The 57,252-nt window shown below is 67.8% G+C and carries 54 protein-coding genes (2 of these 54 running past the window's edge); 37 read left to right on the top strand and 17 right to left on the bottom strand.

Translation table 11 applies throughout. The annotated features are described in order from the left end of the window. Both ACIBI9_RS53940 and ACIBI9_RS53935 read right to left on the bottom strand, forming a co-directional pair. Positions 1-22: the start of a discoidin domain-containing protein gene (locus ACIBI9_RS53940; RefSeq protein ID WP_397235235.1), read on the bottom strand. It extends 4,826 nt beyond the left edge of the window; the window shows 22 of its 4,848 coding nt (coding positions 1-22); it begins with the start codon at positions 20-22; its stop codon lies beyond the left edge, outside the window. A 788-nt stretch (positions 23-810) separates the two neighbouring features. Beyond that, positions 811-1,095 (bottom strand): hypothetical protein, encoded by a 285-nt coding sequence (locus tag ACIBI9_RS53935; RefSeq protein ID WP_397235234.1) that lies wholly within the window; start codon positions 1,093-1,095, stop codon positions 811-813. A gap of 1,049 nt (positions 1,096-2,144) precedes the next feature. On the opposite strand from ACIBI9_RS53935, the gene ACIBI9_RS53930 reads away from it, so the two are divergent. The 3 genes from ACIBI9_RS53930 (at position 2,145) to ACIBI9_RS53920 (ending at position 5,394) form a co-directional block, all read left to right on the top strand. Beyond that, positions 2,145-3,458: an ABC transporter substrate-binding protein gene (locus ACIBI9_RS53930; RefSeq protein WP_397235233.1), complete on the top strand. Its 1,314-nt coding sequence runs from the start codon at positions 2,145-2,147 to the stop codon at positions 3,456-3,458. 98 nt (positions 3,459-3,556) lie between these two features. After that, positions 3,557-4,513: a carbohydrate ABC transporter permease gene (locus tag ACIBI9_RS53925; protein WP_397235232.1), complete on the top strand. Its 957-nt coding sequence runs from the start codon at positions 3,557-3,559 to the stop codon at positions 4,511-4,513. Next, the gene (locus ACIBI9_RS53920; protein ID WP_397235231.1) at positions 4,510-5,394 is read left to right on the top strand and encodes a carbohydrate ABC transporter permease; all 885 of its coding nucleotides are present in this window, start codon (positions 4,510-4,512) and stop codon (positions 5,392-5,394) included. Before ACIBI9_RS53925 ends, ACIBI9_RS53920 begins: the two co-directional genes overlap by 4 nt. Positions 5,395-5,519: 125 nt before the next feature. Here the strand turns inward: ACIBI9_RS53920 and ACIBI9_RS53915 are convergent, their stop codons facing one another. The 4 genes from ACIBI9_RS53915 to ACIBI9_RS53900 all read right to left on the bottom strand — a co-directional run bounded on the left by ACIBI9_RS53915 (position 5,520) and on the right by ACIBI9_RS53900 (position 8,118). After that, positions 5,520-5,717: a glycoside hydrolase domain-containing protein gene (locus ACIBI9_RS53915; protein WP_397235230.1), complete on the bottom strand. Its 198-nt coding sequence runs from the start codon at positions 5,715-5,717 to the stop codon at positions 5,520-5,522. Further along, complete coding sequence (locus ACIBI9_RS53910) at positions 5,689-6,159, bottom strand: hypothetical protein (protein ID WP_397235245.1); 471 nt, start codon at positions 6,157-6,159, stop codon at positions 5,689-5,691. The genes ACIBI9_RS53915 and ACIBI9_RS53910 overlap by 29 nt, the downstream gene beginning before the upstream one ends. Positions 6,160-6,316: 157 nt before the next feature. Beyond that, positions 6,317-7,372, bottom strand: coding sequence for an enolase C-terminal domain-like protein (locus tag ACIBI9_RS53905; RefSeq protein WP_397235229.1), 1,056 nt, complete (start codon positions 7,370-7,372; stop codon positions 6,317-6,319). A gap of 17 nt (positions 7,373-7,389) precedes the next feature. Continuing rightward, positions 7,390-8,118 carry a FadR/GntR family transcriptional regulator gene (locus ACIBI9_RS53900; protein WP_397235228.1) on the bottom strand — a complete coding sequence of 243 codons (729 nt, stop codon included), beginning with the start codon at positions 8,116-8,118 and terminating at the stop codon, positions 7,390-7,392. Positions 8,119-8,497: 379 nt separating this feature from the next. Here ACIBI9_RS53900 and ACIBI9_RS53895 point away from each other — a divergent pair, with 379 nt between their 5' ends. The 5 genes from ACIBI9_RS53895 to ACIBI9_RS53875 all read left to right on the top strand — a co-directional run bounded on the left by ACIBI9_RS53895 (position 8,498) and on the right by ACIBI9_RS53875 (position 14,227). Then, entirely contained in the window at positions 8,498-9,793 is a 1,296-nt protein-coding gene (locus ACIBI9_RS53895; protein WP_397235227.1) for an ABC transporter substrate-binding protein, read from the top strand. Further along, positions 9,793-10,752 (top strand): carbohydrate ABC transporter permease, encoded by a 960-nt coding sequence (locus tag ACIBI9_RS53890; protein ID WP_397235226.1) that lies wholly within the window; start codon positions 9,793-9,795, stop codon positions 10,750-10,752. The genes ACIBI9_RS53895 and ACIBI9_RS53890 overlap by 1 nt, the downstream gene beginning before the upstream one ends. After that, entirely contained in the window at positions 10,745-11,596 is an 852-nt protein-coding gene (locus tag ACIBI9_RS53885) for a carbohydrate ABC transporter permease (RefSeq protein WP_397235225.1), read from the top strand. Before ACIBI9_RS53890 ends, ACIBI9_RS53885 begins: the two co-directional genes overlap by 8 nt. 69 nt (positions 11,597-11,665) lie before the next feature. Continuing rightward, the gene (locus ACIBI9_RS53880) at positions 11,666-12,862 is read left to right on the top strand and encodes a Gfo/Idh/MocA family protein (protein WP_397235224.1); all 1,197 of its coding nucleotides are present in this window, start codon (positions 11,666-11,668) and stop codon (positions 12,860-12,862) included. Positions 12,863-13,357: 495 nt separating this feature from the next. After that, positions 13,358-14,227, top strand: coding sequence for an aldo/keto reductase (locus ACIBI9_RS53875; protein WP_397235223.1), 870 nt, complete (start codon positions 13,358-13,360; stop codon positions 14,225-14,227). Positions 14,228-14,688: 461 nt separating this feature from the next. Here ACIBI9_RS53875 and ACIBI9_RS53870 read toward each other — a convergent pair whose 3' ends face one another. Then, entirely contained in the window at positions 14,689-15,783 is a 1,095-nt protein-coding gene (locus ACIBI9_RS53870) for an ROK family transcriptional regulator (RefSeq protein WP_397235222.1), read from the bottom strand. A gap of 93 nt (positions 15,784-15,876) precedes the next feature. Here ACIBI9_RS53870 and ACIBI9_RS53865 point away from each other — a divergent pair, with 93 nt between their 5' ends. The 5 genes from ACIBI9_RS53865 to ACIBI9_RS53845 are packed head-to-tail and all read left to right on the top strand — an operon-like array spanning position 15,877 to position 21,897. Further along, positions 15,877-17,160: an ABC transporter substrate-binding protein gene (locus tag ACIBI9_RS53865; protein ID WP_397235221.1), complete on the top strand. Its 1,284-nt coding sequence runs from the start codon at positions 15,877-15,879 to the stop codon at positions 17,158-17,160. Continuing rightward, a complete protein-coding gene (locus ACIBI9_RS53860; protein WP_397235220.1) occupies positions 17,157-18,011 on the top strand; it encodes a carbohydrate ABC transporter permease in 855 nt (284 codons plus the stop codon). Before ACIBI9_RS53865 ends, ACIBI9_RS53860 begins: the two co-directional genes overlap by 4 nt. Beyond that, entirely contained in the window at positions 18,008-18,814 is an 807-nt protein-coding gene (locus tag ACIBI9_RS53855) for a carbohydrate ABC transporter permease (protein WP_397235219.1), read from the top strand. Before ACIBI9_RS53860 ends, ACIBI9_RS53855 begins: the two co-directional genes overlap by 4 nt. Continuing rightward, entirely contained in the window at positions 18,811-20,112 is a 1,302-nt protein-coding gene (locus ACIBI9_RS53850; protein ID WP_397235218.1) for a Gfo/Idh/MocA family protein, read from the top strand. Before ACIBI9_RS53855 ends, ACIBI9_RS53850 begins: the two co-directional genes overlap by 4 nt. Positions 20,113-20,136: 24 nt before the next feature. Continuing rightward, positions 20,137-21,897: an alpha-L-fucosidase gene (locus tag ACIBI9_RS53845; RefSeq protein WP_397235217.1), complete on the top strand. Its 1,761-nt coding sequence runs from the start codon at positions 20,137-20,139 to the stop codon at positions 21,895-21,897. A 665-nt stretch (positions 21,898-22,562) separates the two neighbouring features. On the opposite strand, the gene ACIBI9_RS53840 is transcribed toward ACIBI9_RS53845, so the two are convergent. From ACIBI9_RS53840 to ACIBI9_RS53830, 3 genes are all read right to left on the bottom strand, one after another. Further along, positions 22,563-22,946, bottom strand: a complete 384-nt coding sequence (locus tag ACIBI9_RS53840; RefSeq protein ID WP_397235216.1) for a carbohydrate ABC transporter permease — start codon at positions 22,944-22,946, stop codon at positions 22,563-22,565. A gap of 250 nt (positions 22,947-23,196) precedes the next feature. Further along, positions 23,197-23,574: a carbohydrate ABC transporter permease gene (locus tag ACIBI9_RS53835; RefSeq protein WP_397235243.1), complete on the bottom strand. Its 378-nt coding sequence runs from the start codon at positions 23,572-23,574 to the stop codon at positions 23,197-23,199. Positions 23,575-23,670: 96 nt separating this feature from the next. Next, on the bottom strand, positions 23,671-24,051 hold the full coding sequence (locus ACIBI9_RS53830; RefSeq protein WP_397235215.1) for a hypothetical protein: 381 nt from the start codon (positions 24,049-24,051) through the stop codon (positions 23,671-23,673). A 265-nt stretch (positions 24,052-24,316) separates the two neighbouring features. Here ACIBI9_RS53830 and ACIBI9_RS53825 point away from each other — a divergent pair, with 265 nt between their 5' ends. The 9 genes from ACIBI9_RS53825 to ACIBI9_RS53785 all read left to right on the top strand — a co-directional run bounded on the left by ACIBI9_RS53825 (position 24,317) and on the right by ACIBI9_RS53785 (position 35,585). After that, the gene (locus ACIBI9_RS53825) at positions 24,317-25,084 is read left to right on the top strand and encodes a FadR/GntR family transcriptional regulator (protein WP_397235214.1); all 768 of its coding nucleotides are present in this window, start codon (positions 24,317-24,319) and stop codon (positions 25,082-25,084) included. A gap of 81 nt (positions 25,085-25,165) precedes the next feature. After that, on the top strand, positions 25,166-25,423 hold the full coding sequence (locus ACIBI9_RS53820; RefSeq protein ID WP_397235213.1) for a hypothetical protein: 258 nt from the start codon (positions 25,166-25,168) through the stop codon (positions 25,421-25,423). A gap of 726 nt (positions 25,424-26,149) precedes the next feature. Beyond that, positions 26,150-26,734, top strand: coding sequence for a hypothetical protein (locus ACIBI9_RS53815; RefSeq protein WP_397235244.1), 585 nt, complete (start codon positions 26,150-26,152; stop codon positions 26,732-26,734). Next, a complete protein-coding gene (locus ACIBI9_RS53810; RefSeq protein WP_397235212.1) occupies positions 26,638-27,021 on the top strand; it encodes a hypothetical protein in 384 nt (127 codons plus the stop codon). Before ACIBI9_RS53815 ends, ACIBI9_RS53810 begins: the two co-directional genes overlap by 97 nt. Before the next feature lie 243 nt (positions 27,022-27,264). Continuing rightward, positions 27,265-30,993, top strand: coding sequence for a discoidin domain-containing protein (locus ACIBI9_RS53805; protein WP_397235211.1), 3,729 nt, complete (start codon positions 27,265-27,267; stop codon positions 30,991-30,993). A gap of 428 nt (positions 30,994-31,421) precedes the next feature. After that, on the top strand, positions 31,422-32,603 hold the full coding sequence (locus tag ACIBI9_RS53800) for a Gfo/Idh/MocA family protein (protein ID WP_397235210.1): 1,182 nt from the start codon (positions 31,422-31,424) through the stop codon (positions 32,601-32,603). Continuing rightward, complete coding sequence (locus ACIBI9_RS53795) at positions 32,600-33,448, top strand: SDR family NAD(P)-dependent oxidoreductase (protein WP_397235209.1); 849 nt, start codon at positions 32,600-32,602, stop codon at positions 33,446-33,448. Before ACIBI9_RS53800 ends, ACIBI9_RS53795 begins: the two co-directional genes overlap by 4 nt. 98 nt (positions 33,449-33,546) lie before the next feature. Then, positions 33,547-34,617, top strand: coding sequence for a glycosyltransferase family 4 protein (locus tag ACIBI9_RS53790; protein WP_397235208.1), 1,071 nt, complete (start codon positions 33,547-33,549; stop codon positions 34,615-34,617). Between the two features lie 26 nt (positions 34,618-34,643). Continuing rightward, positions 34,644-35,585: a DMT family transporter gene (locus tag ACIBI9_RS53785; protein WP_397235207.1), complete on the top strand. Its 942-nt coding sequence runs from the start codon at positions 34,644-34,646 to the stop codon at positions 35,583-35,585. A 365-nt stretch (positions 35,586-35,950) separates the two neighbouring features. Here the strand turns inward: ACIBI9_RS53785 and ACIBI9_RS53780 are convergent, their stop codons facing one another. Next, on the bottom strand, positions 35,951-36,493 hold the full coding sequence (locus tag ACIBI9_RS53780) for an enolase C-terminal domain-like protein (protein ID WP_397235242.1): 543 nt from the start codon (positions 36,491-36,493) through the stop codon (positions 35,951-35,953). Positions 36,494-36,885: 392 nt separating this feature from the next. Further along, positions 36,886-38,064 carry a hypothetical protein gene (locus tag ACIBI9_RS53775; protein ID WP_397235206.1) on the bottom strand — a complete coding sequence of 393 codons (1,179 nt, stop codon included), beginning with the start codon at positions 38,062-38,064 and terminating at the stop codon, positions 36,886-36,888. Positions 38,065-38,303: 239 nt separating this feature from the next. Here ACIBI9_RS53775 and ACIBI9_RS53770 point away from each other — a divergent pair, with 239 nt between their 5' ends. The 3 genes from ACIBI9_RS53770 to ACIBI9_RS53760 all read left to right on the top strand — a co-directional run bounded on the left by ACIBI9_RS53770 (position 38,304) and on the right by ACIBI9_RS53760 (position 41,375). Beyond that, a complete protein-coding gene (locus tag ACIBI9_RS53770) occupies positions 38,304-39,440 on the top strand; it encodes an aldehyde dehydrogenase family protein (RefSeq protein ID WP_397235205.1) in 1,137 nt (378 codons plus the stop codon). Between the two features lie 11 nt (positions 39,441-39,451). Then, on the top strand, positions 39,452-41,086 hold the full coding sequence (locus ACIBI9_RS53765) for a thiamine pyrophosphate-binding protein (RefSeq protein WP_397235204.1): 1,635 nt from the start codon (positions 39,452-39,454) through the stop codon (positions 41,084-41,086). Between the two features lie 115 nt (positions 41,087-41,201). Next, positions 41,202-41,375: a hypothetical protein gene (locus tag ACIBI9_RS53760; protein WP_397235203.1), complete on the top strand. Its 174-nt coding sequence runs from the start codon at positions 41,202-41,204 to the stop codon at positions 41,373-41,375. A gap of 104 nt (positions 41,376-41,479) precedes the next feature. Here the strand turns inward: ACIBI9_RS53760 and ACIBI9_RS53755 are convergent, their stop codons facing one another. After that, positions 41,480-42,073, bottom strand: a complete 594-nt coding sequence (locus tag ACIBI9_RS53755; RefSeq protein WP_397235202.1) for an SRPBCC family protein — start codon at positions 42,071-42,073, stop codon at positions 41,480-41,482. A gap of 121 nt (positions 42,074-42,194) precedes the next feature. Between ACIBI9_RS53755 and ACIBI9_RS53750 the strand changes: the two genes are divergently transcribed. From ACIBI9_RS53750 to ACIBI9_RS53715, 8 genes are all read left to right on the top strand, one after another. Then, entirely contained in the window at positions 42,195-43,193 is a 999-nt protein-coding gene (locus ACIBI9_RS53750; RefSeq protein ID WP_397235201.1) for an LLM class flavin-dependent oxidoreductase, read from the top strand. 287 nt (positions 43,194-43,480) lie between these two features. Further along, positions 43,481-44,488, top strand: a complete 1,008-nt coding sequence (locus ACIBI9_RS53745) for an ABC transporter substrate-binding protein (RefSeq protein ID WP_397235200.1) — start codon at positions 43,481-43,483, stop codon at positions 44,486-44,488. A gap of 18 nt (positions 44,489-44,506) precedes the next feature. After that, complete coding sequence (locus ACIBI9_RS53740; protein WP_397235199.1) at positions 44,507-45,313, top strand: ABC transporter ATP-binding protein; 807 nt, start codon at positions 44,507-44,509, stop codon at positions 45,311-45,313. After that, positions 45,310-46,143 carry an ABC transporter permease gene (locus ACIBI9_RS53735; RefSeq protein ID WP_397235198.1) on the top strand — a complete coding sequence of 278 codons (834 nt, stop codon included), beginning with the start codon at positions 45,310-45,312 and terminating at the stop codon, positions 46,141-46,143. The genes ACIBI9_RS53740 and ACIBI9_RS53735 overlap by 4 nt, the downstream gene beginning before the upstream one ends. After that, entirely contained in the window at positions 46,140-46,901 is a 762-nt protein-coding gene (locus tag ACIBI9_RS53730) for an ABC transporter permease (protein WP_397235197.1), read from the top strand. Before ACIBI9_RS53735 ends, ACIBI9_RS53730 begins: the two co-directional genes overlap by 4 nt. Then, positions 46,898-49,225, top strand: coding sequence for a xanthine dehydrogenase family protein molybdopterin-binding subunit (locus ACIBI9_RS53725; protein ID WP_397235196.1), 2,328 nt, complete (start codon positions 46,898-46,900; stop codon positions 49,223-49,225). The genes ACIBI9_RS53730 and ACIBI9_RS53725 overlap by 4 nt, the downstream gene beginning before the upstream one ends. After that, entirely contained in the window at positions 49,222-50,085 is an 864-nt protein-coding gene (locus ACIBI9_RS53720; RefSeq protein ID WP_397235195.1) for an FAD binding domain-containing protein, read from the top strand. Before ACIBI9_RS53725 ends, ACIBI9_RS53720 begins: the two co-directional genes overlap by 4 nt. Beyond that, positions 50,082-50,558, top strand: coding sequence for a (2Fe-2S)-binding protein (locus ACIBI9_RS53715; RefSeq protein ID WP_397235194.1), 477 nt, complete (start codon positions 50,082-50,084; stop codon positions 50,556-50,558). The genes ACIBI9_RS53720 and ACIBI9_RS53715 overlap by 4 nt, the downstream gene beginning before the upstream one ends. A 14-nt stretch (positions 50,559-50,572) precedes the next feature. On the opposite strand, the gene ACIBI9_RS53710 is transcribed toward ACIBI9_RS53715, so the two are convergent. Continuing rightward, positions 50,573-51,184, bottom strand: coding sequence for a GntR family transcriptional regulator (locus ACIBI9_RS53710; RefSeq protein ID WP_397235193.1), 612 nt, complete (start codon positions 51,182-51,184; stop codon positions 50,573-50,575). A 362-nt stretch (positions 51,185-51,546) separates the two neighbouring features. Between ACIBI9_RS53710 and ACIBI9_RS53705 the strand changes: the two genes are divergently transcribed. Beyond that, entirely contained in the window at positions 51,547-51,885 is a 339-nt protein-coding gene (locus ACIBI9_RS53705; protein WP_397235192.1) for a hypothetical protein, read from the top strand. Between the two features lie 226 nt (positions 51,886-52,111). Here ACIBI9_RS53705 and ACIBI9_RS53700 read toward each other — a convergent pair whose 3' ends face one another. From ACIBI9_RS53700 to ACIBI9_RS53690, 3 genes are all read right to left on the bottom strand, one after another. Next, positions 52,112-52,585: a DUF1348 family protein gene (locus tag ACIBI9_RS53700; protein ID WP_397235191.1), complete on the bottom strand. Its 474-nt coding sequence runs from the start codon at positions 52,583-52,585 to the stop codon at positions 52,112-52,114. A gap of 192 nt (positions 52,586-52,777) precedes the next feature. Next, on the bottom strand, positions 52,778-53,614 hold the full coding sequence (locus ACIBI9_RS53695; protein WP_397235190.1) for a sensor histidine kinase: 837 nt from the start codon (positions 53,612-53,614) through the stop codon (positions 52,778-52,780). A gap of 197 nt (positions 53,615-53,811) precedes the next feature. Continuing rightward, positions 53,812-55,017: an MFS transporter gene (locus tag ACIBI9_RS53690; protein ID WP_397235189.1), complete on the bottom strand. Its 1,206-nt coding sequence runs from the start codon at positions 55,015-55,017 to the stop codon at positions 53,812-53,814. A gap of 194 nt (positions 55,018-55,211) precedes the next feature. Here ACIBI9_RS53690 and ACIBI9_RS53685 point away from each other — a divergent pair, with 194 nt between their 5' ends. From ACIBI9_RS53685 to ACIBI9_RS53675, 3 genes are all read left to right on the top strand, one after another. Further along, a complete protein-coding gene (locus ACIBI9_RS53685) occupies positions 55,212-55,982 on the top strand; it encodes an IclR family transcriptional regulator (protein ID WP_397235188.1) in 771 nt (256 codons plus the stop codon). A 62-nt stretch (positions 55,983-56,044) separates the two neighbouring features. Next, positions 56,045-56,692 carry a nuclear transport factor 2 family protein gene (locus ACIBI9_RS53680; protein WP_397235187.1) on the top strand — a complete coding sequence of 216 codons (648 nt, stop codon included), beginning with the start codon at positions 56,045-56,047 and terminating at the stop codon, positions 56,690-56,692. Next, on the top strand, positions 56,692-57,252 hold the 5' end (the start) of the coding sequence (locus ACIBI9_RS53675) for a maleylacetate reductase and hydroxyquinol 1,2-dioxygenase domain-containing protein (RefSeq protein ID WP_397235186.1). Its footprint extends 1,407 nt past the window's final position; 561 of the gene's 1,968 nt are visible here — the first part of the coding sequence; its start codon is at positions 56,692-56,694; its stop codon lies off the right edge, out of view. The genes ACIBI9_RS53680 and ACIBI9_RS53675 overlap by 1 nt, the downstream gene beginning before the upstream one ends.

Below are 57,252 nucleotides of genomic sequence, written 5' to 3'. Positions count from 1 at the left end.
GGAACTTTCGTAATCTCTTCACGCTACCTCCTTGCATTTGTCGAGATAACTGATGCCCGACCGCTGGGCACCGGCGAAGACGGCGAGCCCGATGACTTGCCATGACATCGACGCCGACACCGCGCGGTCGTCCTGTCCGAAACGAGGTTGCCGGACGAAATCGCCGAGGAAGCATGCCGCCAGTTGTCGGACCCGGCAGCGATCGAAGCCGCGTGGACGAGGAGGTCATCACGGTCAGATGTCATGACCGCGATGACCTCCCGTCCCGCTACCTACCGTTGACAGCTACCTCGAGCAGGTCGATCGTCGAGCGGTTCGCGTCGCCGTTGAACGGCGACCTGACGTACCGGGTCTTGGCGTTCAGTAGGCACTGGCTGGGGAACCCGGTGGGCGGTCCCCGTGGGACCGTTGATCGAGCTGGCGTCGTGCTCGCTGGTCTGGATCTCGATCGTCTGGGCCGTGTTGACTGATCGAGGGAGTTGGCGCGTAGGGCAGCCCGTCGTTCAGGGAAAACGTGCCGTACGCCTCCTTCCCAGCAGCGACTCTCACCTTCAAGGTGCCCCGCTCATTGACGCGCTGGGCTGGGATCGTTGTCGCTCATCCACCGCTTCCGGTAGACCGGACTCACCGCCGGCCGTTGTCTCCGATGCCTGGGGAGCGCAATTGCCCAGTTCTCCCGCCTCGCGTCCCCGGCCACCTTGCTGCGTATGCGCCTTCGCGCTGAAGACGCCAAGAAGCAGCGACGCGACGCCGCCACAACACCTAAGATCCTTCCCATTTGTTCTAGAATCTCTCTGCCTCGGGGGGTTGTCAGGCTTTGAGGCTTCCTGCCGCCAGTCCCGAACGCCAGTACCGTTGGAGGACGACGAAGGCGATGACGAGGGGAAGAACCGAGATCGGCGAACCGGTGACCACGATGTCGTACCAGGGTTGATCCCGGAGCTGGCTGTTCCAGAAGTGGAGTCCGAGCGTCAGCGGCCAGAGCTGGTCATCGGCAAGCAACATCAGCGCCAAGAAGTTGTTCCAGATGTTGACGAACTGGATGACCGGAGCAGGCGACATCGACCGCAGCGCGACGGTGAAGAAGATGCGCACGTCGCCCGCGCAGTCTCTCCGTACGGCGTCGCTCAGCTCCCCGGGTACGGAGGACGTCGCGTACACCCGGGTGAGATAGGCCCCGAACGGGGTTACGACGCTCGAGGATCAGCACCGACCCGTACGTGTTGACGACACCCGTGGACGAAGCCAGCAGATACAGGACCGCCGCCAGGGCCGCCGTCACACCTCATGATCTGATCATCTGCACTCCTGATGTTGGCCTGCGGGGGAGACAGGGCAACTTGGATCAGCTTCATTTCTGATCTCACCCAGCGGGAGCCTGCGCCCAAGGAGGACCACGTTCACGCAGACGGCCGTGCTCGATCTCGCTCAGCCCTGAGTATGTCTCGCCACCAGGATGGAGTCAATAGATCTGTACTATTAACACCATGTCTCGCAATAAAGCTGAAACATTCGGAGCCGATGTCGAGGTGATGGGGGCATGATGGTCGACCTCCGGGCGCAAGGCGGCCTCCGATCTGACCTCGGGTAGAGGTGGGTGGGATGCCACGCGAGCGGATCGGTGTGCCCGTGGAACGGGGCGCGCAGCGGATACTGCTGGCTGGTGGGCAAGCCGCTGAGCCGCGGCCGAGGCTGTAACGGGACGGGATGAATCACTCGATCGGGCCCAGCAACCCCAAGCAGGTACGTCCGAAGCTGCCTGCGCGGCTCCACCTGCCTCAACTGGCCCGCCACCGCTCGAACAGCGAATCCAACCCGGACAGCCACTTCTGGAGATCGCCAGCAAGTGTCGGATTATTAGTCCAAGGAAATCTCCCATAAGTCCAATTCATAAGGTTGACCATGTTCGCCGCCCACTCCACACTGAGCACACCGCGCCGAAGTGCCCCATCTGCCGCATACACGGGTGTAAGCATCAGGCTGCGCGGGGAGGCGCGAGCTCGTCGCCCGTGGCGGACGGCATCGTGTCGGTCAGCGGCCCGCGTGCAACCCACCGTCGGTCCGCGCATGCGGGTGGACGACGGTGACACCCCAGGCGAAGCACTCAGGCGGGTGCTCCCTTCATAGAACGCAGGAGGAATCCGATGACTCCACGATGGCCGGCGCGGGTCGGCATGACGCTGCTCGCGGTCGCGTCCCTGGCGGCGGCGAGCGCTTGTGGATCCGGCGGGCCGAGCTCGCGCCCCGACGGCGCCTCGAGCTCGGCGAGCCTGGACTTCTGGGGCTGGGCGCCCGGCTATGACCAGTCTGTCGCGCTCTGGAATCAGAGTCACCCCAACGTCAAGGTCAATTACAGCAAGGTGCCGTCGGGTGGCGGCGGCGGCTACGCCAAGATGCAGAACGCCGTGAAGGCAGGCAACGCACCGTGCCTCGCACAGGTGGGGAACGAGTCCTTGCCGACCTTCGTGGTGACAGATGCGCTTGAGGACATCTCCACCTACGCGAACGCCAGTAAGGATCAGTTCGTCGACTGGGCGTGGACACAGGCAGGCTTCGGGAACCGAGTCTTCGGGATCCCTGTCGACACCGGGCCGACGGCCTTGTTCTACCGCAAGGACCTTTTCACCAAGTACGGGCTGACCGTGCCGAAGACATGGGACGAGTTCGCGGCCACCGCGAAGAAGTTCCATGCCGCCGCCCCGGCCAACTTTCTGATCAACGCACCGGTGGACTCCTACGACCTGGCCGGCTACACCTGGCAGGCGGGCGGTCACTGGTTCGGCACCGCGAACGATCAGTGGCAGGTCACGATCGACAGTCCGGAGACGCACAAGGTCGGCCAGTACTGGCAGGGCCTGCTGGACGGCAAGCTGGTCAAGGCCGGCGTGACGCCGCTGGACACCGCATGGTTCAAGGAAGTCAAGGACGGACACATCGCGACAGTGATCACCGCGGTGTGGGCGGCACCGCTCATCGAGACAAACCTGCCGAGCCTGTCCGGAAAGTGGGCGGTCGCTCCGATGCCGCAGTGGACGGACGGGGAGCAGACTGCGGGCAACAACGGGGGATCCGTCACGGCCGTGCTCAAGGGTTGTAAGCACCCAAAGGAGGCGGCCGAGTTCGCGACCTGGTTCAGCACGAACGCCGGCAGCCTCAACAACCTGATCAAGAACACCGGGATCTACCCCGCTGCCAAAAGCGGGCTGGAGCTGCCGGGTGTCAACCAGCCATCGGCGTACTTCGGCGGCCAGAACATCTACGAGGTGTTCAGGACCGCGGCGCAGAACACCCCCACGAGCTGGACATGGGGGCCGACGATGACCCAAGTCGAGTCCGACTTCGTCGACGGGATGAAGCGCGCCGCGAACGGTGAGGGCACGATCTCCGACGCGGTCAAGACTGTCCAGGCCAAGACTCTGGCGGCACTGAGGAATCAGGGCTTGGCCGTGGCCGGCTGAGGCCGCATGTATGACAACGGCGCTGCTTCCCCACCGCCGTACCGGCGGGGTGGGGAGCAGCGCCGCCCGGTGGCTTCGACACTGACAAAGGACGATCTATGGCGATCACTTATCCCGATCATGATGTGACAAGCCCAGCAGAACGCGCGCCTCTCCTCCCGCGAAGACCCGCTGGAGGCCGGGCGCCGCGATCGGCGATGCTGTTCCTGCTGCCGTTCGGGGCGCTGTTCACATTGATGGTGCTCGCGCCGATCGGCTACGCCGTCTACGAAAGCTTCTTCGAGGTGCACCGCAGTGGATTGGGGTTGTCGCCGACGGTCGCCGAGTTCACCGGTGTGTCGAATTACGTGAAGGCGTTGCAGGACAGGGACTTCATGACCTCGATCCTGCGGGTGCTTCTCCTTGGTGTGGTACAGGTGCCGGTGATGCTGGGGCTTTCGCTGCTGCTCGCGTTGCTGCTCGACTCCCGATCTGCCCGGTTCAGGCGCACCTTCCGGATGATCTTTTTCCTGCCTTTCGCGATGCCGGGAGCGATCGCGGCGATCATGTGGTCATTTCTCTACATTCCGAGCGTCAGCCCATTTACGGCGGCTCTCAGAACCATCGGTCTCAACGTGGACTTCCTGTCCGGCGGGCTGGCACTGGTCTCGATCGGCAACATGATGACGTGGGGCTGGACCGGCTACAACATGCTCATCATCCACTCCGCGCTGCAGGCGATTCCGCGCGAGCTCTTCGAGGCGGCGGTCCTGGACGGGTGTTCCGGGTGGCGGCTGGCCTGGCATGTGAAGATCCCGCTCGTGCGGCCGGCTCTGATCCTGACCATGGTCTTCTCGATCATCGGCACCGCACAGCTCTACACCGAACCAGACATCCTCCGGCGAGTGGCGTCCACTGTCACCGCGACCTACACGCCCATCATGGCGAGCCAGTATTCGGCGAACATCAACAACTACAACTTCGCGGCGGCCCAAGCAGTGATCCTTGCGGTGCTCACCTTTGTGCTCTCGTTCGGTTTCCTGAAGTTCGTCCAGCGCAAGGGATTCGGCGCATGACCACCGCCGCGCACGCCACCGGCGCTCGCCCAGCGCACAAGCACACGGTAGGGGCACTGACGAGCCGTGCCGCGGTCCTCCTCGTGCTGACCCTTTTCGCGATCTACACCCTGGTCCCGCCATGGTGGCTGCTTGTGACCGCCACCAAGAACAAGGGTTACCTGTTCACCACCAATGGCCTGTGGTTCTCGCACTTCGACCTCTGGACGAACATCCACGAGGTCTTCCAGGAGCAGGACGGTGTCTTCCTCCGATGGATCCTCAACAGCGTCCTGTACAGCATCGGAGGTGCCGCCGTCGGCACCCTCGTGTCGGCGATGGCCGGCTACGCGCTGGCGAAGTACTCCTTTCGTGGCCGCGGTCTCGTCTTCAACATCGTGCTGGGCGCGGTGCTCGTGCCTGCGTCGATGTTCGCGCTTCCGCTGTATCTCATGTTCAGCGCGACCCACCTGGTCAACACCTACTGGGCCGTCTTCCTACCCAGTATCGTCAGCCCCTTCGGTGTCTACTTGTCCCGGGTCTACGCCGGGGCGGCTGTGCCTGACGAACTACTCGAAGCCGGACGAATCGACGGCGCAAGAGAAGCCGGTATTTTCTGGCGGATCTCGATGCCGATCATGTCGCCCGCGCTGGTGACCATCTTCCTGTTCCAGTTCGTCGGCATCTGGAACAACTACCTGCTCCCGGTGCTGATGCTCAGTGACGACCGGCTGCAGCCGATCACTGTCGGGCTGGCGAACTGGCGCGCGGAATTGAACAACGGCGTGCCCTACAGCCTCACGATCACCGGCTCACTCCTGTCGGTGATCCCTCTGCTGATCGCCTTCTTTGTGCTGCAACGGTACTGGCGTTCCGGTCTGACCGCCGGAAGCGTCAAGTGACACCATCGTTCGGTATGGCCCTGTCAGCGCACGTTCCGTGTGCTGACAGGGCCGTCACCTTCTGGCCGTCGTCCGGCTCGCCGTGGTCGACGGGCTGTGATGGCGATGAGGTGCCCCACCGCTCCTCAGGAGAGGCGGCCCCGGCGGTGATGAGGAGCGGCCGGCGGCCGTTTCCGTGGACCAGCGCGTGCGGGGAGACGGCGCCGACAGGAGCATCTCGGCCCGGCCGAGGGTCTGCGGGAACAGCCGGGGACGCCCAAGACGTACCAGGCTGACATCGTGCCGAGGTCGTCGTTACCAGGCAGCCCGCTCGGCCCGGTCATGTAGACCGTTCGCTCCCGCCATGGATGCGTCGAGGTTGGCCTGGGTGCCGGTGGCGCTGACGTAGGAGATGCCAACGCGTATCCGGACGGTGGGGTCGGCGGAGGTGTCGAAACCGATCCCACCGCCCGAGCCCCGGCCCGCCCGGTCGGCGCGGTGGCGTACCCCTCCCCCACCGGTCGCGTCCGTGCCGCCCGGAGTGCCGCCGCGTCCTCGCTTCCGTCGAGAGAATTGGACGTGCGGAACAGCAACTTGGCCAGCTTGTCCGAGGGGAAGGTGAACACGCTGATCCCCGCCCTCCGGGTAACCGCCGGCAGCTCCAGTGTTGCTTTGATCGCCGTTGGTGCTGGTAAGACTCCAGGCGATCATGCCGAACGGCAGGGCGGCTCCCGGCGGCGGTGTGGCGGCGAACATCAGCATGGTGGTGCCGAGCAGCGCCACCAAGCACCGGAACGATGGGTGCAAGACACGATGCACGCGCCCACATCCGCTCGCTCAGCGTCATGAACTCGCCTGTGGCCTCCGTCTCCACCGAGCGGATGCCAGGCAGTGGCCATCGCGCGGCCATGGCGGCTGATCCCGGGTGCCGTGGCGCCCATGGTCAGTACTGAACCGTGTCGTATCCGATACCGGGCGCGCTCGGGGCTCGCACCATCCCGTCGGGATCCACCGCCGCCTCGCGGACTACGGGATTGGTGAAGACGAGCGACTCGTAGTACGAGGTGTTGGGGATGGCCATGCACAGGTGCGCGTTGACGATGCCGGTCCCATGGACCTCCGCTCGAAGCTGGAAGCTCTCGGCCAGGTGGGCGATGCGCATGGCTCCGGTGATGCCGCCCTTGTACTGTGCGCTGGTTCGTACGCGGCTCGCCGCTCCAGCGTGGATGAAATCCGCGACGTTCATGTGCGCGCCGTCGGAGGTCTCGGCGACAAGGAGGGGGATGGCGACGCGTTCGGCGAGCCAGCGGTAGGCGGTCACGCTGAACTCCCGCATCGGTTCCTCGTACCAGACGTAGCCGGCCTCCGCCAGAGCATGCCCGACGTAGACGGCGTCAGCGAGGTCGAAGCCCGCCGAGCCGTCGTACATGAGGGGAACACCGTCGCCCACGTGCGCGCGGAGCTTCTGGCAAAGGTCCGCGTCCGCGCGGGCATCGCCCCAGGCGTGCAGCTTGATCGCGGTGTAGCCGGCCGCGAGGCACTGGTCGGCGACGTCGAGGTACTCCTCCACGCAGGAGAACGTCACGGTGCTGGCGTAGGCGGGGATGGCGTCGCGGTAGGTGCCGAGCAACTGGTGAACGGGCAGGTTCGCGGCCTTGCCCGCCAGATCCCACAGCGCGACGTCGACCAGCCCGAGGGCGTAAATCGGAAGTTCTTCGATCCGGTCAAGCTCCCACAGACGCTGCCACAACAGCTCGCGCCACAGCGGGTCGCGGCCGATCAGGTCGTCGCGGATGCGACGCCGCACCAGATCGGCCACGATGACTCCGCGCCGCGTGTGCGCCTCTCCGATCAGGCCGGCGTCGGTGTGGACCCGCAGGATGCCGCCAGTCACCGGCCCTTCCGACCCGGGGAGCCCGGCACGCCAGCGGAAGGGCGGCTGGGCGGGCAGCTCGACCAGATCCACGGTCACGTCAGTAATGCGCATGTCGTCCTTCATGTCGGGGCTGGTGCCGGTCAGGAGGAGGAGCCGTCGGAGGAGAACAGACGGTGGCGGATTTCGCGCTGGAACTGCTGCAGGGTGGTGTCGATGTGCTCGCAAATGCACTCCACGGCTCGCGACTCATCGCCTGCCGCGATGGCGGCGCTGATCGCCAGGTGCTGTTCCGCGGCCACTCTGAGGGATCCGCCGGCGACTCCAGCCAGCCCGATGACGCTGACCTGCCGTTGGAGCCGCTGCACCGACACGACGGTCTCGGAGAGGAAGATGTTGCCCGCCGCCGCGGCGATCGCCTTGTGAAACGTCTCGTCCGCGTGGACGAAGGCGTCCAGGTCATCGCTTTCCGCGGCGTCCGCCGACTGTTGTGCGGCATCGCGCAGAGCTTTCACCTGAGCGGGATTGGCTCGTTGTGAAGCCAGGCGCACCGTGGCCGTCTCGATGGTGCGGCGGAACTCGAACATCTCGTCGACCTGCTTAAGGTCGGCCGGCAGGAATTTCGAGAAGGACTTCTCCCACAGGGCGCCCTCCGGCTCGGAGATGTAGATGCCCCGGCCCTTCTGCACCGATACTCGCCCCAGCGCCGAAAGGATCTTCACGGCTTCCCTGACGATGGTCCGGCTCATCTGCACGGCTTCGGCCAGGTCTTTCTCCGTCGGCAGGCGGTCCCCCGGCTCGAGGCGTTCTCGTACGATGTATTCGAGGATGCGCTCCGCGGCGATCTCGTAACCGGGGCGATACCCTCCCATGTCCCCCTGCTCTCGTGGGACACGCGACCCCCGCTCGGGCTGGCTCAAATCTTCCTCCGGTGTGCTGTGCTGGCCGGCTCATGGTGTCACAGACGATTCTCGGCAGCCACACTCTCATCCTCAGATGCTTCCTATCTATCCCTTAGTGCCATGATCCTCAAATCAGATTTAGGGTCTTGACGCGACGAGCGTTCCCCTCCACACTCGTCACACCCGACATGACCTGCCGGGAGTGCCAACCCTGATCAGTAGAGCGTCTCATCGAGGCCGGTCCCGGGCCCGGCCCTCGGCCCCCGATCTCCAAGGCCTGAGGGTCGCACGTCCCAGCCAAGCCCTACAGAATCTGATCTATTTCGGACCATCGAACGGTAGAAGAGGCATGATGTGTTTTAAGTCGGGAACGCCTTCCGGGTGGAGGCGACACGGGACTCGTCTGGGGTCCTGGGTCGCGATCTCGGGTCTCCTGCTCGGTGTCGCGGCCTGCGGCACGGATGATCCGAGCGGCGGGAAGATAGAGCTCACCTACCGCATCTGGGACAAGAACCAGCAGCCGGCCATGCAGCAGATCGTCGACCGGTTCCAGGCGGCACACCCGAACATTCACGTCACCATCCAGCTCACCGCCAACCAGGAGTACTGGACGAAGCTCCAAGGTGACGCGACCGGCGGCAGTGCCCCGGATGTCTTCTGGATGAACGGCCCGCACGCCCAGCTCTACGCCTCCAACGGCATGCTGCTGCCGCTGTCGGACCAGCTCAAGGCCGACGGGGTGGACCTCGGCAACTACCCGTCTGCGCTGACCGCCATCTACAGCTACCAGGGTGAGCAGTACGGCATCCCCAAGGACTTCGACACCGTCGGCCTCTGGTACAACAAGAAGCTGTTCGACGCCGCCAAGCTCAAGTATCCGGACGACACCTGGACGTGGGAGACCGTCGCGGAGGCCGCGCGCAAGCTCACCGACGCGTCGAAGGGCGTCTACGGAATCCTGGCTCCGCCCTTCAACCAGGAGAACTTCTACAACACCGTCTTCCAGGCGGGCGGGTACGTCATCTCACCCGATGGGAGGTCCTCGGGCTACGACCAGCCGGCCACCATCTCGGGGCTGAAGTTCTGGACCGACCTGATGAAGGCGGGAGTGTCACCATCCGTGAAGTCGATGACCGACACCTACCCGGCCCAGCTGTTCGAGTCGGGCAAGTTCGGCATGTACTACGCCGGGTCGTGGAACGCGATCGAATTCGCGAAGAACGACAACATCAAGAACGACGTGGACGTGGCCGTCCTGCCACAGGGGGCCAGGCGGGCCGTGGTCATCCACGGTCTGGCCAACGTGGTGTACGGGAAGACGAAGCATCCCAAGGAGGCGACGCAGTTCGCCGAGTTCCTGGGGTCGAAGGAGGCGGCCGAGATCCAGGCGAAGACCGGTGCCGTGATTCCCGCCTTCAAGGGCACCCAGGAGGCCTGGGTCTCCTCGATGCACCAGTTCCACCTGCGCTCGTTCCTGGACGAACTCCCCTACGCGGTGCCGTTCCCGGCCTCGAAGAACACCGACGCCTGGATGACCAAGGAAGCCACGATCCTGGGGCCCGCCTGGTCGGGTGACAAGGACGTCGCGGCCGCTGCGAAAGAACTGGCGACGGTGATGAACACGGCGCTGCGCGAGGAACAGTGATGTCGGCTGCGAACAGCCTGGCCAGGCCGCGCCGGGTGTGGCGCTCCCCGAACCGCCGGCCTGGCCGCCGACCCGAGCAGATGTGGGCGTACCTCATGGTCGCTCCCATGACCATCGGCCTGTCGGTCTTCTACCTGTGGCCCATCGCTCAGACCTTCTACTACAGCTTCACCAAGTCCGGTCCGTTCGGTGGGCACGCCTGGATCGGCATGGCAAACTACCGCGCCCTGGTGGATGAGCCGTCGGTCTTCCAGTCCGTGGCCAACACCCTGTTCTACGCCGTCGTCCAGCTGGCGGGCATCCCGCTCGCGGTCCTGCTCGCCACCCTGCTGAACCAGCGCGGGCTACGGGGCCGCTCGATCTACCGGTTGGTGTACTTCCTCCCGGTCGTGACCATGCCCGTCGCCGTCGCGATGCTGTGGCGGTGGATGTACAACGGGGACTACGGCCTGATCAACCAGATGCTCTCCGTCCTGGGCGTACAAGGGCCCCACTGGGCCTCCGACCCGTCCGTGGCGCTGTACGCGATCGCCGCGATCGGCATCTGGATGGCCCTCGGCTACAACATGGTCATCTTCCTCGCCGGCCTCCAGGGCATCCCCACCATGTACTACGAGGCCGCCGCGATCGACGGCGCCGGCCCGGCCAGGATGTTCTTCCGCATCACCGTGCCGCTGCTCAGCCCGAGCATCTTCTTCGCGACGGTGCTCACAGTGATCAACTCGCTGCAGATGTTCGACCTCGCCTACATGATGATGAGCACGCCGGGCGCCGCAGCCGGAACCGCGAACCCGGCACTGCCCCAGGTCCGCACGGTCTCCTACCTCTTCTACCAGAAGGCCTTCGTCGAGCATGATCTCGGTTTCGGCGCCGCGGTCGCCTTCGTCCTCCTCGGGTTCATCCTCGCGATGACACTCATCCAGTTCCGGCTTCAGAAAAGGTGGGTGCACTATGCGTGACGGCGCGATGGCCGGCAGCCGTTCGACGCGCCGCAGGGGGACGGCCGCGACCCACCTCGTGCTCATCGCCGGCGCGGTCGTGATGGTCGGGCCTTTCATCTGGGAACTGCTCACGTCGCTGAAGACGTTCAGCGAGACCACGCACCTGCCGCTGACGTTCCTGCCGCACCGGTGGCAGTGGTCGAACTACGTCCGTGTGTTCGAGCAGCTGCCCTTCCGGCAGATGTTCCTCAACACGGTACTCATGGCCGCAGGCCGGACCTTTGCTCAGCTCGTGTTCTGTTCCCTGGCGGCCTACGCGTTCGCCCGGATGCGGTTCCGCGGCAACAACCTGCTGTTCGGCCTTTTCCTGTCAGTGCTGATGGTGCCGAGCCAGCTTTTCCTCATTCCGCAGTACGTCATCATCCAGGACCTCGGCTGGGTGAACACCCTGCAGGGCCTGATTGTGCCTGGGATGTTCAGTGCGTTCGGCACCTTCCTGCTCCGGCAGTTCTTCCTCGCGTTGCCGCACGACATCGAGGAGGCGGCCCGCCTCGACGGAGCCAACGCGTTCCAGATCTTCCTGCGTATCGCGCTCCCTCTGGCCAAACCGGGTCTGCTGGCTCTGACGATTCTCACGGTGCTGTGGTCGTGGAACGATCTGATGTATCCGCTCGTCGTCACCACCGACCCGAGCGCGATGCCGCTGTCGGCCGGCCTGGCGACTCTGCAAGGTGAGCACTTCACCGACTACTCGCTGCTGATGGCGGGCTCGATCATGGCGACCGCACCGATGATCGTCGCCTTCATCATCCTGCAGCGGCACTTCATCCAGGGCATCGCGTTCACCGGTGCCAAGGGCTAGACGTCCAAGCGTCGATCGACCTCGAACACTCACACGACCACTCCTGATCGATGATCGGAAGGACCTGGCATGGATGACCTCAGGCTTGGTGTGATCGGCCTTGGCGTGCGCAGCAGCCTCGCCGAGCTCGCCCACCGGCCCGGGAAGGGATCGCGGCTGGTCGCCTGCTGCGACCGTGATCCCCGGATGCTGTCCGGGGTCCGGGAACGCTTCGGACCTGACCTGATCACGGTGACCGACCATCGTGAGCTTCTCGATGCCGACCTCGACGGGGTGTTCGTGCTGACGCCCGACCACACCCACGAGCCCATCGGCTTGGACTTCCTCCAGGCGGGGATCCCGGTGTTCCTGGAGAAACCGCTTGCGATCACCACGGAGGGCTGTGACCGTCTCCTGGCCGCGGCGCGGGCGTACTCCACGCGGCTCTACGTCGGGCACAACATGCGGCACATGCCCGTCGTCATGGCTATGCGCAAGCTGATCGACGATGGGGTCATCGGGCAGGTCAAGGCCATCTGGTGCCGACACTTCGTCGGACACGGCGGCGACTTCTACTTCAAGGACTGGCATGCCGACCGACGCAACACCACCGGCCTGCTGCTTCAGAAGGGCGCACACGACATCGACGTCATCCACTGGCTCGGTGGGGGGTACACCAGACGGGTGAACGCCTTGGGAGGTCTGCTCCTCTACGGCGACATCGCCTCACGCCGGGACCGGGCCGGTGAGCGTATGACGGACTGGCTGTCTTCCGAGGACAACTGGCCACCCCTCAGCCAGCGCGACCTGAACCCGGTCGTCGATGTCGAGGATCTCAGCATGGTGAACATGCGCTTGGACAACGGGGTGTACGCCAGTTACGAGCAGTGCCACTTCACGCCCGACTACTGGCGTAACTACACGGTCATCGGGACCGAGGGGCGGCTGGAGAACTTCGGGGACGCCGAAGGCGCGGTCGTCAAGGTCTGGAACCGCCGCTCGGACTATCGTGCGGACGCCGACCTCACCGTATCCATCGAGACACCAGAAGGCACCCACGGGGGTGCTGACCCCCACCTGGTGGCGGAGTTCCTGCGATTTATCAGTGAAGGCACCTCCACCGTCACTTCCCCGGTCGCGGCCCGTGAGGCGGTGGCGGCGGGATACGCCGCCACCGCCTCCCTGCGGGAGGACGGCCAGGCGCTCGACGTCCCGCCAACCGATCCCCAGATCGCCGCCTACTTCGCAAACGGCCAACGCGAAATCCATCCGCCGGGGCGCGCCTGACGACAAGGACGGTAGGGCCGCCTGAGCTCGGCCGGCCCTCTTCCCGCGCGTCCGCAAGCGCCTTTCCCGAATCAATGCTTCGCGCCGGAAACCGAACACTTGACAGCGCTCTTTCACGTCAGCCTCATCGTCATCATCGCCAGCCGGCCACCAGAATGGTCCGGACAGGATGCTGCAACCCCCAACGCCCCCGGCATCGGATACGAGACGGCCCGAGGCTGAGATTCACCTAGAGTCATGCCTCGTCTCCCGGACTGCTCGGGCAAGCTGTTCGCGATCACCAGGGCGGCGTCGGACTCCACCTCCCACCACCGCCGAGGCCCCGGCGGCTGAGCGCGCCCTACTCGACGCCCGCTGGCCTCACGGCTGCCTGATCGCCGCGCAGGAGGTGACCGCCGCCATCGCCCATCTCGCCTCACTGGCCTCGGGCTCGGTCACCAGTACTGCGGCACGACCAGCCTCCGACTCCCCCGCCATGCAATAAGGACCACGGCCATGCGACACACTCCCCTGGGCCGCAGCACCGCCACCGTCACCCCGCTTTCCTTCGGCGCCGCCGCCCTCGGCAATCTCTTCACACCGGTGACCGACGAGGCCGCCGACCAAGCCATCCAGGCGGCCTGGGCGGCCGGCATCCGCTCATTCGACACCGCACCCCACTACGGGCTCGGCCTGTCCGAACGCCGCCTGGGCGCCGCCCTGCGGGACCGCCCGCGAGACGAGTACACCGTCGCCACCAAAGTCGGCAGACTGCTCGTCCCCGCCCCTTTCATGGGCGCGGACGACCTCGCCAACGGCTTCGCCGTACCGGCCACCCACCGCCGGGTACGAGACTTCAGCGCCGACGGTGTCCGGCGCAGCCTGGAGGCCAGCCTGGAACGGCTCGGCCTGGACCGCGTCGACATCGTCCATCTGCACGACCCCGACGAGCACTTCGCCGAGGCCATCGGCCACGCCTACCCGGCCCTGGAACAGCTGCGAGCAGAGGGCGTCGTGCGGGCGATCGGGGTGGGCATGAACCAGTCCGAGCTGCTCACGCGGTTCGTCTGTGACACCGACGGGGCTACCTTCGACTACGCCACCGCCGCACCGGAGCTGGTGGACCGCGCCCTCCGGATGCAGACCGTCTGCGAACGGCACGGCATCCCGCTGCGCGCGGTGGCCGTCCGTTTTGTCCTCGCCCCGACGGCCGTGGCGAGCGTGCTGATCGGAGCGCGCTCCGCCAAGGAGATCACCGACGCCGCCAACCTGCTGCACCAGGCCATTCCGGCCGCACTCTGGCAGGAGCTGCGCAGTGCCGGACTGCTGCCAAGCAACCTGCCCCTCCCGTCGCAGATCATCACCTGCTCACGGAAGGCGCCGTAACGTCCCGCTGAGCTGTGCTTCGTGTGGATGAACTCATGCGTACGGTGTTTCGGGGTCATCACCGCTGGTCGTAGAAACCGCTGGTCGTAGAAGAGGTGGCGGACGAAGGCGCCTGTTTCGGTGCGGTGGTCCGTGAGCTGGCCGGACGCGCCAGCATGAGCGTGATATCCGCGCTGGCCCTTCGTGCTTGGGGGACTCCTTCGCGCTGCGCCGGCGGCACTGTAACGCCACCGTGCTCATCGACGTGGAGACCCGCGAGCGCATCGACGTCGCAGGGGCGCGCCGGTCGATGAGGAACATCGGGCCTGGCGAGCTGCTCCGCGGCGTTCGCGCCCAGCCCACGGGGAGCGGGCGCACGAGCGCGCACAGTACACGTGGAACAGATGGCCGCCGTGGCGAACCGCTCCTGGGAGCAAGGGACGTGGACAGAGCGTAGGACGGCGGGTACCGGAAGTGCCGCTTCAGCTCTCTGCCACGCTGAACAGCTCCTCCTCGACCCGGTCCAGCGCCAGCCGTACCGCGCCGAGGGCCACCGACTCGTCGCCCAGGATCGAGGCCTCGACCTGCACCGGGAAGAGGCACAGCCGGGACAGTTCGGCGCGCAGGGGCCCGGCGAGCAGGTCGCCGGCCTGGGACAGGCCGCCGCCGATGACCACGAGCTGGGGATCGACGGTCAGCACGGTGGCCGCCACGCCGATGGCCAGGTCGGCGACGAAGGCGGCCACGATCGAGGCAGCCTCCGGGTCGCCCTGCCGCACCGCGGCGAACAGCGGCTCCGGGCCGTAGGACCGCACTTGGTCAAGCGCGGTGTACCAGCCCACCTCGCGCAGCACGCCGATCTCACCGGCGCCGCCGTTGTAGCCGACGTGCAGCTTCCCGCCGACCAGCAGGCCGACGGATATGCTCCGGCCGACCAGTAAGTAGATCACGTCGCCGGCGGACCGGGCCGCGCCGCGCCAGTGCTCGGCGAGGGTGGCCAGCTTGGTGTCGTTGCCGACGAGCACGGGGTAAGGCCGGCCGGATCCGAGCTCGCCCGCCAGGTCGAGGCCCTGCCAGTCGGGGAGGCGGCCGCTGGCCACGACCTTGCCCCTGGCGATGACCCCGGTGGTGCCGACGCCCAGGGCCCGCAGTTCACGGCCTTGGGTGGCCTGCTCGATCACGTCGCGGGCGGCGGACAGGCGTTCGGCCGCGCTCATCTCAGGGTGCACGTCGGCCCTGGCGCTGGCCACGATGTCGCCGCGCAGGTCGGCGATGAGGCAGAGCACCTTGTGCGGGCCGATGTCGACCCCGGCCAGGTGCCCCGCCTCCGGCCGGAAGCGGTAGTGCTTGGCCGGCCGGCCGACGGGGCGAGGGCCGTCGGGCGCAGGCCGTACCTCCTCGGCCAGGCCTTGCTGCGCGAGGTCGGAGATGATCTCTTCGACGGTGGGCCGGGAGATTTGGCTGGCTTTGACCAGCTCAGTGAGGGTTAGCTCCTCGGCGCCGTGCAGCGCATGCAGCACCGCCGCGGCGTTGAGGCGGCGCAGCAATGCCGGGTCTCCGCCCGACAACTTGACCATGTGTTTCCCCCTTGCCAACCGTGTGATCGCAATGCTAAACCGGTAGGCAATTATTAAACAACCTTGGGTTTAATAACTCTCAAGGAGCCCCCCATGAAGAAGGCACTCGGCGCTCTCGCGATCAGCGTGCTCGCCGCCTGTGCGCCCGCGGGCACGAGCGGGACCGTCACGCAGACGTCAGCGAGCGATGACGGGAAGAAGGAGATCTCCTTCCTGGTCTTCGAGACGCCCAACCTCACCCCGCAGTACTGGGACGAGGCGATCAAGCGCGTCACCGACAAGCATCCCGACATCGTGGTGAAGAAGATCGTCGCGCCGAGCGCCGGTGAGCGGAACGCCTACGCCAAGCAACTGCTGGCCTCAGGCCAGCTCCCGGACGTGATGCAGGCCGTCGCCCCGGCCGGCTTCGCCGAGAGCGGCAACCTCTACGCCTGGACGCCCGAGGAGCTCCAGGCCTACCAGTACCCGCAGTCCAACCCGCTGGGCGGCAAGATCTACCAGCTGCCCTACAACTCCCAGCCGACCCCGCTGGTCTACTACAACAAGAAGCTCTTCGCCGACGCCGGCGTCACCGCGCCGCCCAAGACCTACGCGGAACTGCTCGACGTGAGCGCGAAGCTCAAGGCCAAGGGCATCAATCCGTTCGTGGTCGGCGGCGGCGGCAAGGACGCCTTCGCCGCCGGCTACGTGTGGATCGCGCTGGTGGGCGCCGACGTCTACAGCCGGCAGCCCGACTTCCTGGTCAAGCGCCGGGCGGGCCAGACCAAGTTCAGCGACCCGATCTTCGTCAAGGCCACCCAGAAGTTCGCCGACCTCGTGGCCAAGGGCTACGTGGACAAGGCCGGCCTCTCGCGCGACTACCCCTCCACCGAGAAGGCCTTCCTGGAGGGCAAGGGCGCGATGTACCCGATGGGCTCGTGGTTCGCCGCCTCGGCCGACGCCAACAAGCCGCCCTTCGAGGTCGGCGTCTTCGCGTGGCCCACCGACGGCGGCGAGGTCGTCGTGCCCTCCTACACCGGCGGCGGTCCGATCGTGAACGCCAAGTCCAAGAATCTGCAGGCGGCACGCACTTTCGCGCTGGAGTTCAACCAGAACGCCGCCAACAATGACGTGCTGGTCAAGTCCGACGCGGCCATCATCGCGATCAAGGGCTACTCGCCGCCGCAGTTGGGTCCGGTCTACAACGCCACGCTGCAGGTCTTCACCTCGGCCAAGGTCGTCAACGCCTTCACCGTGGAAACCGGTGATGACGCGCTGCTGCCCGGCATCGGCGACAAGGTCTTCGCCATCGCGCAGCAGATCATCGCGGGCAAGACCGACGGCGCTCAAGCCGCCAAGCTCCTGGACGAGGAGTGGACCAAGGCCGGCGGTCAGTGAAGCGCCTGAGCTACCCCCTGGTCTTCGCCGCACCGGGGCTGGTCGTCTACGCGTGCTTCGTGCTCGCGCCGATCCTGATCAGCTTCAGCTACAGCCTGACCAACGCCGACCTGTTCCACACCGACGCCGGCTTCGTCGGCATCGGTAACTACCTCACCCTGCTGGGCGACAGCGGATTCCTGCGTTCGCTCAGGGTCACCACGATCCTCACGTTGATCATTGTCATCCTGCCCAACGTGGGCGGGGTGGCGGTGGCGATGCTCCTGGACCGCAGCGGCTGGCTCTACAACGCCCTGCGCAGCGTTTTCTTCGTCCCGGTCGTGCTCAGTTCGGTCGTGGTCAGCGTGGTCTGGATGGCCATGTTGCAGGACGAGGGACTGATCAACCAGTTGTTCGGCACCCACATCGGGTGGCTGTCCGACCCCGGCCTGGCGCTCTACTCGATCGGCTTCGTGATCTCCTGGCAGATGCTCGGCTTCTGCTCGGTGGTCTACCTGGCCGGGCTGCAGGGCGTGCCGGCGTCGTTGCTGGAGGCGGCGCAGATCGACGGAGCCGGGCCGTGGCGGCGCTTCCGCCAGGTCATCTGGCCGATGCTGGCCCCGGCGATGACGCTCAACACCGTCATGTTGCTGATCACCGGCTTCAAGGCCTACGACCACGTGCAGGTGCTCACGGCCGGTGGCCCCGGCCTCGGCACCACCTCCACGCTGGCCTTGAACGTGATCCAGGTCGGCTTCAACGAGAACCGCACCGGCCTGTCGTCGGCACTGGCGATCATCATGCTCGTCATCATCGCCGTCGTCTCCAGCCTGGTACTTCGCGTGCTCAAGCGCAGAGAGGTGGACCTGTGAGGAAACTTCTCGCGATCGCCGTCACCAGTGCCTTCTTCCTGCCGCTCTACCTGGTGGTGACCAACGTCTTCAAGCACGGCCCGGACATCACCGCCTCGCCCGCGGCGCTGCCGATCCCGCCGACGCTGGACAACCTCACCCAGGCCCTCACCCGACCGGACCGGCTCTTCTGGAACGGCCTGGTCAACAGCGTCACCGTCACGCTGCTGTCGATCGTGGTGCTGACCGTCGTCTCGGCGATGCTCGGCCACTACGTCGCCCGCACCCGCGGTCGCTTCGGCCGTGTCGCCCTGCTCGTCCTGCTCGTTGGGCTGATGATCCCGCCGCAGGTCATCCTTGTCCCCGTCACCCAGGTGCTCAACGCCACGCACCTGATGGGCACAATCACCGGCCTTGTGCTCTTCAACGTCGGCTACTACGTGCCCTTCGGGGTCTTCGTCTTCTCCGGATTCGTCCGCTCGATCCCCATCGAGCTGGAGGAGGCGGCGGCCATGGACGGCTCGGGCCGCTTCGGTACCTTCTGGCGGGTCGTCTTCCCGCTGCTGCGCCCGGCGACCGCCAGCGTGCTGATCTTCCTGGGCGTCTGGATCTGGAACGACTTCCTCAATCCGCTCATCATTCTGGGTCCGCAGGGCGGCACCACCATCACGGTCGGCGTCTATCGCTCGCTCGGCCAGTTCCAGCGGGATTACGGCGGGATGTTCGGCCTGATGTTCATGGCCACGCTTCCGATCCTCGTCTTCTACCTCGCGCTGCAGAAGCACTTCGTCAAGGGTCTCACCGGGGGAGCCGTCAAGGGATGACCACCGCAACCACCCCCCACGCCAACCTGCGTGGGCGTCTCGGCGTGCCACTGAACCGGCCGCTCACCCTCGCTGTCGTCGGCGCGGGCGCCCGCGGCGCCGCCTACGCCGAGCTGGCCGTCCAGCAGCCGAACCGGGTGGAGATCGTCGCCGTTGCGGAGCCGCGCGAGGCCGTCAGGACCCGCTTCGCCGTACGGCACGGCCTCGCGTCGGAGAACGTCTTCGCCGACTGGCGCGAGTTGGCGGCATGCGGGCGCGTGGCCGACGCGGTGATCGTCGCCACGCTGGACGCCGACCACCTGGGACCCGCGGAGACCTTCGCCGAGCAGGGCTACGACATCCTGCTGGAAAAGCCCATCGCGCCGACCGAGGCCGAGTCGGTCGCGATCGGCGAGGCGGCCGAGCGGACGGGGGCCACGGTGGCCGTCTGCCACGTCATGCGCTACACCGACTACACCCGCAAGCTGCGCGAGCTCCTCCCCCAGATCGGCGAGATCGTCAGCGTCGAGCACTTGGAACCCATCGGCTGGTACCACTTCGCCCACTCCTTCGTGCGCGGCAACTGGCGGCGCGAGGACGAGACCACCTTCGCCCTGCTCGCCAAGTCCTGCCACGATCTCGACTGGCTCGGCTTCGTCCTCGGCCGCAGGGCCCAGCGGGTCTCCTCCTTCGGCGGGCTGCGTCACTTCCGTCCAGAGAACCGTCCTCCGGAGGCCGCCGACCGCTGCGTCGACTGCCACGTCGAGCGCCACTGCCCCTACTCCGCCGCCCGGATGTACCGCGAAGGCCTGCGCGACGGCGGCACCAAGCAGTACTTCACCCGGGTGATGACCTCCGGGGTGCTCACCGAGGAGGCCGTGACCCGGGCGCTGGCCGAAGGCCCGTACGGCAGGTGCGTCTACGCCTGCGACAACGACGTGGTCGACCACCAGGTGGTCAACATCGAGTACGAGGGCGGCACCACCGCGTCGTTCACGATGACCGCGTTCACCCCGCTGGCGAACCGGCACACCAAGTTCTTCGGCACCCACGGCCAGCTCACCGGCGACGGCCGGTTCATCCACGTCTACGACTTCGTCACCGAACGCACGACCACGATCGACACCTCAAAGGACGGATCCTCCGCGGCCGAGGGCCACGGGGGAGGCGACGCGGCGCTGGTCCGCTCGTTCGTCGACGCCCTCCATCAGGGCCGCCCCGAACTCATCCTGTCCGGCATCGCCGAGAGCGTCGACAGCCACCTCGTGGTCTTCGGTGCCGAGCGCGCCCGCCGCACCGGCACTGTCGTCGAACTGTAGTCACCCCCCACATGAAGGAGAGCCATGCGTTCCGCGCTCGTTCTGGGCATCACGGTCACCGCCGTCCTCATCACCCCACCCGCGCTGGCCACGACCCGGCACTCGCCCCACGCGCAGAAAGTGAAGATCACTGGCGAGGCCCGGACCAAGGGCGGCCTTGAGATCCGCTACCGCTTCCAGGACCCCGACGGCGACGCCGAGGGCACCACCCGCTTCCGCTGGCTCGCCGGGCCCACCAGGTTCGGCCCGTGGAGGCCGCTCACGGGCGTGCTGACCCGCAACATCGGCATCCCGCTGAGCTATGGCGGCAAGTATCTCCGCGCCGAGGTCACTCCGGTGGACGCGACCGGCGCGACGGGCAGGCCCCGCCTGTCCGCACCCGTCCTGATCAGGACCGTCGACGGAAACCCCGGCACGGACTGGCTGCACGACGCCAGGTACGGCGTCTCCCATCACTTCCTGTCCAACTACATCAACCGGGTGGCCGCCTCCCCTGAGGAGATGTGGAAGGACGGCGAGTCGTGGGACGACTTCATCAAGACCTTCGACGTCGAGGCCTATGCCGAGGACCTGGTGAAGGCGGGAGCCGGGTTCGCCATGATCACCCTCGGCCAGAACAGCGGCTACATGATCGCGCCCAACCGGGCCTACGAGCGCATCGCCGGGCTGCAGCCAGGCGAGCGCACCCCTGCTGGGCGCGACCTGCCCATGGAGATCGCCGACGCGCTGGCGAAGCGCGGCATCAAATTGATCTTCTACATTCCGGGCAACCCGCCGCACTCGGCGCACAAGCAGCCTGGCGACTACGCGATCACCAAAGCGTTCGGTTACACGCCCGGAACGGACGGCGTGCCCTCGCAGGACACGATGGCGAAGTGGCAGTCGGTCATCAGGGAGTACTCCGAGCGCTACGGCACCAAGCTGGCCGGCTGGTGGATCGACGGGGTCTACCCCCAGCTGCACCCCGCCTACCAGGACATGACCAAGCCCTACAACTGGTCCAGTCTCGCCGCCGCGCTCAAGGCAGGCAACCCCAGCCGGATCATCGCGCTGAACTCGGGTCTGGGCGCCCGCAACCACCAGCCCACGTCCGTCTACGACGACTACACCCCAGGCGAGTCCAGGGGACTCGGCGCCATCCCCTCAGCCGGGCGATGGGCCGACGCCGAGCAGAGCACCCAGTGGTTTGACTTCACCTATCTGGGAGCGAACGACCCCTACTGGGCGGGTTGGGGAAACAAGGGCACCTCCAAGGACACCACCTCGCTGGTGCGCTGGGTGAAGGCGGCCACCGATCGAGGCGGCGCCATCGGCCTGGACACCAAGGTCAACAGGTACGGCAGGCTCGATCCCGACCAGCTCGCCCAGCTCGAGCAGGTCCGCAAGGTCGTGCGCGAAGGCGCCCCCACTCCCGAGCCCGTGGGAGGGGCCTACAACGACGACGACTTCCTGATCAAGTACACCGGCTCGTGGAGCGCCGGCGTCGGCCGCCCCGGCGACCTGGGAGGTGACGTGCACTACACCTCCGCCGACGGCGACTCGGCCGAGTTCACCTTCTCCGGCACCGGCATCGAGTACGTCACCGAACGCTTCCGCGACATGGGCAGGGTCGACGTCTACCTGGACGGCGTCCTGACGGAGACCGTCGACTGCTTCTCCGACACCAAGCACACCCAGCAGGTGCTGTTCAAGGCCGACGGCCTCAGCGCGGGGACGCACACCATCAAGATCGTCAAGAAGTCCGGCACCTACATGCTCCTCGACGCCTTCCGAGTGGCCCGGTAAGGGGACACTGTCACGGGGCGGGCGTCCGCACGCTCCGTGACAGTGGTCGGCACAAGCCTCCGGCTGATCAAGGGCGGGTACGCAGCGTGGTGGCGGGTGAGAGGAGGCTCCCGACAAGAGCTGCAAACGCAATGAGGTGAGGCGTCGCCAGCAGATAAGGGCGCAGGCGAGCTTGAGGAAAGGCCTCGTGGATGTCGGCGCGACCGTCCGCGGCACGATCCTCATCGCGGTGACCAGCCAGGCGGTCATGCTGGGCTACGAGGATGGCGAGTCGGCCGGCGAGGAGAGCGTCCCGGGGATGCGCCGGCATCGTACCGGGGATCTCGGCTGGATGGACGAGACGGGCCGTCTCCACCTGTTGGGCCGCGAGCGATCCATGATCGACACTGCTGGGCGCAAGGTGAACCCGGTCGAGGCGGAGAACGCCCTCAAACAACACGCGGACGTCACAGACGCCGTGTCAGCACCAGGACCCCGTCGCGTTCGGCCTTCACGAGCTCGCGAGGGTCGGACGTGGTCATCACGCCCAGACCCGAAACGGTCCTGGGCGTCCGACAACGCCTTCGGGTCCAGATCGCAGCAGGCCACGATCCGGGAACCCGCGGCGGGGCGATGGGCCAGGTCCGCGAGTTCGCCGCGGACGATCACGCCGAATCTCAGGTCATTCATGCGGTCATCCCTTGCCGGTGAAGGCGATGCCCTGGACGAAGTGGCGCTGCAGCAGGACGAAGGCGACGACCGTGGGCGCGGCCGCCATGATCGATCCCGCCATCAGCATCGGTGGTGACGACGAGGGGATACATGAGGTCGTTCCACGACCAGAGCGCTGTCAGGATCGTCAGGGCGATCAGCCCGGGTTTGGCCAGGGTGCGCGCGATGTGCCAGTACGCCCGCAGCAGGTTGGCACCGTCGAGGCGGGCCGCGTCCTCGATGTCTCGCGGCAGCGCGAGGAAGAACTGCCTGAGCAGGAACGTGCCGAACGCGCTGAACATCCGGGGCACGATGAGCCCCTGCAGCGTTTTCACCCAGCCCAGTTCCTGGATGATCACATACTGGGGGGATCAGGAAGCGCCGGCTGGGCACCATGAGCACCAACAGGAACAACCCGAAGAGCAGGTTGTCGCCTTTGAAGGGCAGCACGTCGAAGAACAGCGTTGGAGGGACCCGCGTGGTCTCGCTCAACGTCTTACCGGACGTGAGAAGTTGCCAGACGAACGGGCCGACCATCGCCAAAGCACCGGTCATGAGGACGAAGGGGTGGCGGTCGTAGCCACGTGGTGTCCGGCGCCGGCCGTACGGTCACGCATAGTGCACCCACCTGCGCTGGAGGCGGAACTGGACGGCGGTCATGACCAGGATGAACGCAAGCAGGACGAAGGCGACCGCGACCCCGAAACCGAGATCATGCTCCACGAAGGCCTTCTGATAGAAGAGGTAGGCGATGGTGCGGACCCGGGGGCGCGGAGTTGGCGGTGCCTGCCTCGCTGCCGGGGTGCTCATCATCATGTAGGTGAGGTCGAACATCTGCAGTGAGTTGATCATCGTGAGGACGGCGGCGGAGAAGTTGCCCGGGCTCAGCAACGGCACCGTGATGCGGAGGAAGCTCCGGGCCGGGCTCAGCCCGTCGATCGCGGCGGCCTCGTAGAACTCGGTGGGAATGCCCTGGAGCCCGGCCAGGAAGGTAGACCATGTCGTAGCCGAGGGCCATCCAGATGTCGATCGCGGCCAGGGCGTACAGGGCGACCGACGGATCGGCCGCCCAGCGCGGTCCCGCTATCCCGACCAGGAGAGCAGGTAGTTGGCCAGGCCGTGGTCGCCGTTGTACATCCAGCGCCAGAGCATGGCCACGGCCACCGGCATCGTGACCACTGGCAGGAAGTGCGGCGCCCGGTAGATCGACCGCCCGCGAAACCCGGGCCTGTTCAACAGGGCGGCCACCAGGATCGCGAGCAGGATCCCGGCGAGCTGGACGGCGGTGTAGATCAGGGTGCTGGCCACGGACTGCGCCACGGCCGGCTCGTCGACGAGGGCGCGGTAGGTCGCGCCTCCGATCCAGGTGTGCCCGCCGAAGGGGCCTGGCTCGGTGAAGCTGCAGTAAAGCGCCTCGGGATAGTCGGAGAGATTCACCAATCCGGTCTTGAGCGGGAGCAGCATGCTGTTGGAGGGAGTTCCACCACCGCGACTTTGAACGCATACAAGGCTCCCACCCAGGATTGATCCGATGCATCGAGCATGTGCGATGCGTGACGAGAGAGAGGCGGGCTTCAGGCTGCGCCTGCATGACCTGCAAGTTGACCGTAGTCTGGGACGGCAGATCCAGCCACGTCGACGGTTCCATTACCACATGAGCCTTATAGATACGAAACATTCTAGGCTAGGGTGGGTCCACAAGTGGACCCCATGAGAGACGGGGAAGGGATTGAGTCATCCATCTGCGTGGCCGCAACAGTCGAGCTCGGAGGCCGCCTACCGGCCTGGCTACGAGATCGCTGCGGAGCGGATTCTCGAGTACATCATCCGTGAGGGGCTCAGGCCGGGGGATCGCCTGCCGACGGAGAAGGAGCTGGCAGATGCCGTACAGATGAGCAAAACGGTTGTGAGAGAGGCGGTGAAGATCCTTTCGGCGCTGAAGCGGCTGAGTGTGCAGAAGGGGCGGGGTATCTACGTCGCCGAGCCGGAGGACGCTCCCTGGCGGGAGTCGTTCTCCCGATTCCTGCCCGCTGATCTCGGGCAGGTCGACCAGATGTTTGAGTTCCGCCGGCACATCGAGTCCGCCACGGCCGGCCTGGCCGCGCAACGGGCCGTACCCGCACAGGTGAAGGCGTTGCGCGAAGCGGCGCAGCTCTCGGCGGAAGCCGCAGCTCGCAATGACATCGAGGCCTTCACACGGTTCGATGAGCAGTTCCACCAGGCGGTCGCGGCCGCCGCAGCCAACATGTTGCTGTTGGCGACCATCGAATCGGTGCAACGTCTCCAGCGGCAGGTCAGCATCATCGGGTTGGCTGGAGTCGCGGGTGGATCGCTCGTGGTGGCCGCGGACCAGCATGTGGCGATCGCCCACGCCGTCGCCTCCGGCGAGGAGGAGCAGGCCGTCACGCTCATGACACAGCACATCGACATGACGAGGCTGCAGTTCCAGGAGGAAATCCGTCACCGGCTCCTGCCCCGCGACGACGCCTCGTTGTGACCACCTCCACCTGAAGGAACTCATGCGAATCACTGATGTCACGGTCGAACTCGTCGATCTGCCCGGTCAGCCGCCCTTCCGATGGCGAGTGGGGCTTCCGGCTCGGCGGGTCCGGTCGGCGGCGGCATCCTGCGCATCCACACCGACGGGGGCCTGATCGGCGAGGCGCACACGCGGCGCGGACTGATCGTGGCCGACCTGGTCAAGCGCAGGATCCGCGAGGATCTGCCGGGGCTCGATCCGCTCTGGCGCGAGCTCCCCTGGCACCACCTGTGGGAGATCGACCGCATCGAGCAATTCCCTATCTACGCCCTCGGCCTGATGGACACCGCGCTGTAGGACCTGGCGGGCAAGGCAGCGAGCATGCCCGCGCACCAGCTGCTCGACACCCGGGACGCCATCCCCGCCTACGCCGGCACGGTGACGTTCTCCACCGCGGAGGAGTACTCGAAGTAGTCGACCCTGAGACCGATATTTATGATTCATAACGAAGAGATGGGTGAATAGTAGAGATCTATTGACGCCGCGAGGATGACGCAACACACTGAGAGTCAAACGAGATCAAGCCACTGGCCTGAACAAACACCAGGGGTCAGTGCATAGCGCCTGTCGATGGCGACAGGTGATCAGATATAGATCTGGTCTATGTAATCCTCTTCCCTTAAAGATCACATTTCAAGTCGTATGCAGGTACGGCGGCTCTGGGCCTCCAGTCATGCACTGATCCGCCACAACCACCATGCGATTCGAAGCCCAGGAGCGCAGATGATCAGATCCCGAGGCGGGACGGCGGTCTTGGCTGCCGCCCTTGTCACCATCGGCAGCGTTGCCTTACCTCTAGCTGCGGCTCAGGCGGCTGGCGACGCAGGAGTCAGCGCGGGTTACCTGGGCTCAGGGTTGAGCGGCACCGGGCGTGTGACCAGCCTGGTGGACACGCGAACCGGCGCCGACTACCTTGCTCGCGGTAAATCCGTCCCCGTGGGTGAGCATCGTCGTACTCACCGCCGTGGACTACCCGCCCCGGGGCAGGGCGCCACATTCCGCACCAGCAAGGCGACCATCGAGGTGAAGGTCGTCACCTTCCCGACCTGCTTGGCCCTGGAGGTCGTCGGCCCGACACCCGCGCCGGGGGCGGATGTCCAGACGGTCCTGCGGGCTCCACTCTCGACGAAGGTCCGCCAGGCCATCGGCGAGAACGACAAAACCGTCGGCTCTCGGCCGCTGGAGTATTACCCCTACGGATTCGGCGCGGACCTCACCTCGAGCGAGTTCGGCTCGCTGGCCACGCAGACGGAGTGGAACGCGGCCGCAAAGACCACCTGGGGCAGCATCGTCTGTGCCTACAGCAGGATCAGCGCCAGCTGCGGCCAGACCCCGGTCGGGCCGCTGCCCGGGGCCGCCGGGCAGATCGTGGGAGCGAAGCTGGCCTTGTTCGGCAGCGCGCCGCATTGGTCATTGCAACAGGTGAACCTGGCTGGCCCGCCCGTCGGTGAGCCGCAGGCGGTCAAGGCTCCCGCACCCGGCTTCACCCCACCGCAGCCCTCAATGCCGCGGTGGGGAGGCTGTACGAGGCCAAGGTCACCTCCAGCACACCCCAGACCGTCCGCTATGGCATCACTTCCGGTCAACTGCCTGATGGCCTGGTCCTGAACAAGGACGCCGGCGCCATCACCGGCATCCCGCCCGGCCCCGAGCCGGTAAGTTCACCCTCACCGCCCGCCACGGCGACGTGGTCGCCGACGCGTCCGTCACTTGCACGATGCAAGGTCACCCCGATCCCGGCATCACCGCAAATCGTCCTTACCGCCAAGGCCGGGCGCGACACGCTTGCCCGCGGGAAGTCGGCCGAGATCACGGTTTCTGCGCGCAACGACAGCTCGAACTCCGTTTCCTGTTCCAGTTCGTCGGGATCTGGAACAACTTCTTCCTGCCGTTGATGAGGCTCGCCGACGACAAACTCCGGCTGCTCGCGCTCGGACTCTACTTTCTGGAACAGCCAGCTGAGGGACCAGCCCTGGTATGACCTCGTGGTCACCGGATCGCTGATCTCGGTCGTTTCCCTCGTCATCGCCTTCATCGTCCTGCAGCGGCACTGGCGTTCGGACTGTCGGCCGGAGGCCTCAAGGCCTGACAGCCCTGGACAGAAAGGTTCTGGGACATTGAGAAAATTCTTAGGTGTTGTGACGGCCATCGCGTCGCTGCTCCTCGGCTTCCTCACCGGGAGCGCGTACGCGCAGCAGGTGGCCGGGGACGCGCCGTTCATCAACTCGTGGCTGGTGTCGGGCCCGTTCGACTCGCCGGTGGTCGAGAAGCTCTACGAATGCGAGACCGCCGAGCCGGTGAATGAGGCTCCCAGGGCGTCGGAGATAACAGCTTCGTCATCGACTCTCGCGGTGAATCCGGTCGCTTATCTGGTTGATGGCGACACCAGGAAACAGTGGGTGACCGAGAACGACACCAGCCCGTGGGTGCACCTCAAGTGGAGCGAGCCCATCGCGCTCAACGAGGTGCGTATCGCGCAGTGGGGTGATTCGCGGCACGTGAACAAGTGGTACCACCTCACCTTCACCCTGGATGACGGGAGCAAGGTGGAGTCCGGCCAGGTCGACGGCGCCTCGAATCCCACTGTCTATACGGCACAGCCCGGGCTGAAGAACGTGCGCGAGATGAAGGTGGAGATCGACAAGGGCCGCGCGCCGTACCCGCCGATCACGGGGATCGCCGAGATCGAGGTCTACAACAGGGCGGAACCCGCCGACGGAAAGGCGAAGATCACCCCGCGTGCCGGCGAGGCGTTGAGCTCCGGCGGCGAGAGCAGGAAGTGGGACTACTTCGACGACCGCGTCTACAACCGTAACTACGACGACTATCAGGATCTCTACGGGTACTACACGGTCAAGCAGGGGGTGGACACCAGGAACAAGTACGTCTACGCGCACACGTACGTCTACAGCCCGGCAGAGCAGCAGGCCTCCTTCAACGTCGGCGCGAGCGGCTCCTACCGGCTCTTCGTCAACGACAGATGCGTGACGGGTCCGAGCACGCCCGCGGAAGTTCAGAAGGATCTCACGAAGCGCGCCGTCCAGCTGCACCAGGGCTGGAACAAGCTGATGATCCAGATCAGGCACACCTACACCGAGGACGTGAACGCGAACGGCGTGCCGGTGGCGCAGGACAAGAACGTGGCCTACCTCGGCTTCTACGGTCGGGTCGCGGACCAGGTGGGCAACCGGATAGCCGGCCTGATCAACTCCGTCGCGGGGCCGTCGGAGACCCTGAACATCGTGTCGCAGGGCCTGCCCGTGGGCTACAAGGAATGGCCCTACGTCTGGAACAAGTCCGTCAGCGGCAACGCCTATGGCGTCTCGGCCTCGGCGTTCCAGTTCATGGCCGCCGGAGGGACCCCGGGTTACACCTGGAAGGTGGCGGCCGGGAAGCTGCCCGACGGCCTGGAGTTGAACGCCGACGGCACCATCGCGGACGGCCTGGTCAACGGCAAAGTCGACCTGAACAGCGCCAAGGGCGTCATCAGCGTCAACGCCAAGCCCGGCGACTATCACTTCACCGTCCAGGTGACCGACGGCAAGGGAAGCAGCGCCACGAAGGACTTCACCCTCACCGTGAAGGAGCGCCCGAACAAATGGTTCGAAGAGGGGCGGGTCGGTGCTCTGACACATGCCACCGCCGTCTACAACTCCTTCGTCGATCCGAACTTCTCCGTGGAGCGATGGGCGAAGAGAGCCAAGAGCCAAGGCCATTCCCTGGTGTCGGTCGAAACCAACCAGCAGGCCTACTTCTGGCCTTCGAAGTTCTGTGACCCGAAGAGCGATCGGCATCTTTACTATCCGAAGGACGAGCACGGGAACGTCCTCGACGGCATCAAGAAGTTCGAGCAGGCGGTGAAGCGCCAGGGAATCAGGTTCGGTCTGTACTACGCGTCCCAGAACACCGACAAGACCGTCCAGGACATCGCCGACCTCATCAACCGCTATGACCCGAGTTACCTGTACTTCGATGGCCCCCAGGGCCACAAGTCGGAGAACTTCGACGTCATCTACAGCGGCATCCGAAACCACTCCAACGAGATCATCGTGAACTCGAACGCCTGGGGCGAGGAGTACGGCGACCCCGACCTGCGAACCGCCGAGGCGTCGGGAATCTACGCCAACGCGTCGCGCAACCACCTCCTCAAGCGGACAATCATGGAACCGTGGAAGATGATCCACACGAGGGACGAGCTGTCGCCGTACTACGGCAAGCGTGACGACTACCGGCAGGTGGCCAAGGAGATGGTCATGAACGCCGGCCGGGGATACGCGGACAACAACGATCAGTCGATCATCGACAGCCGCGGGCCCAACTGGCACACGCCCCAGGAGATCGCCACCCGGTACCCGAAGGCCGCCCAGGAGTTCATCGACGTCAGAGAGAACCTGATCGGCTGGTTCGCCCCGGAGGGCAGCCCGGAAAGACACGAGTCCACGACCGGGACGACGCCGTACTTCCTGTCCGGCTACGGCTACGAGGACGACGGACGAGGAAACTACGAGAAGTTCGCCTTCCCGAACGGCACGACCGGCCCGCAATGGGGTTATGCGACCGCCCGGGACAACGCCATCTACCTGCACATCATGAAAGGGCCGGACGGAAAGAAGGGCTTCGACGCGATCCCTGGCGGGTCCCTCACCATCGGCCCGGTCGGCCGTCGGGTGACGTCGGTGACGTGGCTCAACAGCGACGTCCCGATCACCTCGTTCAGCCAGCGGGGAGACAGCTTGTCGATCGACCTGGCCGGTGTGCGGGAGGATCCGGTCGACACGATCATCAAGATCGTGACCGATGATCCAGCCCGGGCGTACAAGCTGACCGACGTCGTAGCGGTCGCCGAGCAGATCGCGCCCTCGATGCTGAAAGTCCGCGCCGAGGGATACATGACCTATCCCGCGCTGAAGGCGAAGCTCTCGCACGTGACCTACAGGAGCGCAAAACCCTCAGTGGCCGCGGTGCACGGCGCAGGGGTCGTGACCGCGAGGTCGAACGGCACGACGACCATCACGGTCTCCGGCGAGCACGAGGGCGTCACCAAGCAGGGCACGCTGAGGGTCAGAGTCCGGGACGGCGTCGTGTATGTGGCCGACGACATGATCGAGGCGTCGCTGCTCATCGCTGGAAAGGAAGCGTACGGCGAGTTTCCGCTGAACAACGGGCTGCGCTACGCGATAGAAGGCAGGTCAGCCAAGGGTGGCCCGGTCGGACTGGGTGCGGCGCGGATCAGCTGGCACGGCGGCATCGTCGACCCGAGCGGTGGCGACAAGTACAAGCCGATCGCCATCCAGGAGGTGGACATGTTCTCCTTCAGGCACAACAAGATCACCACGCCGGCCGTGGACAAGCTCACGAGAGGGGTCGTGTGGGCGGACGTGACGCTGAACGGCAAGACCTTGACGACCAACAGGGTCTTCATGGACCTGCTGCCGTACCGCAACCTCGCGGGGGCCGCAGAGATCACCTCGAGCCACCAGCAGAGCGGAGTGGCCAACCTCGTCGACGGCCGGACGATCGAGGGCACTCGCTTCGACCAGTCGAAGTGGTCGGTGCCGGCGGGCGCCGCGGCGTGGATCCAGTTCAAGCTCCGGGCGACTTCTGATATCTCCAGCATCGCCATCAACTTCAACTCCCTCGATCAGAAGTATCTCAACACGCCCAGGACGATCAAGATCCAGACCAGCGAGGACGGCGCGTCGTGGAACGACGCCGGCACGATCAACGGTCCCACCGGGACCGCCGATTTCGGGTTCTCCAACCGGTATCCGCTGAGTGCCAAGGCTCAGTACGTCAGGTTGGCGTTCAACGGCGACGCAAACGGCTCGACGATCGACCTGCTCGAGGTGGCCATCAACGGCAGATAACTGCTTCCAGCGGATATGTCTGAGACAGGAGGGCATCGATGGTCTGTCACGGCAACCGGCCGTGATGCCCTCCTGATCCACGCGGCCCCGCTTCCTGCCGCGTCGAACAACTGGCGGCCTGCTTCCTCGGCGGTTCCAACGACCGTGACCGTCACGTGCGGGATCCAGGTTGGACATGTGGTCCGGCGATCGCGTTTCGGACATGACGACAGCGCGGTCTCGGCGCGCGTGCACGGCCCTTCGCGCGGCCACGAGGCGCGGGCCGCGCAAAAAGGTCTACTCGTGCGCAAAGTCGCTTTAAGTCTTTTCTTTTCGAGCAGAATTGGGCATCGTTGATCACGCCGCCCCCAGCAAGTGCCGTCCGTCCGCACAGTGTGGTGCGTGGAACACAGCTCGACGACTCAACGTGATGGAGAGCCTGACAGAGCATGGATGATCTCCGAATTGCCGCCATCGGACTGGGACTCAGGCGCAGCCTCGCCGTTGCCGCCCACCGCGAACCAGGCCGCGGATCGCGTATCACCGCCATCTGCGATCTGGACGAGACCACCCTCCGCAAAGAGGCCGCCTTCTTCGGCGCGAACGCCGCCGAGACCGACTACCGCCGCCTGCTGGACCGCGACGACATCGACGCTGTGCTGGTGGCGACTCCCGACCACACCCACGCCCGGGTGGCCATCGACGCGCTGAGCACCGGCAAGGCCGTCTACCTGGAGAAACCGATGGCGACGACGGTGGCCGATGCCGACGCCGTGTTGCGCGCCGCCAGGAAGTCAGGGGCCCGGCTGTATGTCGGGCACAACATGCGGCACATGGAAGTGGTGCGTCTGATGCGCCGGCTCGTGCGGGAGGGCCAGATCGGCACCCCGAAGACGGTGTGGATCCGCCACTTCGTGGGCCACGGCGGCGACTTCTTCTTCAAGGACTGGCACGCCGAGCGGTCCAAGGTCAACAGCTTGCTGCTGCAGAAGGCCTGCCACGACCTCGACGCAATGCACTGGATCGTCGGGGGCTCCACCGAGGCGGTGCAGGCGATGGGCGGGCTGACCGTCTATGGTGGCCTGCCGCGGCGCGAGGCGGGGGCGCCCAAGCCGGAGAACTGGCTGAGCAAGGAGCAGTGGCCGCCGTCAAGGCAGCGCGGGCTCAACCCGGTGATCGACGTCGAGGATCTCGCGCTGCTCAACCTTCGCCTGGACAACGGGGTGCTGGCCGCTTACCAGCAGTGCCACTACACGCCTGACTACTGGCGCTCCTTCACGGTGATCGGCGACGCCGGGCGGCTGGAGAACTTCGGTGACGAGCCGGGCGGCACGATTCGGCTGTGGAACACCGGCCGGCGCGACTATGACCCGGCCGGGGACGCGGAGTTCCGCATCCCCGGGATGGCCGGCGGGCATGGTGGGGCGGACGCGAAGGTGATCGAGGAGTTCGTCCGGTTCGTGCGCGAGGGCGGGCCCACCGACACCTCGCCGGTGGACGCGCGGACGGCGGTGGCCGCCGGTGACCTGGCCACCCGCTCGCTGCGGGACGGCGGGGCCGTCCTGCGGGTGCCCGAGCTGGAGGAATCGCTGCGGGCCTACTTCGACAACGGGCAGGTGGAGCCGACATGAGCGGGCGTCAAGACGAGTTCGAAGCGAGCGGCGTGAGCGGGCGTCAAGACCGGTTCGACCTGAGGGGAAGGGTGGCGCTGGTGACCGGCGCGGCCGGGGGTGTCGGCCGGATGACGGCACGGCGGCTGGCGGCCTCGGGCGCGGCGGTGGCCGTCACCGACATCGACGAGTCCGGCGCTGTCGACCTCGCCAAGGAGATCACCACTGACGGCGGCAAGGCGATCGGCCTGCGGCTGGACGTCACCCGCACCGAAAGCGTGTCGGCGGGCATGGCCGCGGCCGCGCAACAGCTGGGCGCCGCGGTGGACGTGCTGGTCAACAACGCCATCGTGGCCTGCCCTGTGCCACCCCGCTTCCACGAGGCTCCACAGCTGCTCTGGGACACCGACCTCGACGTGATCGTCAAAGGCGCGGTGCGCTGCGCGCAGGCGGCGCTGCCCGCCATGATGGCCCGCGGCGACGGCGTGATCGTGAACGTCGTCTCGGTGAACGCCTTCGCCTTCTTCGGGCACCCCTCCTACAGCGCGGCCAAGGCGGCGATCGTCTCGCTGACCCGCTCGCTGGCCGTGGAGTACGGCGGGCACGGTATCCGGGTGAACGCGGTCAGCCCCGGGACCATCCGCACCCCGGCGTGGGACGAGCAGATCGCCAAGAACCCGGCCACCTTCGAGGCGCTCAAGCAGTGGTACCCGCTGGGACGGGTCGGGGAGCCGGACGACGTCGCGACGTCGATCTGCTTCCTGGCCTCCGACAGCGCCGGCTGGATCACCGGGTCGGTCCTGACGGTCGACGGCGGGCTCACCGCGGGCAACGCCCTGATGGCCCGCTCCGTCGAAGGCAGCTGATCACTGAAGGACACCCACGTGCGCGCCGGCGAGAGGGTCACGCCGGCGCGCGCGTCGCGCCCTCAGCCCGAATGGCCCATCAGGAAAGGACGCAACACATGCGCGTCATGCATCTGGTGCAGTGTGGCCCCACGACCGGTGGAACGGTCAGCCACGTCGCCACCCAGGTGACCCACCAGATCGCCCGCGGATTGAAGGTCGGCGTGGTAGCCGGAAGCGACGGCGTCCTGACCGAGCACTGCCGCAGAGCGGGTGCCGACGTCTTCGTCGACCCGACCCTGTTGCCGGCGCCGGTGCCGAGGGGGTCCGGCGACCCGGCCGCACTCTTCGAAACGGGTGCCGCCTGGCGCCCGGACCTGATCCACGCCCATTTGATGCACGCCGGCTTCCGCGGCGAGGAGCTCTCCGCGACGATCGGGACGCCGCTGCTGTACACGCAGCACATGTACAACCCGGTCGACCCGTTCCTCCAGGCCGCCCTGGCCACGGGCGCGGATTTCCCGGTCATCGCTGTCGCCGAGTTCGCCCAGAGAGCCATCGGCAAGTTCCTCGGCGAGGCGGGCCGCGTCCACTACGTGCCGAACGGCGTCGACGTCCCCGCCGCGTCGAGCTTCAGGCTGGAGCCGGCCTCGGGGCCGCAGGTGTTGTACTGCGGCCGCCTGTCCCCGGAGAAGGGCGCGGATGTCGCGATCCTCGCGTTCGAGCTCATGCTCGGCCAACTGCCTGGCGCGAAGCTGCACCTCGTGGGGACCGGCCCCGACCAGACCCTCCTTCACAGGCTGGTCTCCGCCCTCCAGATCGCCGAGCACGTGCGCTTCTACGGCAGCGTGTCGGGCGCCCTGACCGCGGAGATCGGCGCGGACGTGCTCCTGGCGCCGTCACGGGGCGACGCGGCCAGCCTCGTCATCCTGGAGGCGATGGCTTCGCGGATCCCGATCGTGGCGACGGCGGTGGGCGGCATCCCCGAGCTGGTCCGGCACGAGATCGACGGCCTGCTGGTCACTCCGGACGACCCGCACGCCCTGGCGGGAGCCGCGCTGAGCGTCCTGGCACGGGAGGATCGTGGCGCGGGCATGGCCGGCCGCGCGCGCGACCGGTACCAGGAGCTGTACGTGGCCGCGCGGATGGTGGAACGCACCTGCTCCGTCTACGAGACCGTGGCGCGGTGAGCGGGCGCGGTGGCAGGGGGAGGCTGATGTGGCAGTCCGCCGCGCTGGTCGTCCTGCTGGCCTCGACCTGGCTGATCGTGGAGGCTTCTCTGCGCGACGCGAGCACCGCGATCGTGTCGGCCGGCCGTACCGGCTTCACCGTCCTGGGCCTGCTGGCGCTCACCCGGTGGTCTCCCGCCGGCGCCGCACCGGCCACCAAGGCCACCAAGGACGCGAGGTACCGGTGGTGGCAGGTCGTGCTGCTCGCGCTGACGGGCGTAACCGCGTACACGATGCTCTCGACCGTCGCGATCAGCCTCGCCGGACCGGCGCTGCCCGCGCTGGCCCTCTCGCTCACCCCGGCCGTGGTCCTGATCGCCGAGAGCGTCCTGCTGCGCGCGTGGCCTGCGCCGCGCACCATTGTCGGAACGACGATCGCGGTCGCCGGCGCCGCGCTGTACACCATCCCCCGGTTGGTGGGGACGCTCGGCGACGACGTCGCACTCGGGTCGCTGGTCGCGCTCGCGGCGATGTTCTCCATGGCCTTCTACGGCCTGTATTTCAGCAGGACGAACCGCGGCTACCAGGGGGCGATGGCGCCACGCATCCTGCCGATCTTCGCGGTGGGGACGATCCCGCTCGCCGCGTGGGCGGCGGCGGACATCGCGGCAGGCGAGCGGATCAGCTGGGCGGCGCTGGGCATGCTCGTCATGCTCGGCATCGCGATCTACGTGCCCGCCTACCTCCTGCAGCACCGCATCCTGCTGACCGGCGGGCCGTCCTACTCCGCCCTGCTCGGTCTCGCCGTACCGCCGCTGGTGGGAGTCAGCTCGGCGCTGTTGCAGCTCGCCGGGGCGCCCGCGCCGATGCAGATCGCCGGCATGGGGCTCACGCTGGCCGGGATGGCTCTCGTCATCCGGAGCAAGCTCACGCAGACGAAGGAGGGCAGGCCCGCCCGCGTCACGCTGTCGCGGCCTTCAGATGCCTGATCTCCGGCCGCTGCCCGGCAGGCTCGCGCAACGCCTTGGCCACTGCGCGCGATGGCCGGGCGCGCCCCCGGCCGCGTGGCCGGTGATGGTCGGAAGCTCCCGGCACGGCGTACAGCAATGCCTCTGGCACGTACGGATCGCGCCCGCGGACACTGCTCCAGGAGTAGCCGCAGCCCGTCGATCGTTCCCTCAGTCTCGGGAGAACGATCGACGATCCTGCGGCTCGGTGGGCCGGCCCGCGGTGGCCGATTGATGCACCGCGGGCACTCCACGCCTTGTCATTCAGCGGACGCCACCGGAACCGGAAACGTGTCGTCGCCGACCTTCAGGGGCGAGTAGGTCGGGAAGTGACGACCACGATCCGGTCATGAATCTGGAACGTCAATGGTGCGTGCCGTAGCCGATCCTTGGGAACGGTGGGGGCACTTGGGGATGGCCATGCACAGGTGCGCGTTGACGACGCCCGCTCCGTGGACCTCTGCCCGCAGCTGGAAACTGTCGGCGAGATGGGTGATACGCATGGCACCAGCGATACCGCCCTTGTACTGGGCTTGCCCGACGTAGAGGGCGTCGGCGAAGTCGAAACCGGCCGAGCCGTCGAACATGAGGGGGACCTCGTCACCTACGTGGGCTCGCAGTTTCTGGCAGAGTTCGGCGTCGGCCCGGGGGTCGCCCCAGGCGTGCAGTTTGATCGCCCGGTAGCCCAGTTCCAGGCACTGGTCGACTACTTCGAGTACTCCTCCGTGGTGGAGAACGTCACCGTGCTGGCATAGGCGGGGATGGCGTCCCGGGTGCCGAGCAGCTGGTGCGCGGGCATGTTCGCTGCCTTGCCCGCCAGGTCCTACAGCGCGGTGTCCACCAGGCCGAGGGCGTAGATGAGGAATTGCTCGATGCGGTCGAACTCCCACAGGTGGTGCCAGAGGAACTCGCGCCAGAGCGGATCGAGCCCCAGCAGAGATCCCGCGCTTGACCAGGTCGGCCACGATCAGTCCGCGCCGCGTGTGCGCCTCGCCGATCAGGCCCCCGTCGGTGTGGATGCGCGGGATGCCGCCAGACGGCGGCGAAGAAGTTGCTCGGGCTCAGCCCAGCTGTGCCTCTTCCCGGTGCAGGTCGAGGCCTCGATCCTGGGCGACGAATCGGTGGCCCTCGGCGCGGTACGGCTGGCGCTGGACCGGGTCGAGGAGGAGCTGTTCAGCGTGGCGGAGAACTGATCGCGGCACCTCCGGCACCCGTCCGCCTTGGTGGTGGTTGAGGCCATTCGCGGGCGGCTCAAGCCCATGTCTGCGAGGCCGACCGGCGCTCATCCGCCGTGGGTCCAGCGGGCCAGACGGCGGGGCGGCGGGGTCTGCGCGCTGCGCCCCACGAACAGGGGCGAGCCGTCGACGAACACGGCGGACAGCCCGGGCAGGTCCCCCAGAGCGAAGGACTCCAGCCCGTCGGCGGCCTGTGACCCCTCCACCGGCCCGAGCACCACCAGGTCGGCCGGCATGCCCTCCCGTAGTACCCCTGCGGACATCCTGTGCCGGGATGCGGTCACGCCGGTGGCGCACGCCACCGCGTCAGCGGGAGGCACGCCGCAAACCGAGGCGAGGAAGCACACGTTACGCAGCATCCCGCGCGGGATCACGCCGGTGCCACCGGGGGTGTCGGTGCCCAGCGTGAGCCGGTCCAGGCGCCCGGCGCGGAGGAGTTGGCCGGTGACCACGGTCGTGGCGCGGTAGTTCATCGAACTGCACACCTCGACGGCGCAGCCGGGCAGGTCGTCGATCACGCCGATGATCTCCTCGTCCGGCATCGGGATGGGGCCGCCCGAGATGTGCGCCACGACGTCGGCGCCCACGGCGGTGACCACCTCGTGTCCGGCGATCCGGCTGGAGCCTGAGCGGGACACCCCACCCGAATGGATCTTGACGGTGATGTTCCGCTCGCGGGCCCAGCGCACGTAATCCTGCGCCTCGCCGTCACCCAGCCGGCGCCAGTCGTAGAAGATGAACTTGGCCTGGTGCACCTCCGCCGCCACGAGCTGGTCGAAGTGCGCCTCCTTCATGCCGGGCACCAGCAGCACCGTCCCAGCGTGCAGCTTGACACCGGAGGGGCGCAGCCGGCCGCTTGTCGCGCGGGAAGTGTGCGCGAGCGAGACCACGAGTGCGGGAGTCAGTTCGTCGAGCGGCAGCCCGGGCACGTGCAACTCTCCGGCGGAGACCATGGTGGTGGTGCCGCCCTGCGCGTAATTGCCGATCCAGCCGATGGTGTCCTGCGCCGGCGTCCATTCGCCGAACGACGGGTGGACGTGCCCGTCGACCAGGCCGGGGATGACGGTCAGCCCGGCGGCGTCGAGCACCCTGTCGGGTCGCGCGGGTACGGATCCCACGGCGGCGACCACCCCGTCCTCGACGGTCAGGCACGTGTCGCGGAGGGGCGCGACGCCGATTTCGCCGGTCGCCAGCACACCTATGTTCTCGATCAGAGTGGTCGCCATGAGGCACCTTCCTGGGGTAGCAGCGCACCAAAGTAGAATGTATATAATATCCAAAATCCTCTGGAGGTGGTGCGGATGGATCTGGACGTTTTCATCGCCGGCGACTGGCGCCGAGGGGAAGGCTCCGAGCAGCCCGACCTGAACCCCGCTCGCCCTGGCGAGATCGTCGCGGTGGCGAGGCTCGCCGGCAGGAGTCAGATCGAGGAGGCGATCAAGCAAGCCCGCCGCGCACTGCCCGATTGGCGGCCGACATCTTGCGCTTCCACGCTGGCGAACCCCACCGGGCGCAGGGCGAGACCTACGCCTCCCCCCGGGCCGGCGAGCGGATCCTGGTGCAGCGCAGACCGGTGGGCGTCGTCGGCGTGATCACTCCGTGGAACTTCCCCATCGCGATCCCCGCCTGGAAGATCGCCCCCGCTCTGGTGCACGGCAATACGGTGGTGTGGAAACCGGCGAGCCTGGTGCCCCTGCTGGCGGTCCGGCTCACCGAGGCGCTCTCCGAGGCCGGCCTGCCGCCGGGGGTGCTGTCGACGGTCTTCGTCAACGGCAAGGACGCCGATCTCATCGTCGGGCACCACGATATCGACGCGATCACCTTCACCGGGTCCACCCAGGTCGGGCGTGGCCTGCTGGAGCGCTGCGGCGGGTTGATCAAGCCGGTGCAGGCGGAGATGGGCGGCAAGAACGCGGCGGTCGTGCTGGCCGACGTCGATCTGGACCTAGCCGCCCGGCTCGTCGCCGACGGCGCGATGGCCTCCACCGGGCAGAAGTGCACCGCGACCTCTCGTGTCGTGGTGGCCCGCGAGGTCCGTGACGCGTTCCTCGAACGACTCTGCGCCCGGGTCGCCTCACTGCGGGTCGGTGACGGGCTTCAGCCGGGCGTGGACGTCGGCCCGGTCGCCTCGGCGAGCGCGCGGCAGGAGGTGCTCGGTCACATCGACCTGGCGGTCCGGGAAGGCGCCTCGATCCTGGTCGGCGGCGACGCCGTGGAGAGCAAAGACGACGGCTACTTCGTGCGGCCGACCGTGGCGCTGCTGGCCGACCGGGACGTGGCGCTGTGGCGTGAGGAGGTGTTCGGCCCCGTGCTCGCCGTCACGACAGCGGCTTGCACCGAGGAGGCACTGGAACTGGCCAACGACAGCGAGTTCGGACTGTCCGGCGCTGTCTTCACCAACGACCTCACCGCCGCGTTGAAGGCCATGGCACGGTTCGAGGTGGGGGTACTCCACGTCAACTCCGAGTCGACCGGAGCCGATCCGCACGTCCCGTTCGGCGGGGTGAAGCAGAGCGGCTGCGGCCCCAAGGAGCAGGGGCGGGCCGCGCGTGACTTCTACACGCAGACCTCGACCGTGTACCTGCGCGGATCCGCAGAGTGAAGGAGTCTCCCATGACGCAGAAAACCACCGCCGCGGCGATCTTGGACATGCTCGCCGCCTTGGGCGTGCGCACCGTGTACGGATTGCCTGGCGTGCACAACATGGCGTTCTGGAGGGAGAGCGCCCCAGACCGGCCGAAGATCACCGGCGTGCGGCACGAGCAGACGGCGGTGTACGCGGCCGATGGGCTGGCCCGGGCCGGCGGAGGGCTCGGGGTGGCGCTCACCACCACCGGACCGGGCGCGGCCAACGCCGTCGCGGCGTTCGGCGAGGCGTGGGCGTCGGGCTCGCCCGTCCTGCTGATCGCCAGCGAGGTGCCGTCCGCGTTCTCGTCTGGGCCGAGGACCGGGACGGTCCACGGAGTTCTGCACCAGAGCCCCGACCAGGCGGCGTTGTTCGAGCCACTGGCCAAGGCGGTCTACCGGCCACGCGACGCGCAGGCCGCGGTGGCCGCCGTCGCCGATGCGGCCAGGACGGCGTTGCGGCATCCGCGTGGCCCGGTCTACCTCGACATCCCGAGCGACGTCCTCGACCGGCCCGCCGAGCCGCTGCCTGTACTCGTCCAGGATGAGCCGCCACCGCCGCGACAGGAGCAGGTGAACATGCTGGTGGCCGAGTTGACGGCCGCCCCGCGGATCGTGCTGTGGGTGGGAGGCGGTGCGATCCAGTCGGAGGCGGCCCACGTGGTGGACATGCTGGCCCGGCGGCTGGGCGCCCCGGTGGTCACCAGCTACGGCGGGCGCGGCGTGCTCCCGCCTGACCATCCACTGCTCGTCGGCCTGCCGCCGCACGAGCCTGAGGTCGAGGACTTGATCGCCAAGGCTGACCTGCTCGTGGCATTGGGCACCCGCTTCGACGGGATGATGACCCGCAACTGGCGGATGCCGATGCCGGACCGCCTCGCCTCCGTCAACTGCTCGGCCGCGGACCTGACCGGCAACTACCGGCCGGACGTCGGGGTTCTGGGCGATGTCCGGACGGTCGTCGCAGCCGCGCTCGACCGGCTGCCCGGCGGCGACCGGACCCCGTACGCCGATCTGGAGGCGCTGCGCTCGGACGTGTGGAGCCGGCTGGCCGCGGACGACCGCACCCGCACGGCGGTGCGGCTGCTTGACTCGGTCGAGCGCGCGCTGCCCACAGGTACGCGGATCGTCGCCGACATGACGATCTCCGGCTACTGGTATGGGAGCTACGGTGCGGTGCGCCGGCCGCGTGACCTGCAGTACCCGGTGGGCTGGGGGACCCTCGGTTACGCTCTGCCGGCCGCGATCGGCGCGGCGGACGCCGGTGGCCCGGTGCTGGCGCTGGTCGGGGACGGCGGCATCATGTTCGCGCTGGGAGAGCTGGCCACGCTCGCGCAGGAGGGGCCGCCGATCACGGTCCTGCTTGTCGACGATGGCGGATACGGCGTACTGCGGTACGACCAGGAGCACGCGGGCCATGCGTGCCACGGCGTGGACCTGGTCGCGCCCCACTGGCTCACGCTCGCTCGGTCGTTCGGCATCGAAGCGGCCGAGGTCACCGATCCCGGCGAGCCGCTACAGGACACGCTGGCCACGGCACTGCGGGCCGGCTCCCCCCGGCTGGTCGTTCTGAGAACCACGCTGACGCCGCCGCGCACCACCTCCCCACGATGGTTCGAGTGAGCGAGCCCCGTTCCCTCCGTGCGCTACGACCTTCCGCCACCACGCCCGGCTCGCCGGCCGCGGTGCCAGGCCGACGCGCGCGAGAGAAGGAGGGTGATGAGCACCATCGGCGGGTGTGAGCCGGGCGCCCGTGCGGGAGGCGCTGCGTGTTCTGGAGGGCGAGGCGGTACGCCGTGCGCTGCCTCACCTCGCGGCCGGGGATCTCTACGCGCTGCGTGGGGCGAACGAGCAGATCGCCCGTGCCGCGTGGGCCGGTGACCTGACCGCGATGAGGCCGCGCGGCGGGTGACGCGAGAGCACGATGACATCATCGAGACCGCCGCCCTGCTCGCCGCGCCGGGCCATCTCACCGGCCGCTTCCGGCAGCCTCCGGCCGCGCCAAGCGGCTCCGGGTCAGCGGCGTAGCCAGCGTTCCGCTCGACTGAGCATGATGCCCAGCAGGACCGCCAGGGTCAACGCGCCGGCGGCGGTGAGGGCGCGCGCCATCGGGGTTGCGGCCACCAGCGCTCCGGCGTCCAGGACCGCGGGCGCCGGAGCGGCGGTGCCCGCCAGCTCCGCGCGCAGCCGATCGGCGAACTGGGCCACCAGACGGTCGCCGACCTGCTCGACCACGCCACGCCCGAACTGAGCGATCCGCCCGGTCAGCTCCAGGTCGGTCTCCAGCCGTAGGACCGTGGCGTCGGCCACGCCGGGAGCCAGCGTCATGGTGATGCGAACCGCCGCGGTCCCCTGGCCCCGCACGTCGCCGCCGTGCCCCGACAGGACCATCCGCCGCTCCCCCGCGTCGAGCTCGGTGAACCGCGCGGTGCCGCGGTACTGCGCGGTGATCGGACCGACCTTTAGCGTCAGCACGCCCGTGAACGTGTCGCCCTCGACGGCGACCAGCTCGGCCCCGGGGACGCACAAGGCGACCCGCTCGACGTCGGTGAGCAGCCGCCATGCCCGGTCGGCCGGCACGGGCACGGTGATTTCGTTGGTCAGCAGCACGGTAGCTCCAAGGACTCACAGGGCTGGGTCATGGTCGCGGTGAAGGCACGCTCCCTCTTCGGGCCGCCTCTTCACACGCATCCACAAAAAGAGTATTTTATCCAATATCCAATCCGAGGGAGTGACTTTGATCACAAAAGGGGTCGGGCTGTTCTCGACCGAGCCGGTTCAGAACATGTGCCAGTACGTCACCCTCGCCGAAGAGCTGGGCTATAGGAACGTGTGGTTCGGCGACTCGCAGAACATCTGGCGGGAGTCGTCGATCGTGATGGGGGCGTCCGCCGTCGGCACCAAACGGATCGTGTTCGGGACGGGCGTCACCAACGCCGTCACCCGCCACCGTAGCCTGCTGGCCAGCACCTGGGCAACGCTCTCGGAGTTCACCGGCGGCCGGGTCGCATTGGGCATCGGCACTGGTGACTCCTCGCTGCGCACGATGGGGCTCAAGCCGCTCAGGCTCGCCGAGCTGGAGCAGGCGATCTCGGAGCTGCGCGCGCTGTTTCGTGGAGAGAAGGTCGTCGAAGCCGTGAGCGGCGTCGCGTTTCATCTGAACTACGTTCGCGAGCCGATCCCCGTACCGATCTACATCGCGGCGTCGGCCCCGAAGATCCTTGAGCTGGCAGGCCGGGTGGCGGACGGGGTGATCGCGTTGGTGGGCACCGCGCCGCAGTTCATCGAGGCCGCGCTGGCCAGGATCGAAGCCGGGGCGCGAGCGTCCGGACGTTGCCTTGGGGACCTCGACGTCGTGCTCTGGACGCCGACTGCGATCAATGACGACAGCGACGAGGCCAAGGACTTGGTCAGGGCGCACGTGGCCCGGGTGGTGATTCGGCCGCTGCCCGCCGCGGTCAGCGAGTCTCAGCAGGCCGCGATCGACCGGATCCGACAAAGCTATGACTACTACCATCACATGGACACCGAGGCGGACCACGCCGATCTGGTGAGCGACGAACTCGTCGATCTGTTCGCGCTGGCTGGTACCCCGGCCGAGTGCCGGGTGCGGTTGAAGCAGATCGCCGAGCACGGGGTCGACCAGGTGTCGATCGTCCCCTTCGTCCGGCCAGGCCAGAGCAAGGCTCCCACGCTGCGCGCGTTCGCAGAGATCGCCGGAGAAATCTGAATGACCGGTGACGGCTATCCGCAGCCCGGCGACGACGCCGTGGGCGCACCGCCCGCGCTGGCGGGCACCCCCCGACAGTCGCCGGCAGCGCGAGCCGTCCGAGAGCCGGAACCGCCGACCCTACCGCGCGCTATCACGCTAGCACTGGCCGTGGCGGCGGCCATCGCATTCGGGGTGATCATCGACCGGGCCGTCGCCAGGCGTCGGGCCCGGCACCTGGCCCGACAACACAACCAGCAAGACCGAACCACGGCCGCACCCGCGTCCGCTGTTCAAGGAGCGTGGAAATGAGTCTCATCCCGCGAATGCGCCGCACGAGCCTGGCCATCCCCATCTTGGTGGCCGTGGGACTGGTGTCCGGCTGCGTCAGTGAAAACACCGACTCCCCCGCCGCCCACGGCACATCAGCGCCCAAGACGCTGCGCATCTCGGCGACCGGCCTCGACAGCCTGCCGTTCATGGCCATCATCCAGGTCGCCAAGGACAAGGGCTGGTTCGTCCAGGCCGGACTGAACGTCTCGCTGTTCTCCGGCAGCGGCGGCGGCAACACCCTGCGGGCGGTCTCCACGGGGGACGCCGACGTCGCCATCGCAGGAAACACCTCCGTACTGCTGGCCGCCACCAAACCCGGGTCCGGACTGCGGATCATCGCGCCCTGGTTCCAGGTCAACGACTTCTACTGGATCACGCCCCAGACCGGTGTCACCCTCGACAAGGCCAGCCTCGGCTTCTCCGGAGCCGGATCGACGACCGAGCTGATCGTCAAGGCGCTGCAGCACAAGTACAAGGGCATCGCGCCCGTCCAGGTGGGGCAGATGGGTGACAACTGGGCCGCCGCCAAGGCCAGCCGCATCAGCGCGGGCTGGGCGATGCATCCCTTTGTGACCGAGAAGCAGGAGCAGGAAAAGGCTCGCGTCCTGGTCGCCTCACGGGACGTCATCGGCGACTTCCCCGCCGACCTCGTCGCGGTGAGCGAGTCCTACGCCAAGGACAATGCCGCCGTCCTCTCGACCTTCTTCACCGTGATGGACAAGACGTTCAAGTACGTGAGCGACGACCCGGCGGACGCCGCCAAGAGCCTCGCCCCGCTGATCAAGGTGGACGCCCCCGTGCTGGAGCGCGGGCTCAGGCAGACCCCGCGGCTGGCCGAGGCGTACTCGCTCAAGGTCGATCTCAAGGCGCTGCAGCGGCTGTCCGACCTGATGGTGCAGGTCGGACAGTTGGACCAGCCGGTCGACTGGAAGACCACGCTCGACCAGCAGTACCTGCCGGCGGACGCCCGGACCGGCTTGTGAAGGCCAGAGGAGACACACATGTGCACTAGGACCGGGATCGTGCTGGACGCCCTGGGCGTGAGATTCCGCACCGGACCGGGCACCGAGGTCGTGGCGGTGGACGACATCACCCGCCAGATCCCCGACCACCACTTCGTGTCGATCGTGGGCCCCAGCGGCTGCGGCAAGTCAACCCTGCTGGCCGTGGTCGCCGGGCTGCAAAAGGCAACCCACGGCACGGTGACGATCGACGGCCGACGGGTGGTCGGGCCCGACCGCGCCGTCGGCCTGGTCTTCCAGGAGGACTCGACGCTGCCCTGGAAGAACGTCTTCGACAACGTCAGGTTCGCCATGCAGATCGCCGGGATGGGCCGGGCTGAGCAGAACGAACGCGCCACCGAGACGATCGAGCTCGTCGGGCTCCGGGGCTTCGAGAAGGCCTTCCCGGCCGAGCTGTCGGGGGGCATGCGCCAGCGGGTGGCGCTGGCCCGCACGCTCGCGCTGCGACCCTCCGTGGTGTTGATGGACGAGCCGTTCGCCGCCCTCGACCAGCAGACACGGCTGCTGCTGGGCGCCGAGGTGGTCCGGATTTGGCGGCAGACCCATCAGACCGTGCTGTTCGTCACTCACGACATCTCCGAGGCGATCCTGCTGTCCCAGCAGGTCTGGGTCATGTCGTACCGGCCGGGCCGGATCATCGACGTCGTGGACGTCGATCTGCCGCAGGACCGCGACGCGTCGATCGTCTCAACCCCCGAATTCAACCGGCTGCAGAACCGCGTCTGGCGTTCGGTGCAGGCAGAGTCGATGCGCGGGTTCGCCAGCGAGTCGAGGGTGCCGCGATGACGACGAACACGGGTGTCGCGACTCGCCGGACCGGCAAGGCCCCCAAGCCGACGCCGGGCCGGTGGCGCCGGACGGGCGACGGCGCGCGCAGCGCGGTGGCCACCGCAGTGCTGATCGTGCTCTGTACAGCCATGCTGGAGACAGGTTCACGGCTGGAGCTGTGGACCTCGGCCACGCTACCGCCGCCTTCGGAGGTGCTGCCCGCCGCGGGCGCACTCCTCGGCACCGGGCAGTTCTGGCGGGATGCGGCGAGGTCGGGCGTCGAGATCGGCACATCGATATCCTTCGGGCTGCTCGCCGGGCTGGGCCTTGGGGTGGTGTTCTGGAAGCTGCCGATCGCGGGGCGAATCTTCGAGCCCTACCTGATCGCGTTCTACTCGGTACCACTGGTCCTGTTCTACCCGATGATGATCGTGCTGGTGGGCCTCAACATCTGGTCGGTGATCATCCTCGCCTCCATCATGGCGGCCATCCCCATGACGCTGAACACCTGGGTCGGCCTGTCCGGCGTGCCCGCCGTCTACATGAGGCTGGCGCGGTCGATCACATGCACGCGGACGCAGACCCTCTTCTGTGTGGCGCTTCCGGCGGCGGCGCCCTTCGTGTTCGCCGGGGCACGACTGGCGACGGCGTACGCGCTGATCGGTGCGATCGCCATGGAGTTCACCACTGCCCAGGCGGGTCTCGGCTACCGCATCCGCTACCTGTACGAGTCGTTCGACACCGTGCACATGTACGCCTACGTCGCCATCGTGCTCGGCGTGTCGATCCTCCTCACGGCGGTGCTGGAGATCGTGGAGCGCGTCCTGTTCGCGAGGAGAGTCCGATGACGGCCTGGACCGCGCCGTACCGCGCCCGCGTGGCGGCCTGGACCGCCCCGCTGGGCTCCGCCGGCGTCGCCGCGCTGGCTGTCGTCGTCTGGCAGGTGGTGTCCGGGATGACGTTCGTCGTCCCGGCCCCGGCCGCCACCGTACAGGCGTTGGTCCGCGACCTCGCGGACACCTCGTTCCAGCACGACCTCGCGGTGACGTGCGTGGCCGCCTTCTGGGCGTTCGTGATCGGCGCCATGACGGGCGCCGTACTCGGCCTGGCGCTGGGGAGCTCCCGCCGCGCCAGGTTGGTCTTCGAGCCGCTGGTCGTCGCGCTCAACGGGGTGCCCAAGATCGTCCTGTACCCGCTGCTGCTGCCCCTGCTCCACCTGGGCATGGGATCGAAGATCGCGCTGGGCGTGCTGTTCGCCATGTTCCCGGTGCTGATCAACGTGGCGACGGGAGTACGGGCCATCCCCAGCGTGTACTGGAGTCTCGCCAAATCGCTGAACGCCGGCCGAGCGCAGACGCTGCTGCACGTAACGCTGCCCGCCATCCGCCGGCCGGTGCTCACGGGACTGCGCCTGGCGGTGAGCCTGGCCCTGGTGGGCGTGGTGCTGGCCGAGTTCTTCGCCACCAAGCGCGGCCTCGGCAGAGTCGTCCTGCAGTCCTACACCGCGGGCGACTACCCGGACATGATGGCCACCATCCTGCTGCTCGTCTTGGTCTCGTTCGTGCTGTCGCTGGCGCTGTGGCGCCTCGAGAGGAGCATCCGATGAGCGGGTGGCTCGGCCGGTCCGTGCCCCGTAAGGAGGACCGGCGGCTGCTCGCCGGCGAGGGCAGGTTCCTGGCGGACCTCGCCGGTCCCGGGACGTTGCACGTCGCGTTCCTGCGCAGTACCCAGGCCCGCGCCGAGCTGGCCCGGGTGGAGGCGGGCCCGGCGCGGGCGCTGCCGGGGGTCCACATGGTGCTGACCGGGGACGACCTGACCGGGCGGCTGCCGCTGTTGCACGAGCCACATCCCGACTTCGTCGCGGCCACCCGTTTCGCCATGGCCGACCCCCACTTGCCCTGCCTTGCCAGCGGCGCGGTGGGCTATGTCGGGCAACCGGTGGCCGCGGTGGTGGCCGACTCCCGCCACCTCGCCGAGGACGCGCTCGAACTGATCGACGTGGACTATGCGCCGCTGGACCCCGTAGTGGACGCCGACCGCGCGCTGGCCGCCACGGTGCCGCTCGTCCATCCCCATCTGACGAGCAACGAGGCGGCCCGCATCGAGGTGCGCTTCGGCGATGTCGAGGCCGCCCGGCGTGCCGCCGCTGCGGTCGTCACCGAGACGTTTCGGATGGGCCGGCACGGCGGCGCGCCGCTGGAGTGCCGGGGCGCGCTGGCCAGGCTCGACCCGATCACCGAACGGCTGGAGCTGGTCACCTCCTCGCAGATCCCGCACCAGGTCCGAGCAGGGGTCTGCACGGCGCTCGGGCTGACCGAGGACCGGGTCAGGGTGTCGGTGCCCGACGTCGGCGGCGGCTTCGGCACCAAGGCGAACGTCTACGCCGAGGAGGTCGTGGTCGCCGAGCTGGCCCGTCGGCTGCACCGCGAGGTGCTGTGGGTCGAGGATAGGATCGAGCACCTGACCGGCGCGGCACAGGCCCGCGACCAGGTGCACCACACCCGCCTCGCCGTGGCGGCCGACGGTCGGATCCTGTCGTGGGAGAGCGACTTTGTCATCGACGTCGGGTTCGGCAGCCTGTGGACGGCCGGCATCATCGCCAACACCGCCGTGCATCTGCTCGGCCCGTACCGCGTCGATGACGTTCGCATCACCGGGCGAGCCGCGTTCACCAACAAGGCGCTGGTAGCCCAGTACCGCGGAGCCGGCCGGCCGGAGGCGTGCTTCGCTCTGGAACGCAGCCTCGACCTGGCCGCCCGGCGGCTCGGGATGACCGGGGCCGCGTTGCGCAGGCGCAACCTGCTGACCGCGGACGACATGCCCTACCCGCGCCCGATCCCGTACCGCGACGGTGTCCCCGTCGCCTACGACGGCGGTGACCATCTCGCCTGCCAGCAGGCCGCGGAGAAGATGCTCGACACCGGGCATCTCAGCGACCTTGCCGCCGCGCACCCCGGGCTGGTTCTGGGCTACGGCCTGGTCAACTACCTGGAGGCGACCGGCCGCGGCCCCTGGGAGTCGGGACGGGCCGAGCTGACCGGGACGGGCCGCCTCCTCGTCGGCGCCGGGTCCGCCAGCGCGGGACAGAGCCACGAGACCACGCTCGCCCAGGTGGCCGCGGAGGTGTTGCAGGTGCCCCCTCAGGAAATCACCGTGCGCACAGGCGACACCGACGCGATCGCACACGGAATCGGCACGTTCGCCAGCCGTTCCGCGGTGCTCGCGGGATCCGCCGTTTATCTGGCCGCCCGCGAGCTGGTCGACCGCGCCGAGGAGCTGGCCGCCGAACTGCTCGGCGCGGCCGAGGCGCGGCTCGACGGTGGCAAGTTCACCGCTGCCGGGACGGATCGCACGGTCGGCTGGCCTGAGCTGGCCGCCGCGCTCGCCCCCGGAGGCCTCTTGGAGCACCGCCAACCACTGGCCTGCGTGCACCGGTTCCGGCCCGGCACGGTTACCTGGACGATGGGCACGCACGTGGCGATCGTCGGCGTGGACCGCGAGACGGGTCTGTGCTCGGTGTTGCGGTACGCCGTCGCGCACGAGGGAGGCACCGAGATCAATCCCATGGTGGTGGCCGGCCAGGTGGCCGGCGGCGTCGCCCAGGGCATCGGTGGCGCGCTCCTGGAGGAGTTCCGCTACACGGCCGAGGGACAGCCGCAGAGCACCACACTGTCCGACTACCTGCTGCCCGGCACCTGCGAGGTACCCGCCGTGGAGATCAGGCACCTGCCCGTACAGACCACCGCGAACCCGATCGGCGTCCGCGGGGTCGGGGAGAGCGGCACGATCGCGGTGTACGCGGCCGTGGCGGCGGCTGTGGACGACGCCGTGGATCGAGCGCTCGACCGGCCGACGCCATCGCTGACCGTGACCGCCACACCAGTGCGCCCCGAGGACGTGCTCGCCGCCATGTCGGAGGGCCGCGCATGAAGCCGGCCCTGTTCACCTACCGCCGGCCTGACTCGGTCGGGCAGGCCCTCGACTGGCTGCGCTCCGATGACGCCAAGGTGCTGGCCGGCGGGCAGAGCCTGCTGCCCATGATGAACCTGCGGCTGGCCCGGCCCAGGACGCTCGTCGACCTCGGCGCGCTCGGCGAGCTGGAGCGGACCTTCGAGGATGTGGATTCCGTGTTGGTCGGCGCGCTGGTCCGGCACCGTACGATCGAGACCGCGCCGGTCTTCGCCCGCAGAGTGCCGCTGCTGGCAGCGGCCGCCGCGCACATCGGGCACGTGGCGATCCGCAACCGGGGCACCCTCGGCGGCACCCTCGCGCACGCCGACCCGTCCGCGGAGCTCCCGCTGATCGCCGCGCTGCTGGAGGCGACGATCTACCTCGACTCGTATGAGCGCGGCAGGCGCGAGGTGCCCGCCTCGGAGTTCTTCACCGGCTACTTCACCACACAGATGGAGCCGGACGAAGCGATCACCTGGATCCGGGTGCCGGCGCGGGACCCCGGCGAGGGCTGGGGCTTCGTCGAGTTCGCCCGCAGGCACGGCGACTTCGCGCTGGCCGGCGCGGCCGTCACCCTGCGGCTCGACGGCGCGGGCCGCATCGCCGCCCTGCGGGCCGGGGCGCTGGCGGCGGGAGACGTGCCTCAGGTGCTGCCCGAGCCGGCCGGACTGGCAGGGACGCAGGCAAGCCCTGACGTCTGGGCAGAGCTGGCCGCCATGTGGAGCCAGGCCCTGCGCCCGGCACACGATCAGGAATACGCGCGCGCCCTGGCCGCCGTGGCGCTGCGCCGCGCGCTGGCCCAGGCCCACGGCCGAGCCCTGCCACAGGAGGAACAGTGAACGAGGTCCGGTTCATGGTCAACGGCCAGCCGGTGGAGGTGACCGTGTCGGCCCGGCTCAGCCTGGCCGACCTGCTGCGTGACCGCCTCGGCCTCACCGGCACCCACCTCGGGTGCGAGCACGGGGTGTGCGGCGCCTGTTCGGTGCTGGTCGACGGCCGCAGCGTACGGGCCTGCCTCATGCTGGCCGTACAGGCCGAGGGCCGGATGATCACCACCGTCGAGGGGCTGCACCGTGACGGCCGCTGGCGCGACCTGCAGCAGGCGATGGCCGAGCGGCACGCGCTGCAGTGCGGCTTCTGCACGCCGGGCTTCCTGGTCTGCGCGGCCGAGCTGCTCGGACAACCCGGGCCACTCGACGAGACCGGGGTGCGCGAGGCGCTGTCGGGCAACGTGTGCCGGTGCACGGGGTACGCGTCAATCGTCCAAGCTGTTCTCGACACCGCCCGCGGGCGCTCGTCGACGCCACCCTGAGCCGGGCCGGTCGGTCACTCGGCCGAGTCGACGGTCCGGCGCAGGCCCTCAATGGTGTGCTGGCGGTGCTCACGGACGAGTGTCACCAGTTTGGCCACGTCGCGTCCACGAACGGCGTCGAGCAGACCGTGGTGGTCACTGGACGCCGCCGCCCGGAACGTCTCGTTCCCGTGGTAGACGGTCCGGTAGGTCTCCGAGGAGTCCCAGAGCTGGTGGATCAACTTGGTCAGCCGGGGCAGCCCGGAGGCGTCAAGCAGAGCGAAGTGGAACCGGCGGTGCGCCGCGCTCAGCTCAACGACGTCGTTGCCGGCCGCGCCCATATCGTCCAGGGCGGCACTCATCGCGGCGATGTCCTCGTCGGTCAGCCGCGACATCGCCCGCTCGATGGCCTTCGTCTCCAGCAGATCGCGCAGGAGCTGAATCTCCTCCAGGTCCTCCAGATCCAACTCGGAGACGAAGTATCCCCGGCGCGGGATGTACGTGACCTGGCCCTCGCCCTCCAGCACCTTGAGAGCTTCGCGGACCGGCACCCTGCTCACGCCCAGCTGATCGGCGAGCGCGTCCTGGAGAAGCTTGGCGCCCGGCTTGAGCTCCCCCTGCTTGATCCGTCGGCGCAGCTCGGTCATGACCGCCTCCTGCGCCGTCGGCGGGGACCTGTAGGCCATCAGAGCACTTGGTCCTCTCACGGATGAGGTAAGGAAATGTCACTGCACATTGTATCCAATCTTAGGCTGGAGCGGGTACTGACCGAGATCGGCGGGACCGCGAAGATCGGCAAGTCGTACGACGGGACGTTCGCGAACGCCGAGGCCCGCCACCGGCGTCCAGGGCCTGGAGACGACCGTGCCCCGCGTCCACCAGGATTCCCCCGCCGAGCAGAGCGGGATACGCGGACCTACTCCTTCGGCCGGCCGCATGCGGTGGGGGTAGAGGTACCGGCTCCTACGGTGCCGGTCTGGCTCGCCACCTGAGCGGCGCGAACGTCAAGGTGGTCGAGGTCAATCGCCCTGATCGGCAGCAGCGCAGAGCCACGGGCAAGTCCGATCCGCTGGACTCCTACTCCGCTGCCGAGGCCGTCCTGGCGGACAGGGCCCGCGCCGTCCCGAAGAGCGGAAACGGGGTGGCCGAGTCGATCCGTGTGCTGCATCTGGTCCGCGCCGGCGCGGTAAAGGATCGCACCGCCTGCCTCAACGAAAACACTGCCCCGGCCGAGCTCCACGACCTGAGTGCCGCCCGCATCTGGGCATTGCGCGAACTACACAAAGCCGGGATCATCACCCTCAGCGACAAGGCGTACCACCGCGTCGCCGAGTCCACCCGAGGCTGAAACGTTCACTGAGCGGGTGGCTCACCGCGCATCGCCGCTTCCACTTCAGCTGTTGGAGGTGTCCGGCCACGATGTCGACGAGGCCGAGGTACACGAGCGTCTTCCGGGCAACATCTGCCAATGCGGCCGGATACCAGGACATCGTCGAGGCCGTTTCGGAGTGGCCGGCACCTCTGAGGTCGGCTGGCGAACGTCCAGAGTGCGAATCACGTGACCGGGTCCGCGGTCACAGGTCAAGGTCGCTCAGGCCGGGGTGGTCATCGGGGCGGCGTCCGAGCGGCCAGTGGAACTTGCGCTCCGATTCCTTGATGGGCAGGTCGTTGATGCAGGCGTAACGCCGGCGCATCAGCCCGTCGGGGTCGAACTCCCAGTTCTCGTTGCCGTAGGAGCGGAACCAGTTACCCGAGTCGTCATGCCACTCGTAGGCGAAACGCACGGCGATCCGGTTGCCGTCGAAGGCCCAGAGTTCTTTGATGAGCCGGTATTCCAGTTCGCGCTTCCACTTGCGGGTCAGGAAAGCGACGATCTCCTCACGCCCGTCGGCGAATTCTGCGCGGTTCCTCCAGCGGGAGTCGACGGTGTAGGCGAGAGCGACCTTCTCGGGGTCGCGAGTATTCCAGCCGTCTTCCGCCAGCCGGACCTTCTCGACGGCGCTGTCACGGGTGAACGGGGGGAAGGGAGGGCGTGGATTGGAAGTCATGTCGGCTCCTCTTGATAGAGAACAATCGTTCTCTCGTAGGCTACCAGAACGGTCGTTCTCCGGCAATTGCCGAGCCGCCAACCCCGATGGCCGGTACCCCCGCCCCCTGACCGATCAATTTCAGGCTGGACGCGCAATCCGCAGACAGGAGACCTCGCCCGGCTGTGTCGCCCGGCATGATGCCGGCCACCTCTACGCGTGGACCTCCGCCCGTGAGCCCGGCGCCGCGGCCCCATCCGCATCCGGCCGGGCCAGGGGCAGCCGAAGCGCGAAGCACGCGCCAAAGGGCGAGTCCTCCACACAGAGAGTTCCGCCATGCGCCCAGGCCAGGCCACGGGCGATCGCCAGTCCGAGCCCCGGTCCCCCGTAACGGCGGCAACGAGAGGCATCCAGCCGGGTGAACACTTCGAAGATCCGCTCCCGATCGGTCCCGGCGATCCCCACGCCGTCGTCGGCGACGACCAACTCGGCGGTGTCCCCCCTACGGCGCACCTCGACGTGAACAGTGTCCACGGCGTGTCGCTGAGCGTTGTCCAGCAGATTGCCGAACAACCGGGTCATGTCGCATCGGACGGCGTTCACGATCACCCCGCCTTGGACCCGGAGGGTCACCTCACAGCGGTCTGTCCGCCGGGAAAGCACGCTTTGAACCAGGTCGCCCAGATTCATGAGCTCCCACCGCTCGGCGGCATGCGCCTCTGGCCGGGCCAGGACAAGCAAGTCCGCGACGATCGCCTGCAACCGGCAGACGTCGCTCAGCGCCCCGACGAGCAGGGTCTCCAGGCCGGTTTCCCCCGGGTGCAGTCGAGCCTCCTCCAGCCGTGCCCTCAGCCCCGCTATCGGGGTGAACAACTCGTGTGAGGCATCGGATACGAACTGCCGTTGCCGGCCGAGCGTCCCGTGCGGCTGGGCTCGCATGATGCCGGCGATATCTTGCATCATCTTCTGTTCGCAGCCGCATTCGCCGACGCGAGCCGAGGGCTGGGCAACTTTCCGGGCTGCTGGTGGCGGAGAATGATACTGGTTCATGATGTGGCCCCCAAGAGAACGATCTCCACTGGATTGAACGAGTACATATCCATTTAGTAGGCGAGGATCTGGCGGATCCATGTGCGGCATGTGGTAGCCGCGATGCGGTGAGTAGGCGATCTGCCCTCGTCCCTCCAGCGGGCGGCGCATCCCGGACCGGCATCCGGCTCACGCCGTAGCGCTCGGCGAGATCGTCCCTACGGCACTGCGCCGTCCAGGCCGACCCCAGCGCCGACGTCGGGGGCGGTGGCGGGGTTGCGGCGAGGCCGGATCGAGGTCAGCAGCACCGCGGCCAGAGCGCCTGCCAGGGCGAACACGTAGAAGCCCCACGGATAGGCGATTCCGGCTGACAGCAGGGCGCCGCCGAGCAGTGGTCCGGTGATGGCGCCGAGCCGGCCCACTCCGGCGGTCCATCCCAGGCCAGTGGCCTTGGCATGGGCGGGGTAGACGCGCTGGGTGTAGGCGTAGATCAGTGCTTGGGCGCTGAAGACGAAGAACCCGGCCAGGAACACCACCACGTACAGCCCAACCGCGGGAAGCCGGACGCTCAGCACGGCCAGGAACAACGCCGCGCCGACGAACCAGACGATGGCCGCGCCACGTACCCCCTTGCGGTCGGCCAGGACACCGGCCACCAGCATGCCCGCCACCGCGCCGGCGTTGAGCGTCAGCAGCAGCGCCAGCGCGGTACCCAGGGGGTAGCCGGCTTGTCGCATGATCTGCGGCAGCCAGGTGTTGAGCCCGAACACCAGCAGCAGGCCCAGGAACGTGGCCGCCCACAGCAGCAGTGTCGTCGGCAACAGGCCTCGCTGGAACAGTCCCAGCACGGCGCGGCGTCCCGCCCTGGCCGATCCCCCGGGCGCGGCGGCCTGCAGGTGGAAGCTCGGCGACTCGGGAAGGTACTTCAGCAGCAGCGGCACCAGCACCAGTGCCGGCAGCGCCCCGGCCACGAACATCACCCGCCACCCGAAGGCGGGGATCAAGACGATGCCCAGGAGCGAGGTGAGGACGGCACCGGTGTGGTAGCCAGTCATGACGATCGTGGTCGCGCCGGCGCTTTTGCCCCGGCCGGCCTGATGCTCAGCCACCCGCGTGATGGCGGTGGGCAGGCATCCGCCGAGCCCGATGCCGGCCAGGAAGCGCAGTGCGCCGAACACCACCAGTGAGGGAGCGGCCGCGCATGCCAGGGTGAACAGCGAGAAACCGGCCACCGACACCACCAGCGCCTTGCGTCTGCCGATCATGTCGGTGACGGTTCCGATGGCCAGCGCGCCGATCATCATCCCGACCAACCCACTGGTTGACACCATCGAAGCGGTCGCCGGGGTCATTCCCCAGACGTGTCCGCTCAGGAACACCGGTAGCACGACGCCGAGGACGACCATGTCGAATCCGTCCAGCATGACCGCCGTCCAGCACAACGGCTGGATCCATCGGCTGTGTTTTGTCGTGGAGTCCATTAGACCTCCCAGATCCGCCGAGCCGGGCACTCCATCGTGGACGCCCGCGCTCAATCCGGAAGTTTAGGAACGCTCCGTCACACGGTGCTACACTTCGATTCCGCCCGGCGGAAACAGCAGGTAGCAGGAGGTGCGGGATGGGTGGCAACACGCGTGATGCCGGACGTAGCACGGCCAGCCGCTTGCTGGCGCTGCTCGGCGCGTTCTCCTCCGTCGCGCCGGTGCTGACGTTGAGCGAACTGGCCGAGCGCAGCGGTCTGCCGATCGCGACGGCCCATCGTCTGGCCGGGGAGTTGCTCGGCTGGGGCGCGCTGGAGCGCACCGCCGACGGCCGGCTGCAGATCGGGCTGCGACTATGGCACATCGGCGCTCTGGCGCCGCGGCACCGCAATCTGCGCTCGGTCGCCCTGCCCTTCATGGAAGACCTGTATGAGGCGACGCACGAGAACGTTCAACTGGCTGTACGTGACGGCATCGAGGCCGTTTTCGTCGACAAGATCTCCGGACGGCGATCGGTGGGCACACTCACCACGGTCGCCGGACGGCTTCCGTTGCACGCCACCGGCGTCGGGAAGATCATTCTGGCCTTCTCCGAGCCTGAGTTGCTGTCCACGGTGGTTGCCCAGGGCCTGCGGCGCTGCACTCCGCACACCATCGTGCTGCCGAGCCTGCTCTGCGCGGCGCTCCGCCGCGTGCGCGAGCATCACGTGGCGTTCTCCCTGGAAGAGATGACGATGGGCGCCTCCTCGGTGGCCGCCCCGATCTTCGGCCCGGACGGAGGGCTGGTGGCGTCGCTGGCCTTGGTCGTACGGTCGACGAAGGACCTGCAGATGCTCAGCGCCGCCGTTCGCACAGCGGCGCTCGGCGTGACCAGGAATCTCGGCGCGTTTTCCGCCGGGCAGAACTAGCGGCTCGACGGCTGCGGCCGCGGATCAGCACCCTCTCACCAAACAGCGAGAGAGGGTTCGGCATGCAAGACAGCGATCGCGACAAGGCCGAGATCCGCCAGATCGTGGAGAACTGGGTCCTGTTCCGTGACGCCGGCGACTGGGAGGCGTTCGCGACGGTCTGGCACGGGGACGGCTGGATGAGCGCCACCTGGTTCCAGGGCACGGCCTCGTCGTTCATCGAGGCCAGCCGCGCCGGCTTCGAGGCAGGGATGAACATCCTGCACTTCCTCGGAGGACACACCGCCGAAGTCGGCGGACTGCGCGCCGTCGCGCAGACGAAGATGACGATCCAGCAGCGCGGAAGCGTCGATGAGGTGCTGGTCGACGTCACCTGTACAGGGCGCTTCTACGACTTCCTGGAGAAACGTGAGGGGCGCTGGGGGATCGTCCGCCGGCAGCCGATCTACGAGAAGGACCGGATGGACCCGGTGGACCCGTCCGCGTCGCCGCTTCTCGACGCCGGCTTGCTGGAACGGTTCCCGGTGGGGTACCGCCACCTGGCCTACCTGCAGGAGAAGTCAGGGCACCGGGTGAGGAACGGGCTGCCCGGGTTGACCGGCCCCGAGGTTCGGCTGCTCTACCGGGAGGGCCGGGAGTGGCTCGCCGGATCCTCCGAGCCCGGCCACGGCCACCGGGAACCGGCGGGCGCCACGGGAGGAGGCAACTGATGCGGACCTTCACCCCTCCATCCGGTCCGGGCCGGGTCGTCTTCGGGCGGGGCACGCTCACCCGGACGCGCGCCGAGGTGGAGCGGCTCGGCCGCCGCAGGGTCCTGATCCTGGCCGGCCGCTCCACCGCCGAGGCGGCCGCAGCTCTGGAGGAGAGCCTCGGGCCGTTGGTGGTGGCACGTTTCGACGGCGCGGTGATGCACACACCCACCGAGGTCACCGAGAAGGCGCTGGCCGTCGCCCTGGAGCATGCCGCCGACTGTGTCGTGGCGGTCGGCGGCGGCTCGACGACGGGGCTGGCCAAGGCCCTGGCCTCGCGCGTCGACGTCGACCAGGTGATCCTCCCGACGACCTACGCCGGGTCAGAGGTGACGGCCGTCCTGGGAGAGACCACCGCCGGGATCAAGCGCACCAGGTCGGGCCCCGAGGTACTGCCCGAGGTCGTCATCTACGACGTGGACCTCACCTTGGGGCTTCCGCTGCCGCTGACGGTCGCCAGCGCGGCCAACGCGCTGGCCCATGCGGTCGAGGCGCTGTACTCACCGCAGGCCACTCCGGCC

Source organism: Nonomuraea sp. NPDC050451 (assembly GCF_044458585.1).
Note: the sequence above shows the minus strand (reverse complement) of the source record. Positions and strands in the feature narration are given on the sequence as shown.

Coding starts and splice junctions, on each gene's coding strand:
- ACIBI9_RS53930 (WP_397235233.1), top strand. CDS start 2,145: ATGACTCCACGATGGCCGGCGCGGGTCGGCATGACGCTGCTCGCGGTC.
- ACIBI9_RS53925 (WP_397235232.1), top strand. CDS start 3,557: ATGGCGATCACTTATCCCGATCATGATGTGACAAGCCCAGCAGAACGC.
- ACIBI9_RS53920 (WP_397235231.1), top strand. CDS start 4,510: ATGACCACCGCCGCGCACGCCACCGGCGCTCGCCCAGCGCACAAGCAC.
- ACIBI9_RS53915 (WP_397235230.1), bottom strand. CDS start 5,717: ATGACCGGGCCGAGCGGGCTGCCTGGTAACGACGACCTCGGCACGATG.
- ACIBI9_RS53905 (WP_397235229.1), bottom strand. CDS start 7,372: ATGAAGGACGACATGCGCATTACTGACGTGACCGTGGATCTGGTCGAG.
- ACIBI9_RS53900 (WP_397235228.1), bottom strand. CDS start 8,118: ATGGGAGGGTATCGCCCCGGTTACGAGATCGCCGCGGAGCGCATCCTC.
- ACIBI9_RS53895 (WP_397235227.1), top strand. CDS start 8,498: ATGATGTGTTTTAAGTCGGGAACGCCTTCCGGGTGGAGGCGACACGGG.
- ACIBI9_RS53890 (WP_397235226.1), top strand. CDS start 9,793: ATGTCGGCTGCGAACAGCCTGGCCAGGCCGCGCCGGGTGTGGCGCTCC.
- ACIBI9_RS53885 (WP_397235225.1), top strand. CDS start 10,745: ATGCGTGACGGCGCGATGGCCGGCAGCCGTTCGACGCGCCGCAGGGGG.
- ACIBI9_RS53880 (WP_397235224.1), top strand. CDS start 11,666: ATGGATGACCTCAGGCTTGGTGTGATCGGCCTTGGCGTGCGCAGCAGC.
- ACIBI9_RS53875 (WP_397235223.1), top strand. CDS start 13,358: ATGCGACACACTCCCCTGGGCCGCAGCACCGCCACCGTCACCCCGCTT.
- ACIBI9_RS53870 (WP_397235222.1), bottom strand. CDS start 15,783: ATGGTCAAGTTGTCGGGCGGAGACCCGGCATTGCTGCGCCGCCTCAAC.
- ACIBI9_RS53865 (WP_397235221.1), top strand. CDS start 15,877: ATGAAGAAGGCACTCGGCGCTCTCGCGATCAGCGTGCTCGCCGCCTGT.
- ACIBI9_RS53850 (WP_397235218.1), top strand. CDS start 18,811: ATGACCACCGCAACCACCCCCCACGCCAACCTGCGTGGGCGTCTCGGC.
- ACIBI9_RS53845 (WP_397235217.1), top strand. CDS start 20,137: ATGCGTTCCGCGCTCGTTCTGGGCATCACGGTCACCGCCGTCCTCATC.
- ACIBI9_RS53830 (WP_397235215.1), bottom strand. CDS start 24,051: ATGCTGCTCCCGCTCAAGACCGGATTGGTGAATCTCTCCGACTATCCC.
- ACIBI9_RS53820 (WP_397235213.1), top strand. CDS start 25,166: ATGGCGAGTGGGGCTTCCGGCTCGGCGGGTCCGGTCGGCGGCGGCATC.
- ACIBI9_RS53800 (WP_397235210.1), top strand. CDS start 31,422: ATGGATGATCTCCGAATTGCCGCCATCGGACTGGGACTCAGGCGCAGC.
- ACIBI9_RS53795 (WP_397235209.1), top strand. CDS start 32,600: ATGAGCGGGCGTCAAGACGAGTTCGAAGCGAGCGGCGTGAGCGGGCGT.
- ACIBI9_RS53790 (WP_397235208.1), top strand. CDS start 33,547: ATGCGCGTCATGCATCTGGTGCAGTGTGGCCCCACGACCGGTGGAACG.
- ACIBI9_RS53785 (WP_397235207.1), top strand. CDS start 34,644: ATGTGGCAGTCCGCCGCGCTGGTCGTCCTGCTGGCCTCGACCTGGCTG.
- ACIBI9_RS53775 (WP_397235206.1), bottom strand. CDS start 38,064: ATGGCGACCACTCTGATCGAGAACATAGGTGTGCTGGCGACCGGCGAA.
- ACIBI9_RS53765 (WP_397235204.1), top strand. CDS start 39,452: ATGACGCAGAAAACCACCGCCGCGGCGATCTTGGACATGCTCGCCGCC.
- ACIBI9_RS53745 (WP_397235200.1), top strand. CDS start 43,481: ATGAGTCTCATCCCGCGAATGCGCCGCACGAGCCTGGCCATCCCCATC.
- ACIBI9_RS53740 (WP_397235199.1), top strand. CDS start 44,507: ATGTGCACTAGGACCGGGATCGTGCTGGACGCCCTGGGCGTGAGATTC.
- ACIBI9_RS53735 (WP_397235198.1), top strand. CDS start 45,310: ATGACGACGAACACGGGTGTCGCGACTCGCCGGACCGGCAAGGCCCCC.
- ACIBI9_RS53730 (WP_397235197.1), top strand. CDS start 46,140: ATGACGGCCTGGACCGCGCCGTACCGCGCCCGCGTGGCGGCCTGGACC.
- ACIBI9_RS53725 (WP_397235196.1), top strand. CDS start 46,898: ATGAGCGGGTGGCTCGGCCGGTCCGTGCCCCGTAAGGAGGACCGGCGG.
- ACIBI9_RS53720 (WP_397235195.1), top strand. CDS start 49,222: ATGAAGCCGGCCCTGTTCACCTACCGCCGGCCTGACTCGGTCGGGCAG.
- ACIBI9_RS53710 (WP_397235193.1), bottom strand. CDS start 51,184: ATGACCGAGCTGCGCCGACGGATCAAGCAGGGGGAGCTCAAGCCGGGC.
- ACIBI9_RS53700 (WP_397235191.1), bottom strand. CDS start 52,585: ATGACTTCCAATCCACGCCCTCCCTTCCCCCCGTTCACCCGTGACAGC.
- ACIBI9_RS53695 (WP_397235190.1), bottom strand. CDS start 53,614: ATGAACCAGTATCATTCTCCGCCACCAGCAGCCCGGAAAGTTGCCCAG.
- ACIBI9_RS53690 (WP_397235189.1), bottom strand. CDS start 55,017: ATGCTGGACGGATTCGACATGGTCGTCCTCGGCGTCGTGCTACCGGTG.
- ACIBI9_RS53685 (WP_397235188.1), top strand. CDS start 55,212: ATGGGTGGCAACACGCGTGATGCCGGACGTAGCACGGCCAGCCGCTTG.
- ACIBI9_RS53680 (WP_397235187.1), top strand. CDS start 56,045: ATGCAAGACAGCGATCGCGACAAGGCCGAGATCCGCCAGATCGTGGAG.